The organism is Saccharopolyspora elongata, from assembly GCF_004348985.1.
GTDB lineage: Bacteria > Actinomycetota > Actinomycetes > Mycobacteriales > Pseudonocardiaceae > Saccharopolyspora > Saccharopolyspora elongata.
This window is the reverse complement of sequence record NZ_SMKW01000055.1, coordinates 1-56,835: the sequence shown is the minus strand read 5'-3', so window position 1 is coordinate 56,835 and position 56,835 is coordinate 1. Positions and strand designations below refer to the sequence as shown.

Here is a 56,835-nt window from a genome sequence, read left to right as displayed (position 1 = left end):
CTACATCATTCAGTCCGGCAAGGTGAAGCTCGGACGCAAGTCGCCGGACGGCAGGGAGAACCTGCTGGCGATCATGGGCCCGTCGGACATGTTCGGCGAGCTGTCCATCTTCGATCCGGGGCCGCGCACCTCGACGGCGACGACGGTCACCGAGGTCCGCGCGCTGAGCATGGACCGGACGGCGCTGCGGCAGTGGATCGCCACTCGCCCGGAGATCGCCGAGCAGCTGCTGCGCGTGGTCGCTCGCAGGCTGCGCCGGACCAACGGCATGCTGGCCGACCTCATCTTCACCGACGTGCCGGGCCGGGTCGCCAAGGCGCTGCTGCAGCTCGCACAGCGGTTCGGCAGCCAGGAGGCCGGCCTGCTGCGGGTCACCCACGACCTGACGCAGGAAGAGATCGCGCAGTACGTCGGCGCATCGCGGGAGACCGTGAACAAGGCGCTGGCCGACTTCGCACACCGCGGTTGGCTGCGGCTCGAGGGCAAGAGCGTGCTCATCCTCGACCCGGAGCGGTTGGCCCGCCGCGCCCGCTGACACCAGCGACGCCGCGAACTGACGCGCGTCGGCCGACGGGTCCGGGGTTCGTTCCCGGGCTCCTCAGTCGACGCGCGTTTTTTCGTGTCCGAAAGCAACCCGCCGGACACCTGCCCCGTGTAAACCTTGATCGGTTGACCGACAGGGTGGGGGCGACATGCACTGGATCGGCTACGTCGGGGCGGCGATGCTGCTGCTCCTCGGGATCGCGATCATCTGGGACCAGATCAAACGCCGGCCTTCGCGGCGCCGCGCGCGCATGCAGCGCAACCGCAACTACGCCGCGCGGCGGCGGCTCAGCTCGACGAGCAGCAGCGGCGCCGTCGATTCCGGCACCACCTGGCACCACGGCGACTCGGGTTGGGGGCACGACTCGGGTGGCGGCTGGGACTCCGGCGGCGGCAGTGACTCTGGCGGCGGCGGTGGCGACTCCGGCGGCGGCGGAGGCGACTGAGATTCCTTCACTTTTCGTGTCCGGGTCGCAACCCTGAGCTGGCGACGCGCGTCCAACCTTGGACCGAGGACCGGACCGAGCTGAGGGGATCGAACAGGTGGAACCGGCCTTAATCCAAGCATTGGTCCTGGTTGCCGTGGTTGCGGGCGCCGGGCTGGTCATGGCGGCGGTCATCGCCTCCACGTCCAAGGACGACGGGCGTCGTCGTTCTTCCGGCGTGACCGCGACCTACATCGACTCGAGCGATTACGGCAGCAGCGACAGCGGGAGCGGCTTCGGCGGCGAGTGCGGCGGCGGCTTCAGCGGCGGCGACAGCGGGGGCGGCTTCAGCGGTGGTGGCGACGGTGGCGGAGGCGGCGGTGGTGGCGGCTCCTGACGCCCGCGCCTGCTCTTGATGCATGTGAAGGGGCTGGGCGCCGCCCCCGACGCGGCGCTCCAGCCCCTTCACATGTGCGTGGTTCGTCCCCCGACGACCAACCACGCTCCCCCGATCCTCCGATGCGTCGGCCCCGAATCCTTGGCACCAGAGGAAAGCTCTCTTGTCGAAGATGCTGGACGGCCGGTGCCACCAGCAACCCCTCTCACCTTCCAGGACGCAGCCACCCTCGGCCCGGTTGCAGAGTTCACCCGGATTGCGTAGCCGCTCTTTTAAGAGTGTGCCCTGTTTCGGCGCCGAGCGAACCGGGTAGAAGGTCCTTTTCCGGCGCGCGTGAGGCGAATTACCCGAAACCGAGTTGGTACTGTCGTACCACAATTGGAATACTGGTTCGCGTGTCCCAATCCATGTCCCTCACCGACTACCGCACCGCCCTGACCGCCCCCGGCGCCCGCGGGCCCGTCATCACCTCGCTGCTCGGCCGCCTGCCGATCGCGATGGTGGGCCTCGCCCTGATGCTCTACGTGCAGCGCCAGACCGGGTCGTTCGCGGCGGCCGGACTGGTGTCGGCGGGCGCGCTGATCGGCGTCGCCTGCGGCTCGGTCGCCCAGGGCCGGGTGATGGACCGGGTGGGACCGACCATTCCGCTGTACGTGATGTCCGGCGTGTTCGCGACGCTGGTGGCCATCGAGGTGGTGGTCATCGAGCTGCACGCCCCGGTGGCGCTGATGGCCGCGCTGGCGTTCCTGGTCGGGATCAGCGAGCCGATGGTGGGCCCGGCGTCGCGGGCGCTGTGGGGGCGACTGCTGCCGCCCGGCCCGGCGCGGGACGCGGCCTTCTCGTACGAGGCGATCAGCATGGAGGTCTTCTTCATCCTCGGCCCGGGCCTGGCCGGACTCATGGTCGCGATGCCGTGGCCGGGGACCGGGGTCGTCGTCGGTGCCACGTGCATGGTCGTCGGCAGCGTCGGCTTCGCCACCACCCGCGCCGCGCGCAGCCACCGCCCGGAGCCCATGCCCAGCGGCGGCGGGAGCCTGCTCGGGGCGATCGCCAGCCCGGGGATGCGGACCGTGGCGCTGGCCGCGCTGGGCTTCGGCATGCTGATCGGCTTCATCGAGGTCGGGGTGCCCGCGGCCGCGGTGGAAGCGGGGCACCCGACGGCCGGCGGCCTGCTGCTGAGCCTGCTGTCGGTCAGCTCGGTGATCGTCGGCGTCGCCTACGGGCTGCGCCCCTGGCCGCGGCCGATGCACCTGCGGCTGCCTGCGCTGCTGTTCGGCTTCGCCGCGCTGCTCACGCTGCTGGCCGTGCCGTCGACGCTGTGGGGCCTGTGCCTGGCGCTGCTGGTGGCCGGCAGCCTGATCACGCCGCAGTCCACCGCGCATTCGGTGGCGATCGAGATCGCGGCGCCCGCGGGCACCGCCACCGAGGCCTTCGGCTGGGTGGTCACCTCGGTGACGCTGGGCGCGGCCATCGGCCAGTCGGTCAGCGGGCAGCTGGTCGAGATCAGCGGCCCGGCGGCGTCGTTCCTGACCGCGAGCGCGGTCGGCGTCGTCTTCGCCGCGGTCCTCTGGCTGCGCCGCGGCACCCTGGTCCCGGCCGCCTCCCGCGCCGACCTCTCCCTCGCCGCCAAGTAGCCGTTCTGCCTGGTCAGGGCTCGTGAGTGGTTTGGAGTGCTATGGCGCTCCAAACCACTCACGAGCTATCACCTGCGGAAACGTCGTGCGGCTCGGGCTGTCGGTGCTGATGGCTAGCTTGCGCGCATGGACCTCGACGTCACCTCGGCGACCCGGACGCTCGCGTACGCCGCCAACGATCTTGTTCGTCTGCTGCGTGGCCGGGTGCTCGACCCGGTGCTCAGCGGCGTCGTGCTCGAAGCCAACGCACACGGCTTCGTGCTCGCGGGCACCGACCGGGAACGCAGCATGCGGGTGAGCCGCAGCGCGAGGACGCACGCCGAAGGCCGTGTGCTCGTGCCCGGCCGTCCCTTCGCCGAGACGTTGCGCAACATCGACAGCCCTGAAGTGCGGCTCGTCGTCGAGGGCCGCAAGCTCGCGCTGCGCACACCGAATGCGCGCTTCGCGCTCCCCCTGCTCGACCTGCCGTCCCATCCCGGCGTCCGCGAGGCTCCGCCGCGCGTCGGCGTGCTCGACATCGACGTCCTGCCGCTGGCCGCTGTCGCGGCGTCCACCGCGTCGCGTGACGATGCGCTCCCCGTGTTCACCGGCGTGCACGTCAAGCAGCTCGGTGAGCGGTTGGTGTTCGTCGGGACCGACCGGTTCCGGATGGCGGTGGCGAGCGTGCCGTGGGAATCCGAGGTGGCCGAGCTCGACGTGCTGATCCCGGCGAACCTGCTCGCCGAGATCGCCAAGCAGGCCGACGACGCCGAGGTCGTGCTGCACGCCGACGCGGACCGGGTCGGCATGAGCTGGCCGACGACCGAAGTCAGCAGCACCGTGCTGGACGCGCCGTTCCCGAGCGAGGCGCGCCACCTCACCGACGCCTTCGACGGCACCGTCGACGTCGCGGCCGCCGACCTCGCCGGGGCCGTGCGCCGGGTGACGCCGTTCGCCGGGGCGCAGGGCACGCTGCTGCTGGAGGTCGGCGACGCCGAGGTGCGCGTGCGCGCGGCCGACCAGCAGTTCGGCGACGCCGAGGAGGCGGTCAAGGCCACCACCAGCGGCGATCGCATCACCACCGCCTACCAGCCCCGATACCTCTCTGATGCGCTGCAGGCGTTCGGCACGCAAACCGTCCGGATCGGCCTCCGCGCGGGCAACCGCCGTTCGACGGTGATCACCGGCGCGGAGCCGGACCCGTCCGGCGCCGAACTGCACTACGTGCTGATGCCCAAGCGGACCTGACGGTCAGCCCCGGAGCTCGCCCTGTTCTCGCAGGTAGGCGAGTTGGGCTTGGACCGTCCACTCCGCTGCGGGCCAGACCGAGCGGTCGACATCGGCGTAGACGACCTCCACCACCTGGCGGGGCGTGACCTCCGGCCCTTGGTCGCGGACGGCCGCGCGGACCTGGTCGAGGCGCTGTTCGCGGTGCTTCAGGTAGGCCGTCGCGATCGCCTGGGCGTCGGGCAGCTCCGGGCCGTGGCCGGGCAGCACCCGCAGGCCCGGCGGCAGCTCGGCGAGCAGGCGCAGCGACGCGAGGTAGGAGCCGAGGTGGCCGTCGGGCTGCGCCACGACCGTCGTGCCCCGGCCCAGGATGCTGTCGCCGGTGAACACGGCCGGTTCGTCGTGGTCGGCGATGAAGCACACCGAGTCGGCCGTGTGACCCGCCGTGGCGACCACCCGGAGCTCCACGCCGCCGGCCTTGATGACCTCGCCGTCCCGGAACGCCTCCGCGCCCCGGCACAGCGCCGGGTCTAGCGCGCGCACCGGTGCCCCGGTGAGCTCGACGAACTGCTCGACGCCGTCGGTGTGGTCGCCGTGGTGGTGCGTGAGCAGCACCAGCGACACCGGGCCCTGGTCGGCGACCCGGCGCAGGTGTGCGGCGTCGTCCGGGCCCGGGTCGATCACCACGCAGTCGCCCGCGCCCGGATCGCGCACCACCCACGTGTTGGTGCCTTCCAGGGTCATCGGCGACGGGTTGTGCGCGAGCAGCACCGACGCGTACGGGGTGACCTGGCGCAGCGTTCCGTAGGCCGGGTGCTCCATCACTTCGCCTCCTCGAATCCGGGTTCGCCCGGCAGCACCGCGTGCCACCGGTCGTTGCGGCGCACCAGCTTCGGCATGACCTTGGCGAGGGTGCGCTCCGCGGCCAGCGCCGCGGGCAGGCTGCCGCACTCGGCGAGCTCGCCGAGCGTGACGCGGGTCGGCGGGAGCAGGTGGCAGCGGCCCGCCTCGAAGTCCGCCAGCGCCTGCTGCGGGGTGGACCAGTACGCCTCGGACGCCTCCGAGGTGACCGCGTCGGCCCGCTGCCCGGCGGGCATCGCGGCGAGGAAGAACCGCGTGTCGTAGCGGCGCGGCTCGCGCTCGGGCGTCACCCAGTTCGCCCACGGGCGCAGCAGATCAGCGCGCAGCACCAGCCCTTCATCGGCGAGGAACTTCGCCAGCGACATCTCGCGGGAGACCAGCGCAGCGCGGGCCCCGGCGTAGTGGCTCGTGTCGCCGACCACCGTCGTCGGGTCCGGCCCGGCCAGCAGCACGCCGGATTCCTCGAACGTCTCGCGCACGGCCGCGCACACCAGGGCGCGGGCCACGTCCTGCGTGCAGCCGAACCGCTCGGCCCACCAGTCCGCGTCCGGTCCGCTCCACGCCACCGACGCGTCCGCGTCGCGCTGGTCGACGCCGCCACCGGGGAAGACCGTCATGCCGCCTGCGAAGGCCATGCCCTTCACCCTGCGCTGCAGGAACACCTCCGGGCCCGCCGAGCCCTCCCGGAGCAGCATCACGGTGGCCGCATCCTTGGGCGCGGCCGGCTGCGCGGGGAGCTCATCGGGCACGAATCCCGTTGGCAGGACGCGATCTTCGGGCAGTTGCACCATGCGGGCCACCCTATGCCGGAAAACCACTAGAAAGTGATTCCAGAATTGATTTTTCGCACGGAGAGCGCAGCGCCCCGGCCACCCGACCGTGGCATTCGGACCCCCAACTGCAGTAACCGCGATGGGTCAACGGCACCATTGCGGCATGGACGAAGCACTGCGAGTCGGCGTGGTCGGAGCGGGTCCCTGGGCGCACCGGGTGCACGGACCCGGCTTGTCCGCGCACCCGGGAACGCGGTTGGCGGCGGTGTGGGCGCGGCGACCGGACGCGGCCAAGACCTTCGCCGAGTCGTACGACGCGGCAGTCGTCGACGGCTTCGACGAGCTGCTCGAATCGGTCGACGCGGTGGCCTTCGCGGTTCCGCCCGCGGTGCAGGCCGAGCTCGCGCCGCGGGCCGCTCGCGCGGGCAAGCACCTGGTGCTGGAGAAGCCGCTGGCCGCGGATCCGGCCGGTGCCCGCGAGATCGTCGAGGCGGTGGACGAGGCCGGGGTGGCCGCGCTGCTGATGCTCACCCGCCGGTACGCGCCGGAGGTGCAGGAGTGGCTGGCCGGCGTGCGCGGGCTGGACGGTGTGCAGGGCGGCACGGGGCGGTGGCTCGCGGGCGGGCTGCTGGCCGGCGACTACGCCGCGTCGGAGTGGCGCCAGCAGCAGGACGGCGCGCTGATCGACGCGGGGCCGCACGCGATCGACCTGCTCGACGCGGCGCTCGGCGAGATCGAGCAGGTGCACTTCGCGCACCGCAGCAGCGACGGCCTCTGGCAGCTCGTGTTCGGCCACGACGGCGACCTGACCAGCACGTTGACCCTGTCGCTGCGGATGCCGGTGCAGCCGGCGATGGTCGACTTCGCGGTGTACGGCGAGCACGGCCAGGCGCCGCTGCTCGGCCGCCGGACCGCCGCGCGCGAGTGCTACGCCCGGATGCTCGACGACCTCCTCGCGATGATCCGCGAGGAGCGCACGGAGCACCCCTGCGACGTCCGCCGGGGCCTGCACCTGCAGCAGATCATCGCCGACGTCCTGGCGGCGGTGTAGCCGCCGGGCCGCGGTTCTCTCACGACGTGGGCGATGACTGGTTCGGAGCGGCGTTTCTGTAGGTGGGCGGCCGTGCGTGTTTTTTGTCGCTAAAGCAGCACAAGACGCGCACGGCTGGTGCGACCAGATAAAACGGCGCTCCTGGCGGTTGGCTAGGAGCGCTGCTGCTGGGGCGAGTAGGCCTGGTTGTTGGCCGGGGCCGCGCCGATCGGCGGGAAGCCGCCGGTGCCGCCCGGCATGGTGGACGTCCAGCCCTCCTCGCCGTTGTTCGCCCCGTTCTGCCGCCGCGACCCGCCGGAGCGGTCCTGCTCTCGCTGCGCGAGCTCCTCGTGCAGCTTGCGCAGCAGGTTGCGCTCCCGGTCGGTCAGCTTCGCGTCGACCGCCGGCGGCACCCGCATGGCGTTCGCCTCGGCTTGCGCCTCGGCGGCCTGCGCCAGCGCCGTCTCGTGCTCCGGCTGGCTCACCGGCTGCGCCGGCTGCGGGATCGAGCGCTCCGGCTCCGCCGGTCGCTCCTCCACCGCCCGGCGCTGCGGCTCCGCCGCGCGCTGCTGTTCCACAGGGCGCTCGACCGGTCGTTCCTCCCGGGCCGGGCGCTCCACCGGCGGCGCGGGTGGCGCGTCGAGGCGGACGCGGTGCGCGGCCGCGAGGGCTTCCCGGTGGTATTCGGGCAGTTCAGCGCCGCTGTCGAAGACGTCGACGGAGCAGTTGATGCCGGCCCGGCGCAGGGCTTCGATCAGCTGGTAGGCCACCGCCGTGGTGGAGCCCTCCGGGCTGACCTCGGCGAGCAGGATGCGCCGGGGCACCGCGCCGTAGCTGGCGCCGGCCGGCGTCGTCCGCGAGGCGCACCACAGCCCGCGCACGCCCTGGAGCCGTGCCGCGACCGGCGCGAGCGCCGCCACCAGGTCTCCGTCGTCCTCGGCCGGTTCGCCGAACCGGTGCTCGTCGATCGGCACCGAGTCGACCACGTTCACCCGGTCCGCGAGGACGTGCGTCGAGCGGGTCTCGTCGAGGACCCGGCGCAGGTGGTACTGCTCGCTGGAGGTCACCGGGATGCGGCCGGCCAGCAGGCAGCCGGTGAGGTATTCGGCCGCGGCGCCTGGCTGGCCGATGCCGAGCAGTTCGCGGGCCGAGTTGATCCCGTCGTCGTCCACCCGGCCTGTCATGGCCAGCAAGAGGTTGTGCAGCCGGTCCACCGGCCCGGCCCCCTCAGCCACGTCCACCACGCACGCCTCCTTCAGGATGTCGGCCGCTCAACCGCGGCGGCCGGCGAGTTCTTCGGCCCCCGTGCACACCAGCGCCGACTCGGCGAGCGCGGCGTGGTGGTACGCGGCGGGTTCCAGGTCGGGCGGGAGCACCTCGACGCAGGGTTCGGGTTCGCCGAGCGCCCGCAGAACGCGCTGGATCTCCCCGGTCAGGCCGACGACGTCGGCGGACGCGGTCACCAGCACGACCAGCTTCGCCGCGCCGCCGTCGGTGCGCCGCCAGCTGCTGCGCACCTCGCGGACGCCGGGGCGGCCGCGCAGCGTGGCGCCGAGCACCAGCACCGCGGAGTCGCTTGCGCTGTCCGCCGGCCGTTCGCCGCTGAAGGTGTACTGCGGGGCTTCGGCCGGGTCGACCGGGAGGACCGCGTTGACCATCGCGGGGTCGGCGCCCAGCGGGGCCAGCGCGTTGGCCAGCAGCTGGTGTTCGGCGTCGTCGAGCGCGATGCGCTCCCGGACGAGCGTGCCCGGCAGCATCCGCGCGACCACGTCGGCGGCGTCCCCGGCCAGCCAGTCGCGGAAGCGCCACAGGTGCCGGTCGGGCAGTCGGCCGGCGAGCCGGAGAAGTAGTTCGTGGCACAGCAGATCGGTTTCGCGCACCGCCACGTCGGCCCCTCCCAAGGCTCGTACTCCATCGACGCGGGTGTCGCTCGCCGCCCCCCGACCAGCTACACCCGTCCAGGTGAACTTTGGCCGCGACAACCGGATCAATCAAGCCCTTGAACGGTCTTTTCGCGACACACTGGAATCGATCTACCCCTATTCGGGTTACGCCAGATCTGACGAACCCGACCAGGAGATGATCGCAGCGTACTGGTCGAAGGCGGCACCGCGCGTCCGAGCCGCCGAAATCGGGGCCGGCGATATTCGCCGACGACCCGCCGTGACGTGTACGAAACGCGGCGTCACCCGAAATCGGGCAACGCCGCGCAAATGACGTAGCGGACGGCCATTCGGCCGCACTCCGCCTATTCGACCTCGACGATCAGCTCCACCTCGACCGGGACGCCGAGCGGCAGTTCGGCGACGCCCACCGCCGAGCGGGCGTGCTGCCCGGCCTCGCCGAAGATCTCGCCCAGCAGCTCCGACGCGCCGTTGACCACACCGGGCTGCCCGGTGAAGCCCTCGGCCGAGGCCACGAACCCGACGACCTTGACGATCCGCACCACCGAGTCCAGGCCGACGAGCGCGTCCACCGCGGCGAGCGCGTTGAGCGCGCAGATCGCGGCGTGCTGCTTGGCCTCTTCGGCACTGATCTCCGCGCCGACCTTGCCGATCCCGGCGGGCTTGCCGGCGACCATCGGCACCTGGCCGGACGTGTAGACCAGCGAGCCGGTGCGCACCGCGGGCACGTAGGCCGCGACCGGCGGCACCACCTCCGGCAGCGGGACACCCAGCTCCGCGAGACGATCCGTCCATCGACCCATGTCAGGCCCCCTTCGGCCGCTTCAGGTAGGCCACCATCTGCTCGCCGGTCGGGCCGGGCAGGACGGAGACCAGCTCCCAGCCGTCCTCGCCCCACTGGTCGAGGATCTGCTTGGTCGCGTGGATCAACAGCGGAACCGTCGCGTACTCCCACTTCTGCATGCGTGCAGCTTAGGAGACCGGCCGCCCGCGCTCCGCGCCGCCGCGCTCACGCTCCGGTCTTGACGGGCAAGCCCGCCTCGACCCAGTCCTGAATGCCTTCGCGGTACTTGCGGACGCCGGTGTAGCCGAGCCGCTCCAACCTCGTGGCGACGGCCTGGCTGTTGCCGCAGGCGGCGTTCGAGCAGTAGACGACGATGGCGGCGCCCTTGTCCGGCAGCAGCTCGCTCGCCTTCTCCTCGACGTGGCCCTCGGTCAGCGCGATGGCCCCGGGCAGGTGCTGCTGCTCACCGGACCGCCGCCGCTCGGTCCCGGGGCTGCCGACGCGGCACGCGTGCTGGCCTTCCTCGACGCCTACGTCGACTACCTGGCCGAGCACCTGGAACTGGTCCGGCTCTCGGAAACCGCCGCGCCGGGCGCCCGGTACCGCATCGGTTCCTACCGGTTCTGGCACCGGCACCTGACCCTCCGCTGCGGCGCCGCAGCGGATCCGGAGTACCTCGCGCACGCGCTGCTGGCAGCGGTCGACGCGGACCTCAACTTCGCCCTGCGGGAGGCGGACTACAGCTGGGCGCGGCTGCGCGCGGGCGTCCGCGACCTGGCAAAGCACGCCCTTCGCTGATCGGCGCCGATCCCGCGGCGTGGCGGGAGTTCGCGGTCGGCAGACATCCGGGGAACGCGGCACTTACGCTGATCGTGTGACCGACTGGGACGGGGAACTGAATCACGCCCGACTGCACGTCGTCAGCGGTAAAGGCGGCACCGGCAAGACCACCGTCGCCGCCGCGTTGGCCCTCGCCCTGGCCACCGGCGGCCACAAGGTGCTGCTGATCGAGGTGGAAGGCAGGCAGGGCATCGCCCAGCTCTTCGACACCGCGCCGCTGCCCTACGCCGAGGAGTGGATCGCCGCGGCGCCCGGCGGCGGCGAGCTCCGCGCGCTGGCCATCGACGCCGAGGCGGCGCTGCTGGAGTACCTGTCGATGTTCTACAACCTCGGTTTCGCCGGTCGCACGCTGCGCAAGATGGGCGCGATCGAGTTCGCCACCACGCTCGCGCCGGGCCTGCGCGACGTGCTGTTCACCGGGAAGATCAAGGAATGCGTCGGCCGGACCGACGAGCGCGGCCGCTACGTCTACGACGCGGTCGTGGTCGACGCGCCGCCGACCGGCCGGGTGGTCAAGTTCCTCGACGTCACCCGCGCGATGGCGGACCTCGCCAAGGTCGGGCCGATCCGCGACCACAGCGACGGCGTGGTGCGCCTGCTGCACTCCAGCGACACCGTCGTGCACCTGGTGACGCTGCTGGAGGAGCTGCCGGTGCGGGAAACCCTGGAGGCGGTGGCCGAACTCGACACCGCCGACCTGCGACCGGGCGGCGTGGTGTGCAACCGGGTCCGGCCCGACCGGCTGCCGGCCCGCTCGGTCGCCGCGGCCGCGAGCGGCCGGGTGGACGCGGAGCGGGTGCGCGCCGGGCTGGCCGCCGCCGGGCTCAAGGTCGACGACGAGACGCTGGACGGGCTGGTGCACCAGACTGTCGAGCACGCCATCCGGACGCAGACCGAAGACGCCGCACGCGCGCAGCTCGCCGACGCCGACCTGCCGACCGTCTCGCTGCCCGATCTCACCGGGATCGACGTCGCCGAGCTCTACGAACTCGCCGAGATACTCAACGAACACGGCATCCGGAGCCCACGATGAGCGAACCGCTGCGACCCGCGCAGGTCGACGTCGACGCGTTGCTGGACGACCCGAACACGAACATCGTCGTCTGCTGCGGGTCCGGCGGCGTGGGCAAGACGACCACGGCGGCGGCCCTCGCGGTGCGCGCCGCCGAGCGCGGCCGCAAGACCGTGGTGCTCACCATCGACCCCGCCAAGCGGCTGGCCCAGGCGCTCGGCCTGCGGGAACTCAGCAACCAGCCCAAGCAGGTGGTGCTGGAGGACTTCGAACCGGCCGGCGACCTCAACGCGATGATGCTGGACATGCGCCGCACCTTCGACGACATGGTGCTCGCGCACGCCGGCCGGGAACGCGCCGAGCAGATCCTGAACAACCCCTTCTACCAAACGATCTCCACGTCGTTCTCCGGCACGCAGGAGTACATGGCGATGGAGAAGCTCGGCCAGCTCTCCGCCACCGGCACCTGGGACCTCATCGTGGTGGACACCCCGCCGAGCCGGTCGGCGCTGGACTTCCTGGACGCGCCGCAGCGGCTGTCCACCGTGCTCGACGGGCGCCTGATCAAGATGCTGTCCAGCCCGGCGCGGGTCGGCGGCAAGGGCCTGCGCAAGATCGTCGGCGCGGGGTTCGGGCTGTTCGCGAAGGCCGTGTCGACCGTGATCGGCGGGCAACTGCTGGCCGACGCCGCCGCATTCGTGCAGGCCTTCGACTCGACCTTCGGCGGGTTCCGGGAGCGCGCCGACCAGACCTACCGGCTGCTGCGCTCCCCCGGCACCGCGTTCCTGGTGGTCGCCGCGCCGGAACCGGACGCGCTGCGGGAGGCCGCCTACTTCGTGGAGCGGCTGGCCGGGGAGGGGATGCCGCTGGTCGGCCTGGTCGCCAACCGCACCCACCCGGTGCTCGCCGGGCTCGCCGGCCCCCGGGCGACCACCGCCGCCGAAGAGGTGGAGCAGGCCGACTCGGCACCGCTGGCCGCGGCGGTGCTGCGGGTGCACGCCGACCGCGTCGCGGTGGCCGAGCGGGAGAAGCGGATGCTCGCCCGGTTCACCCGGGCCCATCCGGAGGTGTCGCTGATCGGCGTTCCGGCGCTGCCGTCGGACGTGCACGACCTGGCCGGACTCCGGGAGATCGGCCGGCGACTTGCCGGTGAATAGCAGAAGTCGGTTCGGCCAATCCGCCGTGGCGAATTGGCCGAACCGACCTCGAACGGACTAGCTCACTTGGTACTCGGTGAAATCGGCGTAATCCTGCCGGGCGGCTTCCAGCAATTCCCGCCAGTTCCGGACGTCGGGCCGGCGCCGCAACAACGCACGCCGCTCCCGCTCCGTCATTCCGCCCCACACACCGAATTCGATCTTGTTGTCTAGCGCCTCGCTGAGGCACTCGGTACGGACCGGGCAGCCGAAGCAGACCATTCGCGCCTTGCGCTGCTCGGCGCCCCGGACGAACAATTGGTCCGGATTCTGGTCACGGCATGCGGCGTTAACCCGCCAGTCCCCCTGCTCGAACATAGAGTTCCCCCAGCTCCTCACTGGATCGTCGGCGACCGTTTTCGTCCGGAGCCCCCCGGCACCGGATGTTGTGCTCAGAACTGCTTCAACCACAACAGTGCTGTCGCTGGACGTAGACGGACTGTAGAGCCCACTGGTTCCACAACCAACCAACGGTTGTCGCTCCGTTATCTTTCTTACTCATCACATCGGGCGGATCTACGCCGTGACACTCCGTCACGAAGCAACCCCGATTTACCCTGGCGAAGTGCGTGTCCGAGACGGCTTGTTGAAGTTGTTCGGTCTGTGTGTGCTGGCCGGGGTCCTGGTGGCCGGCCTGCTGTTCCCGGCGGCGGGATCACTCGGAGTGGTCTCCAACCGCGCCAGCGACGCGGTCAACAGCATCTCCGCCGACCTGATGACCAAGGAACCGCCCCTTGTGACGACCGTCACAGACCGGGATGGGTTGCCCATCGCGTACCTCTTCGACCAGAACCGGTCCCCGGCCCAGCCGGACCAGATCGCCGACACCATGAAGGCGGCGATCGTGGCGATCGAGGACCGGCGGTTCTTCGACCACCACGGCGTCGACTGGGCTGGCACCCTCCGCGCCGCGGTGACCAACCAGATGTCCGGCGCGATCGCCCAGGGCGGCTCGACGCTGACCCAGCAGTACGTGAAGAACTACATGGTCCACGTGGTCGCCGGCGGCGACCCGGTCAAGCAGGCCAAGGCCATCGAGCAGACCCCGGCCCGGAAGCTCCGCGAGATCCGGATCGCGCTGCAGCTGGAGAAGCAGCTCAGCAAGGAGGACGTGCTCACCCGGTACCTCAACGTGGTGCCGTACGGGAACCAGGCGTACGGGATCGCCTCCGCCTCGCGCACCTACTTCGACACCACGCCCGACAAGCTGACCATCGCGCAGGCCGCGCTGCTGGCCGGCATGGTCAACAGCCCGAGCGCGCTGAACCCGCAGAACAACCCCGGCGAAGCGCTCAACCGCCGCAACCTGGTGATCAAGGCGATGGAGGACCAGCGCCGGATCACGCCGCAGGCCGCGGAGGAGGCCCGCAACTCGCCGCTCGGCCTCGTGCAACCGCTGCGCAGCCCGCCCAACGGGTGCGTCGGCGCCGGGCCGTCGGACGGCTTCTTCTGCAAGTACGTGATCGACTACCTGGAGCGCGCCGGGTTCACCGAGGAGCAGCTCAAGCGCGGCGGCTACACCATCCGCACCACCCTCGACTCGCGCGCCACCGACGCGGCGAAGGCCGCCGCCGAGCGCGGCGTGCCGAAGACGACCAAGGGCGTCGCCAACGTGATGAGCGTGGTGGAGCCCGGCAAGGACAAGCACCGGGTCCGCGCGCTGGTCGCCAACCGCGACTTCGGGCTCGACGCCGCCAAGGGCCAGACCGCGTACGCGCTGCCCAGCGGCGTGATCAAGTTCGGCGCGGGCTCGATCTACAAGGTGTTCACCTCGGCGGCGGCGCTGGAGAAGGGGATGGGCATCTACAACACCATCCAGGCGCCGGGTTCCTACACGTCGTCGGTGTACAAGAACGGCACCGCGCCCTACACCGTCGGCAACGCCGAAGGCGTGCGGCCCGGCCCGCGCACCCTGCAGATGGCACTGGCGACCTCGCCGAACACCGGTTTCGTGGCGCTGCAGGAACGCGTCGGGCTCCCGCAGACGGTGGACATAGCGGCGCGGCTCGGCATGCGCGAGACGCTGCTCAGCCACACCGCGGGCGGTGATCCGCTGGCGCCCGGCGGGGCGAACGGGCTGTCCCAGGCCGACCAGGTCAAGCAGCGCAACATCGGCGCCTTCACGCTCGGCTACGCGCCGACCAGTCCGCTGGAGCTCAGCAACGTCGCCGCCACGATCATGAGCGGCGGCGTGTGGTGCCCGCCGACGCCGATCGAGCAGATCCTGGACCGCAACGGCAACCCGATGTCGATCACCGAGGACCCGTGCGAGCAGGCGGTGGACGAGGGCCTGGCGAACGCGATGGCCGTCGGGATGAGCCGCGACGACCAGCCGGGCGGCACCGCCTACGCGGCGGCCAACGGGGCCGGGTGGACCCGCCCGCTGGCCGCCAAGACCGGCACCACCGAGGCCCACCAGTCTGCCGGATTCCTGGGTGCCACCCCGCAGTTCGCGGGCGCGGTGCTGACCTTCAGCGACGGAACCTCGCCGCAGGGCATCTGCGACTCCGATCCGCCGCGGTTGTGCGGGGTCAACGGCGGGAACATCTACGGCGGCAAGGTGCCGGCGCGGACGTTCTTCGACGCGATGAAGGTCATCCACGAGGGCCTGCCCGTGCTGCCGCTGCCGCCGACGACCGGCCGGTACGAGAACGGCGGCGACGAGTTCCAGGTGCCCAACGTCGTCGGCATGGACCGCAAGCGGGCTTCGGAAACGCTGCAGAAGGCGGGCTACCAGGTCCAGGAGCGCTCGGTGAGCAGCACGCGCAAGCAGGGCACGGTGACCAGCCAGACGCCCCGCGGCTTCGCGCTGCCGGGCGAGATCGTGACGATCTCGGTGAGCACCGGGTACGTGCCGCCGCCGTCGCCGGAGAGGCCGCCGCCCGGCTCCCCGCAGCAACCACCGCCGCAGCCGCCGGGCGACCGGCCGCCGCAGCAGCCGGAACAACCCGTGCTGCCGCCGGGCATCTTCCCGCCGTGACCGACCGGTGCGGGCGTCTTCGAACCGAAGGCGCCCGCACTGCTTTTCGGCCCAGGTCTCGTGAGCGTTTTGGATCGTCATGGCGATCCAAAACGCTCACGAGCCGCAGGCCGCACCCGCCATGCGGGTCGAGCCCGAGAGCGGGCTCTTTAGACTCGGAGGCGTGACGAACACGCAGGCGAGCACCAGGCGCGCGCGATCCCGGTACCGGCTGCTGGACGTGCGGTCGACCGAGCGCATCACGCCTCGGATGGTGCGCGTCACGCTCGGCGGCTCGGAGCTCTCGGACTTCGTCAGCAACGGCAGCGACCAGCGCATCAAGCTGTGCCTGCCGCAGCCCGGCCAGCCGATGCCGCTGGGCCGGACCCGCGCCGAGGTGTTCGCGCTGCCCCGCGAGCAGCAGCCCCGGCAGCGCACCTACACCGTCCGCTGGTTCGACCCGCAGCGGCAGGAGCTGGCAATCGACTTCGTCGTGCACGACCACGACGGGCCGGGCAGCACGTGGGCGACGCAGGCCGCGCCCGGCGAGCGGATCGTCACCGTCGGCCCCAGCCCCGCGTACCGGCCGCAGCCGGACGCCGATCCGCTGGTGCTGGTCGGCGACGAGACGGCGCTGCCGGCGATCGCGGCGATCCTGGAGGAGCTGCCCGCCGAGGCCCGCGTGCAGGTGTTCGCCGAGGTCGCCGATGCCGCGGAGGAGCAGTCGCTCGGTTCCGCCGCCGACGTCACCTGGCACTGGCTGCACCGCGACGGCGTCCCAGCGGCCGACAGCACGCTGCTCGTGGATGCGCTGCGGTCCGCCGAGCTGGACCCGGACCCGCACGTGTGGATCGGCGCGGAGGCCGACGTGGTGCACCAGCTCCGCGAGCACTGCCAGCGGGAACTCGGCCTGGACCGGCGCCGCCTCTACGCCCTCGCCTACTGGCGCCGCAACGCCGCAGGCGACTGACGCTCGCCCGTGCTTCTGGGGTTCGCAGTTTCAATTGGGGTTTCCAACCTCGATTTGCGTGGCGGTGCGGGTAGCGGAACCTCAGAGGCTCCCTGGACTGTGGATGCCCCTCCTGATTTATGTCCAAGCTCAATTGAAACTGCGGAGCCCGGTGCGGCGGGTGGCTGGCTAGCCTGGTTCGGTGATCGCGGAGTTGGCCCTGTTGTCCCGGGTTTCCTTCCGGGGCCGGGAGATCACCGGTCCTCGGCTGCGCGGGCTGCTCGCCCTCCTGGCGAGCGATCTCCGCACCGGCTGCAGCACCGCTCGCCTGCTCGACGGGCTCTGGCCCGAGGAACAGCCGGAGAATCCGGCCAAGGCGCTGCAGGTCCTGGTGTCCCGTGCCCGCGCTCAGCTGGGCTCCGAGGTGATCGCGCGGACCCCGACCGGGTACCGCCTGGCGATCGGCGAGGACCAGGTCGACGCCTCCGCCGTCCGGCTCTGCGCCGCCGCCAGCGCCCGGCACTCCCGATCCGGCGATCACGCCGCAGCCCTCGCGCACGCCGAGGCCGGACTCGCGTTCTGGGACGAATCGCCGAGCGGCGAAATGCTCGACGACCCTGTTTCGGCGCTCCGGGCCGAGCGGGCGTCGGTGCACCGGTCGCTGGTGCGCGCCCGCGCTCTTGCGCTGTCGCGGCTGGGCCGCCACGCCGAGGCGGTCGAGCCGCTGGCCGAGCTGTTCCGCGCGAGGCCGAGGGATGAAGAGATCTTGCTGGAGCTGCTGCGCTGCGAGGCTGCGACGGCCGGGTCGCCCGCAGCGCTGTCCAGGTACGAGTCGTACCGCCGGTCGCTGCGCGACGAGCTCGGTTCTGATCCCTGCCCCGCGCTCCAGGAACTGCACAGGCAGCTGCTGCGCGGGCAGGCTCCCGTCGTCCGGCGCGGCGTGCGGCACGAGCCCAATCCGCTGCTGGGTCGCGCCGATGACATCGCCGCGGTGGAGAGCCTGCTGCGCTCGTCCCGGGTCGCCTCGATCGTGGGCCCCGGCGGTCTCGGCAAGACGCGCTTGGCGCACGCGGTGAGCCGCCAGGCACAGCAGCGCGTCGTGCATTTCGTAGCGCTCACCGGCCTCACCGCCGACGACGACGTCGTCGGCGAGGTCGCGGCGGCGCTCGGTGTCGGGGAACGGGATGGGCTCCTCGGGATCGCCGACGTCCTGGACCGCGGTTCGGCACTGCTGGTGCTTGACAACTGCGAGCACGTGATCGACGGCCGTCTCGACGGGCTTCCGCTCGCCGTGGAGCTGGCCGCGGCGCGGGTCCGGGCCATGTCGGTCGCCGAGATCGCCCGCCGCCTCGACGACCGCTTCGGCCTGCTGCGCGGCGGGGCGCGGGATGCTCCGCGCCGGCACCGAACGCTGCAAGCCGTGGTCGACTGGAGCTGGAGCCTCCTCGAACCTGCTGGGCAGGCCGCCATGCGCGCGTTGTCGGTGTTCCCCGGCGGATTCACCGCCGATGCCGCGCGGGCGCTGCTCGGCGAGCCCGACGTCCTGGAGGAACTGGTCGACCAGTCGCTGCTCAAGGTCACCGACACCGCTTCGGGTACGCGCTTCCGGATGTTGGAGACGGTGCGCGAGTTCAGCGCGGCCCGGCGCGATGCGGCCGGCGAAACCGACCTCGTACTACCCTCGCCTCCTCCGCCGCCGCCGCGCCGGCCCCGCCCACGGCCGGGTCGGATCGCTTGCCATGCAGGTCGAGCGGGGCGAGCAGGCGCGGCACCACCTGCGGGCCGCGCTGGGCGCGCTGGAGGAGATCGGGGCGTGGTCCGACGTGACCCAGCTGCGCTGGGCGATGGTGCTGGCCAACCTGCAGCTCGGCGACGTCGACGAGGCCGAGCAGTGGCTGGCGCTGACCGAGCAGAACCGGGCGGACGACACCGTCGCCGAGCTGGTGCCGGACCTGGCCGGACGGGCGGAGATCTCGCTGGCCCGCGGCGACGTCGACGCCGGCCTGCGCCTGTGGCGGCGGGCCGCCGACCGGCTCCGGACAGCGGAGAGCCAGGTCTTCCGCGACGACCCGCGCGGCCTGCGGCCGTGGACCGTGGAGACCCGGGCCGTCGCGGTGATCGCCCACGCCCAGCACGGGCGGCTCGACCTCGTCGCGGACATCGCCGGGGAGCTGCCGCGCACCCTGACCGCGATGCTCGCCGAGCCCCTCGCCAGGACGTCGCCGCACCTGGAGGACTTCCCGATCTGCGGCACGCTCCTGCTGGCCTTGGCCTGGGTGGACGTCACCGGCGATGCGCGGGCGGCCGAGTACGGGGCTCGGCTGATCGCCCTGGCGGAGCGGTTCCGCTTCCTGCGGGACTACCAGCCCACCATGTCGCCCGCCGGAGTCCGCCGGGCGATCGAGCTCGCCGGCGAGCCGGCATACGCCGAGGCGGTGTCCGCGTATGCCGGCCTGAGCCGCGACGACCTGCGCGCCGCAGCGCTGGCCGCGCTGCGGGCACGCGATCAGCTCAGCGCAACCGGCTGAGCAGATCCCGGGCCGCTTCGACCACGGCGTCCGGGCGGTCGGTGTGGAGCGTGCTGTGACCGGCGCCTTCGAGCACGCGGTGCTCGCCGCGCGTGACCGAGTCGGCGAACGTCTGGAAGAGCTTCTGCTTGCTCTCGTTCAGCTCGCGCAGCTCCTCGTCGGACATGAACAGCGCCTGGCCGGGGTCGATCCCCACGCCGGTGAGCGCGATCAGCGGCACGTCCGGCCCGCCTCCCCCGGCCCGGATCTCAGCGGCGAGCTCGGGCACGTTGCTCCGCTGGTGGTTGTTGGAGTGCAGCCACTCGGTGGAGAGGTGACGTTCGACGAGCAGTTCGCGGAGCTCGTCCGGCCACGTGGCGAACATCTGCGAGAAGTAGGCGCGGAACTGCTGGAGCTGCTGCTCGTCGAGGTCGGGCAGCGGCTGGGTCGAATTCGCCAGGCGCATCGACTCCGGCATGTGGACGTCCCAGTCCTCGTGCAGGCCCTCCAGCCAGAGCAGGCCCGCCACCTCGTCGGGGAACAGCTGCGAGAAGCGGCGGGCGTAGGTCCCGCCGAGCGAATGCGCGGCGAGCACGTAAGGCCCGGGGATCTCGGCGGCGCGCAGCAGATCCCGCAGCTCGGTGGCGGTTTCGGCGGCGGTGCGCGGGAGCGGGAGCGGGTCGCTCCAGCCGGTTCCGCCGCGGTCGTAGATCACGCTGGTGGTGAGCTCGGCGACCCGCTGGTGGACGTTCAGGTAGTCCAGGCCGACGGCGCCGGCACCGGGCAGGAACACCACCGCCGGGCCGCCGGTGCCCGAGCGGTGCAGGAACAGCCGCCGCCCGTCCACCTCGTACCGGCGCCCCAGTGGTGGCGCGGTGCCCTCGTTCGGTTCGTGCTGCATCGTGACTCCTCTTCGCGTGGAACGGACCGAAGTCCATGACCACGCCGAGGATGCGGACGCGGGTTTCACCGCGGTATCACGACGGTTTCAGCAGGCACGGGGCCATGAGTGCTTTGGGGCGCTATGCCACCCCGAAACACTCACGGCCCCGTGACCAGCGAAAACACGACCTCGGGAGTCAGCCGGCCAGCTGGGCCTTGACCAGGGCCGCGACCTTGCCGCCCTCGGCGCGGCCCGCCACCTTGGCGTTCGCCGCCTTCATGACCTGGCCCATCTGCTTCATGCCCGGACGCTCGCCGAGCTCCCCCTCGACCTCCGCGACCGCGTCCCGCACGAGCTGCGCCAGCTCGTCGTCGCCGAGCGGCTGCGGCAGGTAGCGCCGCAGGATCTCGGCCTCGCCGACCTCGGCGTCGGCCTGCTCCGCACGACCGGCGCCGCGGAACGCCTCGGCGGCCTCGTCGCGCTTCTTTGCCTCCTTGTTCAGCACGCGCTGCACCTCTTCGTCGGTGAGCTCGCGCGCCTGCTTGCCCGCGACCTCCTCCTTGCCGACGGCGGCCAGCGCCATCCGCAGGACCCCGGTGACGACGGTGTCGCGTTGCTTCATCGCGGCGGAGAGGTCCGCCCGCAGCTTGTCCTTGAGCTCGGCCATGTGGTGATTATCCCGCTGACGGCCCGGCCGCCCGGCGTCAGGCCGAACGCCACCCGGGCCGGTGTCGTCGTAGGGTTGGTGGGGTGAACAAGTTCGGGCGGATTCTGCTCAGCACGGGCGCCCTCGGCGCCGCCGCGGTCACCTACTCGGCCGCGATCGAACGGCGCCACTGGACGCTCCGGCAGGCGACGCTGCCGGTGCTCGCCGAGGACGCGGCACCGCTTCGCGTGCTGCACATCTCCGACCTGCACATGACCCCGAACCAGCGGTCCAAGCAGCGGTGGGTGTCCGAGCTCGCCGAGCTGGACCCGGATCTGGTGGTCAACACCGGCGACAACCTGGCGCACCCGCAGGCGGTGCCTGCGGCGCTGCGCGCGATGGGCCCGCTGCTGGACAAGCCCGGCGTGTTCGTCTTCGGCAGCAACGACTACTACGGGCCGACCAAGAAGAACCCGGCCCGCTACCTGGTGCCGTCGTGGAAGGCGAAGCGGCTCCACGGGGAGCCGCTGCCGTGGCGCGACCTGCGGGCGGCGATGACCGAGCGCGGCTGGCTGGACGCGACGCACCGCCGGCACGAGATCGAGGTCGCCGGGATGCGGATCCACCTGGCCGGGCTCGACGACCCGCACCTGCACCTGGACCGCTACGACCTGATCGCCGGACCGGTGCCGTCCGACGCCCACCTGCGGCTGGGCGTGACGCACTCCCCCGAGCCGCGGGTGCTGGACTCGTTCGCCGAGGACGGCTACGACCTGGTGATGGCCGGCCACACCCACGGCGGGCAGCTGCGGCTGCCGGGCTACGGGGCGCTGGTGACCAACTGCGAGCTGGACCGGTCGCGGGCGCGCGGCGCGTCCACCTGGGGCGAGCACATGCACCTGCACGTGTCGGCCGGACTGGGCACCTCGCCGTACGCGCCGGTGCGTTTCGCGTGCCCGCCGGAGGCGACCTTGCTGACGCTGCTGCCCAGGACCCAAAAACCGGCTCCTACCAGGAATAACGCAGATAAGAGGACCCCGTTCGGAGCGGGTGAAAGCGTCCGCTAGACTATGATCCAGCGGTTGAACGAGCACCCGAGATGTTCACCGCTGGAAGATCGGGGTGTGGCGCAGCTTGGGAGCGCGCTTCGTTCGGGTCGAAGAGGTCGTGGGTTCAAATCCCGCCACCCCGACAGGCGAAAGGGCCTGGTCAGAGCTTCGAGAGAAGTTCTGACCAGGCCCTTTCTTCGTCGTCGAAAGCCCCTTGCGGGAGAAAGTTGGGAGAAGGTCTTGGGATCATCTCCCTTCGCCGCCTCCAGGCCGCGCCCGCAAGAGCGCATCCAGCGCGGCCACTGGTGACCCTGGCGACATGGCCAGCCGAGTGTCTAGCGCCGCTGGGCGGGACGCGCAGCAGTCGGGCGGGATGGCGGCCGACGCCGACGTCCCGCAACTGGTCTTCGAGCTCGCCGCGTTCCTGGAGATGGCCAACGCCGAGTCCGTCCTGCACGACGAGATCGCCTGCTACGCCAAGGCGGCGAACGCCATCCTGAACCGCCTGCGCGGCGTGGCCACCGACCCGTCCGCACTGCCGACCTCGCTGTGACGACTCCGGCTTCGCCGGGGCCGGAAATCTGTTGCGGGGTCGGCCCGGTCACCGGCAGTCTCCGCTTCGTGCTCGCCGATCTGCACCTGCACTTCCACGGTTGCGTCCGCCCGCGGGAACTCCTCGACCACCTGGCGCGCAGCGACCGGCTGCTTTGGGACTGGTACGAGTCCGAGATGCACGCCGCCTACGGCGTCGTTCCGCCGACGCGGCAGGTCGTCGAGCGCTACCGGCGCGGCGATGCCGCTGCGGCCGCGGAGTTCGCCGAGATCTTCGTGTTCGGCGAGCAGGACGCGGGCAATTTCGCGCGCTTCCAGGCCAAGGCGAATCTGCTGTGGGTGGCCGCGCACCAGGACGACCCGAGCCACCACATCGCCGAGTTCGCCACCGCGATTCGCGCCGACCACCGGCGCCAAGGCCTGGCGTACGCGGAGTTGCGCGTCAGCGCCGACATGCTGGCGATCGTGTGCGACGGCGGTAGCGCCGGCGAGCGCTTCGCGATCTCGCTGCCTCGTGCGGATCCCTGGAGCGAGTGGGATCGGGTTCGGGAACTCGCGCTGGGGCCGCTCGGGCATTCGTTGGTCGGCGTCGACTTCGGCGGCGTCGAGGAGGGCCATCCGCCGAAGGACCAGGCGGCCTTCTTCGCCGCGGTCCGCGACTTCAACGCCGCGCACCCGCATCGCGCGCTGGCGATCCTGTACCACGTCGGGGAGAGCTTCGGCGACAAGAGCCTGGAAAGCGCGGTGCGCTGGGTGCACGAGGCGGCCGGGCTCGGCGTGCACCGGTTGGGCCACGGCATCGCGCTCGGCGTGGAGCCCGCCATGTTCGGCCTCCACACCCGCACCGAATCCGTCGCGGAACGCCGCGACCAGATCGCCTACGACCTGCGCCATCGCGACGGGCTGCGCGCCGCCGGAGTCCCGGTCGATCCGGTCGCGCTGCAAGACGAACAGGATCGGCTCGTCGCGTTGCCCGGCACCGCCACCGTCAACGTCGAGTACGACGGCGCGCGGCTCGCGGAGGTCCGGCGCCGCCAGGACTACGCGATGAGCCGCGTCCGCTCGACCGCGGCGGTGCTCGAAGTGTGCCCGACGTCGAACCGGCGGGTCGCCGGGATCTCGGACCCGGCGCACCACCCGGTGCACCGGTTCCTCGCCGCCGGGTTGCCCGTGGTGATCTCCTCCGACGACCCCGGCATCTTCGACACCACGCTCGACGAGGAGCTCGACTGGGTCTGCGAGCACACCGGAGGCGGCGAGGAACTCCGGCGGACGCTGCTCCGGACCGCGTGGCGCAGCCGCGCCGAGGTGCTCACCGGGCGGCTTCCTGAGTGAGGCGGCCGTTTCCCGCCAGATTCCGCCGCTGGGGGCGACGACGATCGAGGTATGACCTTCCGCGTGTTGCCCATCGAACCTGACGTGCTCGACGAACTCCGCAAGCTCGATGACGCCGGGCGCGAAGTTTCCGTACGCATCGAAGACGCGAAGGACGGCGCTCCGCTGCGCTGCTGCCTGCGGCGCGCCCAGCCCGGCGAGCGGATCGCGCTCGTCTCCTATGCCCCGCTTCGGCGCTGGGCTCAGGAGACCGGGGCCGATCCGGGCGCCTACGACGAGGTCGGGCCCGTCTTCATCCACGCCGAGTCCTGTGACGGCCCGGCTTCTCCGGAGTGGCCCGAGGAACTGCGCGGCAGCCGACGCGTGCTGCGCGCCTACTCCAAGGACGGCCACATCCTGGGCGGCTGCCTGCTCGACAGGAACACCAGGCTCTCCGAGCGCACCGCCGAGGACCTCCTGATGGACCCGGAGGTCGCGCTGGTGCACGTGCGGGCGGTGGAGTTCGGCTGCTTCTTCTTCGAGGTCCGGCGCTGAGCGCCTGCCTGCTCCGCAGTCGGCCGCTCCATCGGGCAGTATCGGGGCGTGAGCACCTACCCCGAGGCGAAGATCCCAGAGAAGCTGTTCGACGACCCGGAGCGGGAGGCCCGCTGGCGGGCCCGGTTCAGCGCGCCCCGCGTGTCGCTACCCGACTGGGCGCGGGACGCCCCGCAACGCAGCCTGTACGTGTCGAACTTCAGCGGCACCTGGGAGATCTACACCTGGGACCGCGACGCGGACAAGCACCGCCAGGTCACTGACCGTCCACAGGGGACTTTCCACGGGACGTTGTCCGCCGACGGCGAGCAGATCTGGTGGTTCGACGACACCGACGGCGACGAGTTCGGCAGCTGGGTGGTCGAGCCCTTCGCCACCGGCGAGACCCGGCCCGCCCTGCCTGGCACGCACCCCGGGTACCCGGCGGGACTGGAGCTCGGTTCGTCGGTGATCGGCATCGGGATGTCCACCGACGACGGCGTGACGGTGTGGGTGGCGCGCGACGGCGGGCGGCCGGAGGTGCTCTACGAGCACGAGCAGGACGGCGGGCTGTCCGCGATGTCCTGGGACGAGTCGATGGTGGTGATCTCGCACTCCGAGCACGGTGACAGCCGCCACCCCGCGCTGCGGGTGCTGCGCGTCGACGGTTCCGAGGTCGCCGAGAAGTGGGACGGCCCGGGCAAGGGCCTGGACGCGCTGGCGTTCGCCCCGGTCACCGGCGACCCGCGGCTGCTGGTGCTGCACGAGCGGCGCGGCAAGGAAGAGCTGCTGGTCTGGGACGTCGCCGAGGACACCGAGAGCGAGATCAAGCTCGACCTGCCCGGCGAGGTCTCCGCCGACTGGTACCCGGACGGCAAGGCGCTGCTGATCGCGCACACCCACCACGCGCGGACCACGATGCACCGCTACGACCTGGCCGCGGACACCCTCACCGAGCTGCCGACCCAGCCGGGCACGGTTGCCGGCGCGTCGGTGCGCCCGGACCACTCGGTGGAGTACGTGTGGTCGTCGGCGGCGACGCCGTCGCTGGTGCGCACGGTCTCGCGGGACGGCGACGACCGGGTGCTGCTGACGCCGCCCGGTGAGCGCCCGCCGGGCTCGGAGGCCGTCACCGACGTCTTCGTGGAGGTCCCGTACGGGCCGAACGAGACGGTGCACGCGCTGGTGGCGCGCCCGGCCGACGCCGGCGACGGGCCGCTGCCGACGGTGTTCAACCTGCACGGCGGCCCGCACGCGGCCGACGAGGACCGGTTCTCCGCCTACCGGGCGGCCTGGCTGGACGCCGGGTTCGCCGTCGTGGAGATCAACTACCGGGGCTCGACCGGGTACGGCTCGGCATGGCGGGACGCCATCGAGGGCCGCCCGGGCCTGACCGAGCTGGCCGACGTCGCGCGGGTGCACGACTGGGCGATCGACGCGGGCCTGACCACGCCGGCGCTGAGCGTCGTCGCTGGCGCGTCGTGGGGCGGCTACCTGACGCTGCTGGCGCTGGGCACGCAGCCGGAGCGGTGGGCGGGCGGCGTCGCCGGGGTGCCGGTGGCCGACTACGTGTCGGCGTACGCCGACGAGATGGAGCCGCTGCGGGCCTACGACCGGGCGCTGTTCGGCGGCTCGCCGGAGGACGTCCCGGAGATCTACGAGAAGGCTTCGCCGATCACCTACGTGGACGAGGTGCGGGCGCCGGTGCTGGTGCTGGCCGGGGACAACGATCCGCGCTGCCCGATCCAGCAGATCCTGAACTACCTGGACCGGCTGGGTCGGCGGGAGATCCCGTTCGAGTTCTACCGCTACGACGCCGGGCACGGTTCGCTGGTGGTGTCGGAGACGCTGCGCCAGGTGGCGGCGGAGATCCACTTCGCCCGCCGCGCCGTCGGCCAGGGCTGACCCCTCCCCCGGCCATCCCACCCCACTGCTCCCCGGGTCTCGGAGGTCCGCAATTTCAATGGAAATCAGAGGTCCGATTTCCATTGAAATTGCGGAAGTTGTCCACAGCCACCGGGAGTTCTCCACAGGTATCGGCGTGTCGTGGTCTCGACACGCCGATCCCCGGTTTGCATTGGGGCTGGGGATCCGGTTCCAGACGGAGACCTGAGGTGCAGTTTCAATTGAAACCGCACCGGAACGGGACTCGGGTTCCGCGGGGTGGGGTGGCCGGTGACGTGGTGCTCGGGTCAGAGTCGTTCGGCCCGGACCACGTCGAGGTTGTGGAAGGTGGGCGCTTCGTCGCAGAGGTCCCTCATCTTGCGGGACAGCGCATCCGTTTCCGGTAGCCGGGAGTTGCGCATCGCCTCTTCGTAGGACGGGAATTCGACGAGTTCGTAGTAGCTGCCCGGGTGCTCGTGGTCCTGGGTGAGCACCGCGCGCTTCGCCGTGCGCTTGCCGCCGGTGGCTTCCTGCCATTCGTCCAGCAGCTCGTCGAGCTGGTCCCGCTTGCCGGTCTTGAACTCGATGAGCTGCACGAAGTTCATGCCGTCCGGCTCGCCGGCCGGGGTCTCGTCCTCCAGCAGTTCCCGGATCTGCTCGCGCAGCTCCGGGGTGTCCTCGTGCCGGTGCACCGTCACCGCGTGTTCGGTGGCGGCGCGCAGCACCTCTTCCTCCTCGCCGCTGATGGTGAGCGAGCAGTTGCTCTCGCTCGGGTACTTGCGGCAGTCCGCTATCTTCCTGACCACGGCGGATCTCCTGGTTTGCGAATCGGATTGCGCAGCCACGCGAGTTCGCGCTCGTACTGCGGGTCCGGGCGGGTGGCGATGCCCTGCACCAGCGGCGCGCGCACGTGCGCGGACGGCCAGTACCAGTCGGCGCGGCGCACCACCAAGCCCGCCCGGTAGAGCTGTGGCATCACCTCGACGTTGAGGCGGCAGCGCCGGCAGCCGCGCAGCATCTCCTGCGCCCGGTCCTGCGCCTGCCCCACGACGCCGGGCGCCCGGGTGTGTTCGAGGAACAGCAGTTGGCCGACCGGCCGCAGCACCCGGCCGATCTCGCTCAGCGCCGACTGCGGTTTCTCCGTGCTGCACAAGGCGAACCGGCAGACCACCACGTCGAAGGCGTCGTCCGGGAACGGCAGGTCCGCCGGATCGCCGTCGACGAACTCGGGGGCCAGGTCCGGGCGTTCGCTGCGCAGGTCCGGTTTGGCGCCGAGCATCGCGAGGTAGCAGATGTGGCGGTAGGCCAGCAGGTCTTCGAGGAGGAACGCGCCGATGTCCAGCACCCGCCCGGCGGCCCGCTTCCCGGTCAGCACCCGGAACCGCTCGATCATCTCGATCGGCGGTGCCACCCCGGCCCGCTTGTAGTGGCACACGGTGGCGGAACGGACGGCGTCGCCCGACGTCATGTCCGCAGCATGAGCACTCGCGGGGACAGATCGCCAGAGGCTTCCGGCCCGTGGTCGCTGGTCCGATCCGGTTGCACCCCTGGCCTACCGGTGCTCGAAGTCGCAAGAATCTAGGTCGTTTCGCGCAACATCGAAAAGGAGGCCGTGATGGGAAGCGTCAACCGGCGGGGATTCCTCGGCTCGCTCGCGCTCGGCGGCCTCGCCCTCGGCATGGTGGGCACCAACCAGGTCGTCGCGCAGGCCCAGCAGCGGTCCGGGCTGACCGTGCGCGGCGACGAGTTCCTGCTCGACGGCGAGCCGTTCCGGATCTTGGCCGGCGAGATGCACTACTTCCGCACCCATCCCGACCACTGGCGCAACCGGCTGGACCGGATGCGCGCGCTCGGGCTCAACAGCGTCGACACGTACGTGGCCTGGAACTTCCACGAGCCGCGGCGCGGCGCGATCGACTTCACCGGCTGGCGCGACATCGTCCGGTTCGTCGAGACCGCCGCCGAGGCCGGGCTGAAGGTCGTCGTCCGGCCCGGTCCCTACATCTGCGCGGAGTGGGACTTCGGCGGGCTGCCCGCCTGGCTGCTGGCCGACCCCGATCTGCCGCTGCGCTGCGACGAGCCGGCCTACCGCGACCTGGTCGACGAGTGGTTCGGCGAGCTGCTGCCCCGGCTGGCGCCGCTGCAGGCGACGCGCGGCGGCCCGGTGATCGCGTTCCAGGTGGAGAACGAGTACGGCAGCTACGGCAACGACCAGGCGCACCTGGACCACCTGCGGAACACCATGCGCGGCAACGGGATCGACAGCCTGCTGTTCTGCTCGAACGGGCCGTCGGAGTGGATGCTGCGCGGCGGGAACCTGCCGGACGAGCTGGCGACGGTGAACTTCAGCGGCGATCCGGCGGAACCCTTCGCCGCGCTGCGCCGGTACCAGCCGGAAGGGCCGTTGTGGTGCACGGAGTTCTGGGACGGCTGGTTCGACCACTGGGGCGAGCCGCACAACACCACCGATCCGGTCGAGACGGCCGCGGACGTCGAGAAGATGCTGGCAGCCGGGGCATCCGTGTCGCTGTACATGGCGGTGGGCGGCACGAACTTCGGCTGGTGGGCGGGCGCGAACTACGACGATGCGAAGGCCACCTACCAGCCGACGATCACCAGCTACGACTACGACGCGCCGATCGGCGAGGCCGGCGAGCTCACCGCGAAGTTCCACCGGATCCGCGAGGTCATCGCGCGGCACGAACCGGTCCCGGACGGCCCCCTGCCGCCGCTGCCGCCGCGACTTCCGGCGCAGCGCGTAAAGCCGGACGCGACCGCAGGGCTGCTGGAGTCGCTCGACGCGCTCGGCGAACCGGTCCACCGGTCGGCCCCGGTGCACATGGAGGCGCTGGGCCAGCCGTACGGGCTGATCCACTACCGGACGCGCGTGCAGGGCCCGCGCGAGACCGCCGGGCTCCGGGTGCGCGGGCTGGCCGACCGGGCGCTGGTCTTCGCCGACGGCGAGCCGCTCGGCACGCTCGACCGCAACGACCCGCAGGGTTCGGTGGAGGTGCCGGTGCCGCGCGAGTCGGTGCTGCTGGACCTGCTCGTCGACACCGGTGGCCGGATCAACTTCGGCCAGCGCCTCAACGATCCCAAGGGCATCACCGACCGCGTCCTGCACGGCTCGCAGGCCCTGTTCGGCTGGGAGATCCGGCCGCTGCCGCTGGACGACCTGTCCGGCCTGCGGTTCCGGCCCGGCGCCGCCCCGGCGGGGCCCGCCTTCCACCGCGCGACGCTGCGGATCGGCGAGCCCGCCGACGGCTTCCTGGCGCTGCCCGGCTGGGAGAAGGGCATGGTGTGGCTGAACGGTTTCCTGCTCGGCCGCTACTGGTCGATCGGCCCGCAGCGCACGCTCTACGCCCCGAGTCCACTGTGGAGGAAAGGGGAGAACGAGCTAGTCGTGCTGGAGCTGCACCGGCCCGGCGGCTCGGTCGAGCTCCGCCCGGAACCCGACCTGGGCTGACCAGCTTTGGGTCGCTGCAGAGGCCGTTTGTCCCACTCGCCGGCGCGAGTCGTGGCCCTGCAGCAGTGACGGCGATTTCGCGCGAAATCGTCGTTCCCCAGGCGTGCGGGGCGGCGATTTCGCGCGAAATCGTCACCCTGACCCGAACGAGACCGCCTCACCGCATCCGCACCGCGCGGGCCGTTCCTGCGTCAGTCGGGGCGTTGCCCGGGGAGCACTTCGCCGCGCAGGATCCAGGCGTCGCCGCGGCGGATCCAGTGCAGCGACTCCGGTTGCGGCGGCCAGGCCAGCAGGTAGCGGTCGTACAGGTCGTTCATCGTCCGCACGTGCTCGGCCACCGCGCGCAGCCAGGTTCTGGTCCGCATGGCCGTCACCCCAATTCGAGGTCGTACCTCAGCTCCTCCAGCCGGTGGCCCCACTGCCGGACGGGATTTCGTTCGGTGCAGCGGAATCCCGCATCCAGGTACAGCCGGGCGGCCGATTCCAGCGAGCCGACCGTCCACAGCTTCACGCGCTCGAAGCCCTGGTCGCGCGCGTGATCGAGCAGGGCGTGCAGCAACTTCCGGCCGACCCCGGCGCCTCGCGCGGCCGGTGCGACCAAGAACCAGCGGAGCTGCGCGACGCCGTCGCCTTCGTCGGTCAGCGCGACCGTGCCGACGACCTCGCCGCCGCGCTCGGCGACCCACAGCCGGCCGGGTTCGGCGCCCGGCTCGTCCCGGGCTTCGCCCAGGGCGGCGGCGAAGGCGGCGAGCCAGTGCGCGACGTGCGCCTCGAAGCGTTCGTCGAAGCCGTGCTCGCGCGCGTAGAGCTCGCCGTGCATGGCGAGCACGGCGCCCAGATCGCCGGGGCGCGGGCCGATCCGGATGGTGATGTCGGGCATGCGGAGCTCCAGCCGCGTGAAACAATCGTTTCAGTCGTAGGCTAGCAGCCTGACCAGGAACGGAACAGAGGGCGAAGATGACCCAGCAGGACGACGGCCGCCGCGGCGAACTGCTCGCGAAGCTCCTGGACTACTCCGCGACGCACGGGCTCTCCGAGGTGTCGCTGCGGCCGCTGGCGGCGGCGGTCGGCTCCAGTCCGCGGATGCTGCTGTACTTCTTCGGCTCCAAGGAAGAACTGGTGCGGGAAGTCCACCGGCACGCCCGCGACGTCCAGCTCCGGCTCCTCGCCGACACCATCGGCGACTGCGCGGACCGGGCCGAGGTGCTGCGCGCCCTGTGGCGGTGGCTCAGCGATCCGGCGCACCACAACATCATCCGGTTCTTCTTCGAGAGCTACGCCCGCTCGCTGCATGCCCGCGGCGGCGCGTGGGACGGCTTCGGAGAGGCGAGCGTCCGTGAGTGGCTACCGCGGCTCCGGCAGGCGCTCGGCGGCTCCGGCACCGAGGCGACGCTGGCGCTCGCGGCGCTGCGCGGCCTGCTGCTCGACCTGCTCGCCACCGGCGACACCGACCGCGTCGAGGCCGCTTTCGAGGATCTGTTGCGCGCGCTCTGAGCGCCCGGATTGTGAGATGGCCGGAGCCGCGGAATACCTCGTTCCGCCAGGGCGTCAGAGCTGGCCGTGAGCCATCTCTTCGAACCGATCAAGCTTCGCGACGTCGTCGTCCGCAACCGCGTGTGGGTCGCGCCGATGTGCCAGTACTCGGCCGTCGACGGCCTGCCCGACGACTGGCACCTGGTGCACCTCGGCCAGTTCGCCACCGGCGGGGCCGGGTTGATCATCACCGAGGCGACCGCGGTGGTCCCGGAAGGCCGGATCAGCCCGCGGGACACCGGGCTGTGGAACGACGACCAGGTCGCGGCGTGGCGGCGGATCAACGACTTCCTGCACGCGCAGGGCGCGGCGACCGGGGTGCAGCTCGCGCACGCCGGGCGCAAGGCGTCCACGACCCCGCCGTGGGAGGGCAGCAACTGGGTGCCGGCGTCGGAGGGCGGCTGGGAGACGGTCAGCTCGACCGGCAACGCCTTCGGCAACCTGCCCGCGCCGCGCGCGCTGACCGAGGCCGAGATCGCCGAGCTGCCCGAGCAGTTCGCCGCGGCCGCGCGCCGGGCCGAAGCGGCGGGCTTCGACGTGATCGAGCTGCACTTCGCGCACGGCTACCTGGCGCACCAGTTCTACTCGCCGCTGGTCAACGACCGGACCGACCGCTACGGCGGCGACTTCGAGAACCGGGTGCGGGTGCTGCTGGAGATCACCGAAGCGGTGCGCGCGGCCTGGCCCGCGGACCGGCCGCTGCTCGCCCGCCTTTCGGCGACCGACTGGGTCGAGGGCGGCTGGACCGGCGAGGACTCGGTCCGCCTGGCCGGGCTGCTGGCGGAACGCGGAGTGGACCTCGTCGACACGTCGACCGGCGGCGCGGTGCCGAAGGCGGACATCCCGATCGGAGCGGGCTACCAGGTGCGATTCGCCCGGCAGATCCGCGCGGAGGCGAACGTCCCGACGGCGGCGGTCGGCCTGATCACCTCACCGGAGCAGGCGGAGGAGATCGTCTCGTCGGGGTCGGCGGACGCGGTCCTGCTCGGCCGCGAGCTCCTGCGCGACCCGCACTGGCCGCTGCGCGCGGCCGACGCGCTGCACGCGAACAACATCTGGCCGAAGCCGTACGAACGAGCCCGCCGGGTCTAAGCCGTCGCGGAAGAACCGGTGACCGGGCGCGCGGTCGCGCCTGGTCACCGCGGTGGGCCGGTCGGGGTTGGGGAGATCACCGCACCGGCCCTGCTCGGGAGGCTTGGGTCCGTGCGTGTTTGTGTCGCTGTAGCAGCACAAGACGCACACGGGCCGTTACGTGCCCAGCCTCGTCACGGGTCGTGAGTGTTTTGGAGTGTCCTAGCGCTCCAAAACACTCACGAGGCCCAGCAGAACCTTGCGGTCACTCCGTGGCTATCGCCTTCAGGACGTCGGTCCTGGCCGCTCGGCGGGCGGGCCACATCGCCGCCAGCACCGCGCAGATCGCGATGGTCACCAGGGACGCCGCGATGACTTCGGTCGGCATCGTGAAGTCCCCCAGGCGCTGGCCGAACATCGCGTGCTGCATCACCGCCCCCACCGGGACGCCCACCAGAACCCCGAGCAGCGCGCCGAAGATCGACACCACCGTGCTCTCCACCCGAATCGTCCGGCGCACCAGCAGCCGCGTCGCGCCCACCGCGCGGAACACGCCGATCTCGCGGGTGCGTTCCGCGACCGAGAGCATCAGCGTGTTCACGACGCCGAACAGCGCGATGACGATCGCGACGCCGAACATGGCGTACATCAGGGCGAAAGCGAACGCCTGCCGGTCGACACCGTCCTGGACCATCGACTCGCGGTCGCCGATGGTCACGTCCGGCCGGTCGCGGAAGGCGTCCTCGATGCTCTGCCGCGCGGCGGCGGGATCGGGCCCGGAGGCGTACACCGTCGTGACCTGCTTGCGCAGGGATTCGGGTGCCAGGCCGACGTCCAGGAAGAGGCTGGCGCCCAGTTCCGTCGCGTCGTAGACGCCCACCACGCGCTGCGTGACCGAGGTCTTGGCGTCCAGTTCCAGGGTGACCTCGTCGTTCATCCGCAGGCCCAGCATGTCGGCCTGGTTCTGCGAAACGACCACTCCGCGCGAAAGATCCGCGGTGCCCGCGGTCAGCTTCGGCGTGAGCACGGTGCCCAGGGCGGCGGGTTCGATCGCGGAGATCCGCCGCACCGTCTCGCCGCCCGGGTACGCGAGCTCGACGAGCACGTCGCGGCTCCCCGCCACCTCGGTGACGCCCGGCAGGCCGATGGCTTTGCGCAGCTCGGCCGGGGTGAGCGCGGATTCGCCGCCGGCGGCGGACTGCAGGACCGTCGTCCGGTCCGGCAGGTTCGCGCGGGTCGTCGAGGCGATCAGCGCGGCGAACGTCGAGCTGATCGTCGCGAACGAGCACACCAGGGCCAATCCGATGGTGATCGCCGTCGCCGTGCCCGCGGTGCGCCGCGGATCGCCCGCCGCGTTGCGCAGCCCGAGCCGCACGGCCGGCCCCGATCTCGCGAAGATCCGCGCGAGCGGGCGCAGCACCAGCTCGGCGAGCTGCGGCGCGAGCACGATCACCCCGATCACGCCGACGACCGCGCCCACCAGCGCGACGATCCGCGCGGCGTTCGACGAGCTGGGATCCGCCGTGGCGGTGATCAGCCCGGCGGCGATGAGGAGACAGCCGAGACCGAGGAAGTTCCTGCTGCGCTTGACCCCTCGCGGCACGACCGCGTCCAGGCGCAGCGCCGCGACAGGCGGCACGGCGGCCGCACGCCGCGCGGAGCCGTTGGCGGCCAGCACCGTCACCAGCACTGCGACGGCGTAGCCGAGCAGGACGGCGAACGGGGTGACGGTGAACGCGACCTCGTCGTCCGGGCGCAGCGCGGAGAGCAGCAACGGGGCGATCGCCACCCCGGCCAGCGTGCCGATCGTGCCGCCCGCCACGCCGAGCGCCACGGCTTCGGCGGCGATTCCCACCCTGACCTGCCGCTTCCGCGCGCCGACGGCGCGCAGCAGCGCGAACTGGCGGGTCCGCTGGGTCACCAGCACCGCGAAGGTGTTGGCGATGACGAACATGCCGACCAGCAGCACGACCGCCGCGAACGGCAGCATCGTCATCCGGAGGTCCTGCACGTCGGAGGCCGACTGCTCGGCGAGCGCATCGGCCAGGGCGCGGCCGGTCGTCACGTGGTGGTCGTCGGGGACCAGCGCGCGCACGGCGTCCGCGATCGCGCCGGGATCCGCGCCGGTCAGCTCGATCCGGTGGAAGCGGTCGCCGAGCAGGCTCGCCGCGGTCGCCGACTCGTAGGCCACGACCGGCACCGCATCCGAAGGATCGCTGGAGTCCACTATGGACTCGGGTCCGAGCTGGCGGTAGCCGAACAGCGCGGTCACCGTGGCCTCGTCGACCTTCCCCTCGGACAGCAGGATTCGCGCGGTATCGCCCACGGCGAGCCCGGCGGTCCGCGCATCCGACGCGTTCAGCGCGACCTGCCCCGGCCCGGCCGGCGGGCGGCCCGCCACCAGGTCGAAGCGCTCGTCGCCGCTCCAGTTCGTGGCCGCCCGGCCCAGGACCGTGCCGGTCTGGACGAGCTTGCCGTCGCGGCCGACGATCCCCGCCCGGCCGACGATCACGCCCTCGGCCCGCGCCACCCCGGGCACCGCGGCCAGTCGGTCCCGGTCCGCGGGCGCGAGCACCGGCTCCTTGCCGGGGCTTTGCACGGAAACGCCGACGTCGTGGCGTATTTCGCGGGCGGCGAGGGTGGCCGCGATGGAATCGGTGACCACCCAGCTCCCGACCGTCGCGGCCACACCGAGCGCGATGGCGAACAGCGTCATCGCCAACCGCGCCCGGTGCGCGAGCAGGTCGCGCAGCATGGTCCTCAGCATCGGGATGCGGTCCTCTCCATCGACTTCATGCGCTCCAGCACGCTGCCGGACGTCGGCGCGGAGATCTCGTCCACGAGCCGGCCGTCCTTGAGGAACAGCACGCGGTCGGCGTGCGCCGCGACGCTCGGCTCGTGGGTCACCAGCACGACGGCCTGCCCGAGCTCGTCGACGCTGCGGCGCAGGAAGCCGAGCAGCTCCGCGGCGGTCGCGGAATCCAGGGCGCCGGTCGGCTCGTCGGCGAAGACCACCTCGGGCCTCGTGACCAGGGCCCGCGCACAGGCCACCCGCTGCTGCTGGCCGCCGGAAAGCTGGCTGGGCCGGTGGTGCAGCCGGTCCTGCAGGTCGACTGCCTCGACGACCTTCCGCAGCACGTCCGGGTCGGGCTTGCGACCGGCGAGGTCGAACGGCAGCGTGATGTTCTCCAGCGCGGTGAGCGCGGGCAGCAGGTTGTAGGCCTGGAACACGAATCCCACGCGGTCCCGGCGGAGCCTGGTCAGCGCGTCGTCGCGCAGGCCGGTGAGTTCGGTGTCGCCGATCCACACCTGGCCCTCGTCGGGCTCGTCCAGGCCCGCGACGCAGTGCAGCAGGGTCGATTTTCCGGAGCCGGACGGCCCCATGATCGCGGTGAGCTCGCCGTGCCGGAACGCCACGTCGACGCCCGCGAGCGCGGTCACCCGGGAACCTCCCGCGCCGTAGTGCTTCGCCAGGCCCGTTGCCCGGACGGCCGATTTCGATGTCATGGCACGGAATCGTGCGCGCCCGGGCCGCTCCGGCACGTCACCGGAAAGGCCACGGCCGGCGCTAACTTTGGTTACGCCGAGCCTGAACTTCGGTGGGACGCCGGAGCGGGCCGGCCCGGCTACGGTCGTGGTGTGGCGAAGCGCATGCAGGTGGTGCTGCTGGCGGCGGTGGCCGCGGCGGGGACGTTCGTGCCGGTCAGCGGCGGACCGATCCCGTACCAGCTGGCGGTTTCCGGCGCGCCGCCGATCTTCGGCGTCCTGCTGGCCGCCGTGCTGGCGGCCGCATCGGTGACCTGCGTTCTGCTGCTGCCGCGCACGCCCTGGCCGACGATCGTGGCCGGACTGGTGTCCTGGCTGCTGATATCGGCCTGGGTGCCGCTGTGCGTCAGCTCGTACCTCGCCGCCCGCACGATCCGCGAACAGCGACGGCTGATCGGTTGCTTCGCGGTAGCGAGCGCGGCGGTGCTCCTGCCGACCGCCATCGGCCTGGCCTTCGGGCGAGCGGGTCTGGCGCTGGTGGACATGTTGGCCGCGCTCGGCGGCGTCGGCTTGTTCGTCGCCCTGCCGTTCGTGCTCGGCCTGTGGAACCGCTCCCGCCATGACGTGCTGGACGGCCTCCGCGAGCGCAGCACGCAGCTGGAGCGCGAGCAGGCCGCCCGCGCGGAGCAGGCGCGGATGCAGGAGCGGGCGCGGATCGCCCGGGACATGCACGACGTCGTCGCCCACCGGGTGTCGCTGATGGTGCTGCACGCGGGCGCGCTGGAGGTCAACGCCGCGGACCCGGGCACCGCCGCGACCGCGGAGCTCATCCGCACCACCGGCCGGGAAGCCTTGGCGCAGCTCAGGGATTCCATCGGCGTCCTCAAGAGCGCGACCTCGGACACCCACCTCGGGCCGCAGCCGACGCTGGTGGACCTCGACGGCCTGCTCGACCGGTCCCGGGAGGCCGGAATCCCGGTGCACCGGCACGACGAAGGGACGCCGCAGCCGCTGCCCACCCTGGTGGAGCAGGCGGCGTACCGCGTCGTGCAGGAGGCGCTCACCAACGTCCACAAGCACGCCGGAACGGCTCGCACCGATGTCGAATTGCGTTACGTGGACTCGGTTCTGGAGGTCGACGTGATCAACGAAGCGCCGCGGGCACCGGTCGAGCCGCTGCCCGGCAGCGGCATGGGGCTCGTCGGCCTGCGGGAACGCGTCGAGCTGCTCGACGGCTCCTTCGCGGCCGAACCGCGCGCCGACGGCGGGTTCGCGGTGTCCGCCCGGTTCCCGCTGGAGGAGCGCGCGTGATCCGGGTCCTGGTGGTCGACGACGAGGCGCTGGTCCGGGCCGGGCTGCGGATGATCCTGGAACCGGCGGCGGACATCGAGGTGGTCGGCGAGGCGGGCGACGGCGGCGAAGCGATCACCGCCGTCGCGAAGCACCGGCCGGACGTTGTCCTGATGGACGTCCGCATGCCGGGCGTGGACGGGCTGACCGCGCTGCGGGAGCTGCGGCGCTCCCCTGCCCCACCCCGGGTGATCATGCTGACGACGTTCGACCTGGACGACTACGTGCACACCGCGCTGCGCAACGGCGCGGCGGGATTCCTGCTCAAGGACACGTCGCCGCGCGACCTGGCCAACGCCGTCCGGATCATCGCCGAAGGCAGCGCCATGCTCACCCCGAGCATCACCAAGCGGCTGCTCGACACCTTCGCGGAGCTGGAGTCGCCGGCGGCCGCGGAGGCGCGGCAGCGGCTGGCGGCGCTGACCGAGCGGGAGGGCGCCGTGGTGCGCGCGGTGGCCAGGGGCCTGTCCAACGCCGAGGTCGGGGCCGAGCTGGCGATGAGCGAGGGGACGGTGAAGGTGCACGTCAGCCGCGCCCTGGCGAAGCTGAACCTGTCGAACCGGGTCCAGCTCGCGCTCCTGGTCCGCGACGCGGGCCGTTGAACGCTCCGGCCGCAAAAACCCGTGCGTACTTTGCGCTGCAATAGCGACACAACGTACGCACGGGCTCTGACCTGCGGAGATGTGGCTATTCGGCGAGCTGGGCCTGCCACATCCAGTGCGACTTCTCCAGCTCCGCGGCGATGCCGATCAGCAGGTCCTGGGTGACGAGGTCGGTCTTGTCGGTCTCGTCGATGCGGGCCCGCAGCCGGCGGATCAGCTCCGCCAGCGCGGCCACGATCGCCGCGACCACCTCGCGGTCGCTGCGCCAGTCCGAGTCGAACTTCGGCACGCCGGAGCCGTCGGCGACGGTCGCGGCACGCCCGTCGGGCGAGACGCCGATGGCGGCGGCGCGCTCGGCGACGTCGTCGGCGAAGCCGCGCGCGGTGGTGACCAGTTCATCCAGGTGGAGGTGCACGTCGTGGAACAGCCTGCCGACGACGTTCCAGTGCGCCTGCTTCGCCACCAGGTGCAGGTCGATGAGGTCCAGCAGGGTGCCTTGCAGCACCTTGCCGGTGATCTCCCGGTCCTGGTCGGCCAGCGGGCTGGAGATCGGGGCCTTCTTGACGGTCTTCTGGGCCATGAGCTGGGCTACCTCCTCGAACGCGAGCAGACCCCTCGAGGGTCCTGCCTCCGCGGTGCCCTCGCACGTCGAAGCCCCGTGCCCAGCGGGATCGCGGCCCCCCACGCCGCGCGCGGCCGCAATTTCAATGGAAATCGAAGGTCCGATTTCCATTGAAATTGCGGACCTCCACTTCTGGCGGAGCGTAGTGCGGGTGGCCGGGAGCGGGGGTCAGGTGCGGTTGGCGAAGTCGACGACCTGGTGGCCGATGGTGCGCAGTACGTTCGCCACCTTCTCGTCGGTGCACTCGCCGCCGGCCTCGAACTGCGTTTCGGCCGAGTTCACTGCGCCGCCCAGCGGCGTCGGCCAGCCGCGCAGGGCGTGCACCACGGAGCGGAGCGCCTGCAGCGTCGTCACCGTCGCCTGCCAGCCGTAGGCGATGCCGATGCAGCCTACCGCCCGGCCGTCCAGGTAGGGGCGCTCGTCGCCGCGCAGGTCCTCGGCGTAGTCCAGAGCGTTCTTGATCAGCCCGGAGATCGTGCCGTGGTATCCGGGCGAGGCGAGGATGACGCCGTCCGCCGAGCGCAGGGCGTCGACCAGCTCCAGCGCGTTGTCGGTGCGCTCGGTCAGGTGCGGGTCGTAGAACGGCATCGCCAGGCTGCTGCCGGTGATCGCGTGGACCTTGGCACCGGCCTCGCGAGCCCCGGCGAGCGCCGCGTGCAGCACCCGCTCGGATTGCGAGTCCGGTCGCACCGATCCGCCGATTCCCACCACGGTCACCGTCATGCGTTCGATCCTTTCACCCGCTGCCCGCGTCTGTCCCCCCTCCTGCGGGGCTGTCCGCCACGCTAGAACTTCGAGCGCGCTGGAGGTCAAAGCCGCCCGGCCGTGTCCCGGGCCACATCTACCTGCGGGTAACCTCAGCACCACTTGTCGCCTTCCGGGGAGGTCAACGCCGATGTCGAAGGTCCTCGAACTGGTGCAGCCGACGCTGGAGGCCGCGGTGGTCCGCGGCGTTTTCGCGCTCCCCAAGCCCGCACGGCGGCTCCTCGCGGGGCGCGCGATTCGACTGGACGACCAGGAACTCGCGCTCGATGCTCAACTGCTGCTCAAGTTGATGCGGCTGGCCGGCCACGAGCAGCTGTCGGCGGCCACCCCCGAGATCGCCCGCGCCGGGATGCGGCGGTCGACCAAGATCACCGCCGGCCAGGTGCCCGGCGTGGTGGTGGCGGACCGCCGGATCCCGACCGCATCGGGTGACCTGGCCGCGCGGCTGTACCGGCCGCGCGAGCTCTCCGAGCCGGGTCCGCTGCTGGTCTTCTTCCACGGCGGCGGCTGGGTCATCGGCGACCTGGACAGCCACGACGACCTGTGCCGGTTCCTCGCCAAGCACGCCGGCATCCGGGTGCTGTCGGTGGACTACCGGCTCGCGCCGGAGTTCCCGTACCCGGCCGCCCTGGACGACGCCCTCAACGCCTACCGGTTCGCCGTCGAGAACGCCGCCGAGCTGGGCACCAGCCCCGACGCGATCGCGGTCGGCGGGGACAGCGCGGGCGGCAACCTGGCCGCCTCGGTCGCGCTGCACGCCACCCGGTCCGGGCCGGCGAAGCCGGTGTTCCAGCTGCTGATCTACCCCGCCGTCGACGCCACCACCCGGCGCCGGTCGCGCGAGCTGTTCGCCAACGGATTCCTGCTCACCGACGGCGACATGGACTGGTTCATGAACCACTACGCGCCGGAGGCGGACGTCCGCGGCGACCCGCGGCTGTCGGTGCTGCTCGCCGAGGACCTCAGCGGGCTGCCGACCGCGCACGTCGTCACGGCGGGCTTCGACCCGCTGCGCGACGAGGGCGAGGAGTACGCGCGGCGGCTGGCGGAGGCCGGGGTGCCGGTGATCGCGCGGCGGTTCCCGGACCTGATCCACGGCTTCGCCAACCTCCGCCCGATCGGCGACCGCTTCCAGGAGGCGCTGTTCGAGATCGTCGGCACCCTCCGGGCCGGCCTGGAACTCCAGAAGGCCTGACCGCAAGGCCCGTGACCACCCGTGGACGCCGATGAATGCGGTTAGCGGAGCCGCCTGTCAAGCCAATCGGGTGAAGGCGCCGTTTTCGCGCGAAACCGTCATCCCGCAGGCGTGGGGACGCCGTTTTCGCGCGAAACCGTCACCCCGCAGGCGGGCAGAACGCCGATTTCGCGCGAAATCGTCGCCGGGCCGGGACCCGCTCGTCACTGGCCGAGGAGTTCGCGGAGGCGGTTGAGGAGGTCTTCTCGGTTGGCGCAGCCCAGGCGTTGCTTTATGCGGCTTATGTGGTGCTCCACCGTCTTCGCCGAGATGAACAGGCGCTTGCCGACCTGCTTGTAGGTCAGTCCGGCCAGCACCAGCTCGGCGACTTCCTTCTCCCGCTCGCTGAGCACATCGGTGTCGCCGCCGCGCACCGCCCGCGGCCGCGGCGGCTTGCCCTGCAGGGCCCGCGCGCATTCCAGCAGCGCGAGCATCGCGCGCCGGTCCTTCGTGTGGATCGCCGCCTGCCCCGCCAGCCGCGCCCCGTCCCAGGCCAGCCCGGCTGAGTGCAGCCCTCGCGAAGCCTGTTCCACCTCGTCCTGGTCCACCTGGCCGGTGAGGATCCGCAGCCACACGCGGGCGGCTTCGGCCATCGCAGCAGCCAGCGGGTTGTGGTGCGCCATGCCGTCCAGGTCCGCCGCGAGATGCCGCGCGTCGTCCAGATCTTCCAGCACGATCGCGGCCTGCAGGCGCTTCCAGGTGAGCATTGACGTCCACAGTGGAGGATTGCCGAGCCGCTCCAGCAGGCTGCGCGCCTCCGCCAGGTACGGCGCGATCCAGTCCTGGTCGCGCAGTCGCGCCGCCGCGACCACGAGTTCGCCCAGCGGCAGCAGGGCGAACAGGTCCACCGAGTGCTCGGCGACGGCCTGCCTCGCCTGTCCCCGGGCGGCGGCGAGGGCTCCCATGTCGTTGTCCCGGCTCGCGATGCCCGCCTCGATCGCGGTGGCCAGCAGCCGGTCGCGCGCCGCCGGACCGGCCGCGGCCTGGAGCTTCACGCGCGCCGTCACCGTGTCACCGCGCACGAGGGGCAGCCACGCCGCCAGCAGCCGGTGCCGGTGGTGCAGCAGCGGGCCGCCCGCGCTCGCACCGATCGCCCTGTCCAGCGTGGACTGCGCGACGTCCAGCTCACCGCAGTGCAGCGCGACCAGGGCGGCGATCGCAGCCGGGCTGTCCGGCACCAGGATGCCGCGGCCCACCGGCTCCGAAAGCGAGGCCGATCGAACCAATGTGGACAGTGCCGTCGCGGCCGAGCCGACGACCGATTCCCGCACTCCGGCGGCGAGTTGCGCGGCGGCGCCGGTGATCGATGTCGGCGGTCCGGCGTCGTCGGAGGAGCTGAGCAGCTCGTCGGCCTCGCCCAGTCGGCCGGAGCCGATCAGACCCAGCGCGGCGAACGCGCGGTCGCCGGGCCAACGCAGCTTCCCCACCGACCACCGGCACAGCTCGGCCGAACGCTCCAGCAGCCCTCGGTGCGCCAGAATGCTCGCCGCGACCTGCACGCCGAGTTCCTTGTCCGGCACCGCGTCGTCGACGATCACCTGATCCGCCAGGCGCAACGCCTCGTCGAGATCGCCGGCCACGGCGGCGGCGCGCGCCTGCCGCGCGGCCACCGACACCACCGGAGCCCCCGCCGACACCGCCGCGGCGAACAGCGGCCGCGCCAGGTGCGGGGCATCGCGCAGGGCCTCGTCGCCAGCCTTCTCGAACGCCGCGGCCAGGGTCGCTTCCGGCAGCAACGCGATGTCGGCCCCGAGCAGCGGACTGACCAGCGGCAACACCGAACCGCCGCGGGCCAGTTGGGTTTCGACGAGGCGTCGGGTCACCCGGAGCCGTCGTTCCCACGGCGCCAGCCGCAGCGCCGCCGCCCGGACGATCGGCAGCAGCACGTCGTCGGCGCCGACCAGGCCGGCGGCTCGCACCGAGAGCAGCGCGGAGCCGACCTCCGCCGGGTCGAGGTCAAGCAGCGCGGCGAGCAGATCGGGGTGCGGGGTCGCACCGATCGCCATCGCCATCACGCATTCCCGGCCGGCCTCGCCGAGCTGGTCCAGGTCGTGCTGGAACTGGTCGAGCGCGCGCGCCGGCAGCTCCGCCGCACCCGGCTCGGCCGCCGCGAGCACCCGGCTCACGTAGCGCGGCACGCCGCCGGTCTGCGCCTGCAGCCAGCCGACCCACTCCGGCGCAACCGCCCCGGCCTGCGCCGCGATCTCGTCGCGCCCGAGCGCGGCGAGCAGCACCGGCGCGCCGAGCTCGCCGATCAGCTCCGCCAGCGCCGCGGGCCGCGGCCCCGGCCGGTAGGCGACGACCAGCCGCGCGCCGGGCCGCCGGGCGACCTCGAGGAGCTCGCCGAGCACCGCCTCGTCGAGCCGGTGGGCATCGTCGACCAGCACCGCGCCGTCGCCGGCCCGGTCGAGCGCGTTCGCGCCGAACACCGGGATCCCGGCGTCGTGATAGGTGCGGGCGAGCTGCTCCAGCAGCGCCGTCTTCCCGTATCCGCCCGCACCTTGTACTCCGGCGACGAGCGATGCGGCCGGATCGGCGGCGATCACCGACCGCAGCCCGGCCGCGTGCCCGTCCGGTAGCAGGGCGGGACGGGATGTCGTCGAGTGGTTCACGCCTGGAGTCCTTGTCATCCGGGTCACTGGCGCATGTGCTGGATCGCGCTGAGGACGCCGCCGAGCGGCGCGTTGTTGGGCAGGAAGTAGGTGAGCAGCAGCCCGCCGATGATCAGCACGGCGGCGATCGACAGTTTAATGATCTTGATCCGCCGCGCCCGGTCCTCGTCCGGCGGTTCCAGCGGCAACGGCTCCACGTCGACCGGCGGGCGCGGCGCCTCCACCGGTTCCGCGTCGTCGTCGAACGACTCCTCGGGGCCCTCGATGCGCATCAGCACGCTGGTCTCGGCCACCGAACCCTGGTCGGTGTCGGTGGAAAGCACCTGCACCGCCGCCAGCGCGGCCCCGCCGGCCGCGGCCAGTTCGGGCGCGACGTCGACCTGCGGCGGCAGCTGCACCCGCTCGGCCACCAGCTGCTTCAGCAGCGGCGTGCGCGCGGTTCCGCCCGCCAGCACGACGGAATCGAGGTCGTCCGGCGACAGCGTCGCCGACTGCACCGCCTGCAGGATCAGCTCGGGAACCCGCTCCAGGTGCGGCCGGGCGAGCTGCTCGTACCGCGAACGGGACAACGCGAATTCCGTGCGCAGACCGGGCAATTCCACCCGCAGCTGCACGCCGGACTGGTGCGACAGCGCTTCCTTCGCCCGGACGCACTCCGCGCGCAGGTGGGCGAGGGCGGCCCGCTGGTTGAGATCGGCGAGGTCCAGCGCGTCCAGCCGGTCGCCGAACTCGGCGCGCACGGCGGCGAAGATCTCGTCGTCCAGGTCCTGACCGCTGGGGTGGTCGGCGTTCAGCGGCGACCCGACCACCTCGAACCCGCGCTCGCGCCGCCGCAGCACCGTCGCGTCGAAGCCGCTGCCGCCGACGTTGGCGATGACGATCGGCTCGTGCTCGGCGACCCGCTGCTTGGCGGCGTAGTCCAGGGCGACGGCCATCGGCTCGGCCACCAGCGTCACGTCGGTCAGCCCGAGCTGGACCAGCGCCTGGTGGACGAGCCGGGTGCGGTGCGGGCCCCAGGTGGCGCTGTGCGCGATGGCGATGTGCTCGGCGGGATGCCCCTGCCGGTGGGCGACCGCGTCGGCCACCCACTCGACCATCGTCGCGACCAGCCGCTGCGCCGGGATGAACTCGCTGCCCACCAGCAGCGGCAGGTCGTCCCCGAGCCGCCCGGTGAAGCCGCGGGCGACCCATTCGTGGTGGGTGATCTCCTGCCGTTGGGCGGCTTCACCAGCCACGAACGAGCCGTCCTGCACCTTGCACAGCACCGTCGGCACCACCGGCCCGGCCGCCAGCGGGACCGGCACGGCCGCCGCCCATCGGCTGCCGTCCCGGCGGGCGATGGCGGCCGTGGTCGCCGTCGCGCCTAGATGAATGCCCAGGACGTAAGGCATGCAATCCCTTCGTGTTACCGAATCGGCCACCATCGGGCGATGCCCTCGTGGCGCAGGGTGGACACAATTTAGCGCGTACTCGGTTACTCACAGGTGTCAGATGCCCCAACCTACCCCCCAATGGGCCACCTACCGGATCCCCTAATAGAGGTTCGAATAACTAGGAGTCGTACCCGATGGCTAGGGGGCCCCGTCGCCCTAACGTGATCGACAGAGGAGTGAGGGACCACGCAACCTCACTCGGACACCCAGCCGAGTAACCGCTGAGCATCGGGAGGCCCAACGATGGTGAACCCTCAGCACGCGGCCGAGTCCTCCACTCCCGACCCGGGGACGCACTCCACCACCGGCCCGTCGGACGAGCCGACGCTGCACGAGTTCCTCACGCGCCTCGTCAGCGATCCGGCAGCCCGATCGGCCTTCGACTCTGATCCGCAAGCCACGCTGGATCAGGCCGGCCTCGGGGGCATGACCGCGACGGACGTACTGCAAGCCACGTCACTGGTCCTCGACTACGCGCCGGTCGAGGTCGTGACCGAGTACGACCGCTCACTCCAGAGCAGCGTCGAGAAGTTCGCTGCGAGCACCCAACACGTCGCGATCAACCAACTGCATCCCGCACATCCGAACGAGCAGGAAGATCTGAGCATGCTGAAGAACCCCGCCCCCGCCGAAGACTTCGGTAAGAACGGCGACGTCGAGCCCACCATCCCGGCCGTCCCGGCGACCCCGGCTCCGTCGAACAACGTCGACATCGACGTGCGTCACAACGACACGGACTCGCACAACTTCATCAGCATCCACGACATCGCCAGCGGCAACGACATCGCCAACGGCAACATCGTCGGCAGCGTCGTGGGCAACACCGTCGGCCAGGTCGGCGACAGCCTCGCCCTGGGCGACGTCACCAACGTGGTGGGCAACACCGTCAGCGAGGTCAACCAGACCGCGACGCACGTCTTCGACACCAGCGTCGACCTGACCGCGGGTGCCGCCACCGTCGTGCACGGCGACGTCACCAACGTGGTCGACAACTCGACCAACATCGACGTCCTCAACGTCGTGAACGAGGCCCCGGTCGTCGGCGACATCGCCAACAACGTCACCAACGTGCTGGGCGACGTGACCACCAACGTGAGCAACGGCGACCTGACCTCGGTCGTCACCAACGCTCCGGTCGTGGGCAACGTGGTCGGCGACGTCACCTCGGTCGCCACCAACATCCCGGTCGCCGGTGACCTGGTCTCCAACGTCGCCGGTGGCGACGTCACCAACGTGACCGACAACGTGACCGGTGTCCTGGGCGACGTCCCGGTCGTCGGCGGCGTGGTCGACACCGTGGGTGGCATCGCCGGTGGCGCCACCAGCGGCGACGTCTCCGCCCTGCCGGTCGACGACGTGACCTCGGCCCTGCCGGTCGACGACGTGACCGCCGCCCTGCCGCTGCCGGCCCCGCAGGACCTGCCGGTCGTCGGCGACGTCGCCGGTGGCGCTCTCGACACCGTGACGAGCGCCCTGCCGCTGGACGGCGTGCTCTGAACGCAGTGAGCAACTGAATGCCGGGATCCGCGATTCGCGGATCCCGGCATTCTTCGCCTTTCGCTCGGAAAACTTGCACTTTTGGTACTCCCAGTGCACGCCTGGGATGTGAGTTCAGCCGTTTGGGTTTCTCTATTCGCCGCGGCACGCCACAATCGACGCCGTGATCGAGACGGCGTTGGTGGAACTGATCGATCGCGCGACTGCGGAATGTGCCGAGCAGCAACGCGCTGATCTGCACGGAAGGCTGCGGCAAATCCGCACCCGCGTGCTCGACCCGACGCAGCTCGTGCTGGTCGTCGGTGAGTCGAAGCAGGGCAAGAGCGCCCTGGTCAACGCCATCGTGAACGCGTCCGTGTGCGCCTCCGGCGACGACGTCACCACCGTCGTTCCCACCCTCGTCCGGTACTCCGACGAGCCGTCCGCCCTGCTCATCGAGCACGAGGCGACGCGCGGCCCGGCCGCCCTGGATCGCGTGCCGGTGCCGATAGAGCAGGTCGGCGAGCAGCTGGAACGCGCCCTCTCGCTCGGGCGCCCGGTCACCCGCGGCGAGATCGGCATCCCCCGCGCCGTGCTGCAGAACGGCCTCGCCCTGATGGACACGCCAGGCGTCGGCAGCGTGTCCTCGTCGCTGACGGCCACCACGCTCTCCGTCGTCGCCGAGGCCGACGCGCTGCTGATGGTCTCCGACGCCACCCAGGAACTGACCACCAACGAGCTGACGTTCCTCAAGCAGGCCACCGCGCTGTGCCCGAACGTCGCGCTGGTGCTGCCGAAGATCGACCGCACGCCGCACTGGCGGAAAGTCCACGAAGTCAACCGGAAGCACCTGGAGAACGCCGGGATAGCGGCCAAGATCTTCCCGGTTTCGGCCAACATCCGGATGCACGCGATGCAGGCCAGGGACGCCAACCTCAACGCCGAATCCGGATTCCCGCCGCTGCTGGAATTCCTCAAGGAGATGGCGGGCAAGCACGACAACATGACCCGGCGCCTGGTGGCGCACAACGTTTCCGAGGCGCTGACCCAGGTCAACGACGCGCTGCGCGCCGAGCTGGCGGCGCAGAACCCGCGCACCGCGGCCGAAACCCTGATCGAGCTGGAGACCGCGCAGCACCGCGCCGAAGACCTCCGGCGCGTCTCCGCCCGTTGGCAGAAGGCGCTCAACGATGGGGTTTCCGAGCTGTACACCGACATCGAGTTCGACTTCCGGGAACGCAGCTGGGCGGTGTTGCACCAGGTCAACGAGGCCTTCGAAACCGCGGACCCGCTGGAGGTCTGGGACGAGTTCCTCGACTGGCTCGAGGCGCGGCTCACCGACGCGATCGTCGAAACCTTCGAGTGGCTGGACCTCCGGCAGGCCCGGCTCGCCGAGCAGGTCGCCAACGAGATGCTCGCCGAACACGGGCGCAACCTGCCCGACCTGACGGAGCTCCAGCAGCCGGAACCGCTGGGCGAGGTTCCCGAGCCGAAGCTGCCGCCCGGCTCGGAGTACAAGCGCTTCGACCAGTTCCTCACCGGTCTTCGCGGCTCCTACGGCGGCGTGCTGATGTTCGGCCTGATCACCTCGGCGTTCCTGCCGCTGATCAACGTGGTGTCGATCTCGGCGGGCGTGCTGCTAGGCCTCAAGAGCCTCGGCGAGGACAAGGACCTGCGGCTGCGCCGCCGCCAGGCCGAGGCCAAGGCCGCCGTGCAGCGCTACGTGGAGCAGGTCATCTTCCACGTGAACAAGGAGGCCAGGGACGCCATTCGCGGCGTCCACCGGGGCCTGCACGCGCACTACATGCAGATCACCGAAGATGCCCAGATGGAGATCAGCCGGGCCATCCAGGAGATCAAGCGATCGGCGGAGCGCAGCGCGGTCGACCGCGACCAGCGTGCCAGGGAGATCCGGCAGAAGCTGGAAGAACTCGCGGTGCTGCAGCGGCGCGCGACGATGCTGACGCAGAACCGGATCACCGCGGCATGAGCGGCGATCCCCTGCTGGAACGCGCCCGGGCGCTGCTGATCCGCACCATGACCTTCTACCGGGACGATCCGCGCACCTCGACGTGGCTGCGCGGCCGGCTGGAGAGGCTGGACCAACCGCTGCGCATCGCCGTCGGCGGGCGGGTGAAGGCGGGCAAGTCGACGCTGATCAACGCGCTGGTCGGCGCGGAGCTCGCGCCCACCGACGCCGAGGAGCGCACCCAGGTCAGCACCTTCTACCAGTACGGGCCGGAACCGAAGATCCTGGTGCACACCCCGCACGGCGCGGTGCAGAACGTCCCGGTGACCACTTTGGACACCGGCACCATCCGCGACCTGCAGCACTGGCGGCCGGACGAGGTGTCCCGGCTGGTCGTCGAGTCGCCGACGCCGGGACTGCAGGCGATCACGCTGATCGAAACGCCCGGCGTCGCGTCCGCGGCGGTGCAGGAGACGGGCCGCTCCGCGCTCGCGCAGATCCTGTCCGAGGCGGACGCGGTGCTGTACCTGACGCGGTACCCGCGGCAGACGGACCTGCAGTTCCTCCAGTCCGTCAACGAATTGCAGACCGCCCGGTGCGTGCCGATCAACACGATCGTCGCGTTCTCGCGCGCCGACGAGACGGGCAGCGGCGGCGCGGAGGCGCTCGAAGCCGCCGAGCGGATCGCCGAGCGCTACCGCAACGACCCCACGCTGCGTTCGTTCGCGCAGCACCTGATCCCGGTGATCGGGCTGCTCGGGCAGGCCGTGGCGACGATGACCGACGACGACTTCCGGGCTCTGCACAACGTTGCGCGACTCCCCCAGAACGACCAGGACGCGCTGCTGCTTTCGGCGGATCGATTCATCAACAGCACCATGGAATCGACGCCGGGACCGGCCCGGCAGCGCCTCCTCGAACGGTTCGGCCACTACGGGGTCGTGCGGGCGTTGACGCTGATCCGCAGCGGCGTGACAGAGCGGAAGAAGCTGCAGTCGGCGCTGCTCGACGAGAGCGGCCTGAACCTGCTGCAGGAGACGGTGCACCAGCAGTTCGTTGAGCGGCAGGACGCGTTGCGCGCGCGGTCGGCGTTGCTGGCCGTCGACATGGTGCTGCGCGCGAATCCCCGTCCCGGCGTGCAGCAGTTGCGCGGCGAGTTCGAGCGGCTGCTGGCGAATGCGCACGAGTGGAACGAGCTGCGGCTGCTGTCGGCGCTGGATTCCGGGCAGGTGCGGTTCGCCCGCCCGCTGCAAGCGGAAGCGAAGCGGCTGCTGGGAGCGTTCGGCAGCGCGCCGCACGCGCGGCTCGGCCAGGACGAGACGGCGCTGGCCGTGGATCTGGCCGACGAAGCGGCCGCGGCGCTGTCGCGCTGGCGGGAGCAGGCGGTGAACCCGCTGCACGACCGGCCGCACCGCGACGCGGTCCGCACGGTCCTGCGCAGCTGCGAACGGCTGATCCTCCACCTGGCCCACGGCCCGCAGCAGCCGCAAACCCCGCAGCAGCCGCAGAGCTCGCAGCAGCCACAGAGCTCGCAGCACCAGCAGAATCCTCAACGCCAGCAATCCGCCCACGGTCAGCATGGCTCTTCGGTTCAGCACGGCCCCTCGGGCCAGCAGGGTTCCCCTGGCGCGCACGGCACTTCGGCACAGCGCGGAGCTCACTCGCAACCGGGCCCCCAGCGCCCGCAGCAAGGGCACCCGCAGCGGCACCACCACCCGCAACCCGGCCAGCCCCAGAACGCCCCTGGAACCCACGCTCGCGACTGACCACGATCCATTGTGGATATTGCGCACGCACCGGCTTTCGCGATGCTCAGCATCACCATCCATTGTGGATTGATCACGGCCTCGGTCTCGACGGCCGATTTCACCTGAAGCGACAGGGTGGTCCGACGCGATCACCGGCCCGGACGGGCGAAGACCCGGGAGACGGGGGCTCCCGGGTCTTCGCTCGTGGTGGTTGCCGCAGTCAGCAGCGGCGGGCCGACGTCGTCGGCCCTAGACCTCGGCGGCGATCTCGTCGCCGGTGCGGCCCAGCGTGCTCGCCGCGGGTCATGAGGGGTTCCAGTATGCCATCGGAAAACTGGAACCAGTCAAGAAAATGGGCACGCCGTGTTCGGACTCACTTGATCGACTGCGCCCGCATGTCCCGCTCAGGCCCTGCGGGCGCCCAGAACCCCAGGTCACGTCGCCGAGGAGCGGCAGTCCGGGCAGTAGCCCCAGAACACAACTTCCGCCTCGTCCACCTCGTAGCCCGACGTGGACGACGGCGTCAGGCAGGGCGCAGCACCGTGGACGCAGTCCACGTCCTCGGTTCGGCCACAGTTGCGGCACACCAAGTGGTCGTGGTTGTCGGCGGTACGGGCCTCGAAGCGCGCCGGATGACCGGCGGGCTCGATCCTCCGCAGCAGCCCGGCGTTGCTGCAGGCGTTGAGCACGTCGTAGACGGCCTGCGTGGACACCGAACCCAGCTGCCGGCGCACGGCGGTCGCCACCTGGTCGGCCGTCGCGTGCGGGTGGCCGACCAGCCACCGCAGCACGGCGAGTCGTGGTTTGGTGACCCGGAGTCCGACGGCGCGCAACCGCTCGCGCGGGTCATCCGCGCTGGTGGCGTGGTTGCTCTCGGCCGCGCTGAGGGTCATAGCGAGGCCCAGTATGCCACCGAAAAATTGGTCTGAACCAGAACTGAACCCGGTTGGTGCTCCGGATTGCTGCACCCGGTCCACCAGTTGCGACCAGTCGGCTCAACCGATCGGCGGGTCCGACCGGCGTCGGTCAGAGCTCGAAGTCGCGCAGCGTCGCGTGCAGCTGCTCCACCAGCGGTCGGCGGCGAGCCATCTCCCGGGCCGCCGCCGGGTCCGGCGAGACCTTGCTCTCCGGCGTCACCAGCTCCGCGGCGTGCTCCAGCGAGTCGAACTCGCCGAGCGCCCGCCAGCCCAGCAGCACCGCGCCGAGCCCGGAACCGCCGCTGCCCTCGGCCAGCTCCAGGTCGATGTCGAGCGCTGCGGCGATGGCATCGGCCCACAACGCGCTGCGGAAGCCGCCGCCGGTGGCCCGCACCGCACGCACCTCGGCCCCGGAATCGACCACCGCGTCCCGCACCAGCGCGAGCTGCTGCGCGACGCCCTCGACCACGGCACGCGTCATCTCGGCGCGACCGTGCGAGTGCCGCAGCCCGACGAACGAGCCGGTCAGGCCCGGCTCCCACCACGGGGCCCGCTCGCCGAGCAGGTACGGCAGGGCCATCAGCCCGTTCGCCCCCGCCGGCACCGCGGCGGCCTCGTCGAGCAGGTCCGCGACGTCGACCCCGAAGGTCTCCGAGGCCCACTGGGCGACCACCGCGCCGTTGCTCACGGCACCGCCGATCACCCAGAGCCCGTCGCCCATCGCGTAGCTGAACGTCCGGCACCGGTCGTCGACGCCCGGCCGGTCGCGCGTCACCCGCAGCGCCCCGCTGGTGCCGAGCGACAGCGCGGCGACACCGGGGCTGACCGCCCCGACGCCGAGGTTCGCCAGCGGACCGTCGCCGCCGCCGAGCACCACCGGAAGCCCCTCCGGCAGGCCGACGGCCTTGGCCACCTGCGGTTTCAGCGGCAGCGTGTCGGTCGGCGCGTGGATCTCCGGCAGCTGGTCGGCGCGGACGCCCGCGACCTCCAGCGCCGGCTCATGCCACCGCAGCGTCGTCATGTCCTGCAGGCCGCTGCCCGAGCTCAGCGAGTACTCGGTGACGAACTCGCCCACGAAACCGGCGACGACGAAGTCCTTCAGCGCGCACCACCGCACCACGTCACGCGTCAGGTCGGGACGACTTCCGGTCAACCAAGCCAGCTTCACCATGACCGACTGGGTGTGCACCGGCGTCCCGGTGGCCCGGTGCAGGGCCGACGAGGTGCCCCAGTCGGACCGCAGCCGCGCCGCCACCTCGGCCGCCTGGGTGTCGGCCCAGTTGAACGACGGCGTGGCCGGTTCGCCGGCCGAGTCGAGCCCGACGACCGTGTGCATCGAGGTGCTGAACGACAGCGCCGCGACCGGGTGGCCGTGCTCCTTCGCCCAGGCCACGCACTCGGCCAGCGCCTCGATCGCCGCGTCCCGGACCTGGACGGCGTCCTGCGTCGCCTCCCCGGGCTCCTCGGTGCGCAGCGGATACCCGCGCTCGGTCTGGTGCAGCACGTGAGCGTCGCTGCCCGCCGCGACGACCTTCGTCGCGGTGGTACCGAGATCGATTCCGAGGACGACCGGAGCATGACTCATGCCCCCAACCTAACCGCCGGATGCCGCAACCAAGCCGCTCAGGTCGCGGCCCCGCGCGCACATGAGCCGAGCGAATCGAGCCCGATACGCACAGCCACCGATTCGCGCTCCTTCCAGCAGGTTCGTAATGGCGCGACCTGTCCTCCGGCAGCGCCGTGAATTCGTCCAGGGTCAGCAGGTGATCGGGCGGGGAGATGATGTTCATGGGTCCACTGTGGCGGGCGCCCGTTCCGGCCTTCAAGGAGAATTGGACACAAACACACGTTCGAATGAACCCATATCACAAAAGGGCGCCCTCCCCCGTCTACCAGGGGGAAGGCGCCCTTTCGAACCCGTGGGGCTTACTTCGCGAGGGTTTCGGCGATCTCGTAGGTGTTGAGCGCCGCGCCCTTGCGGAGGTTGTCGCCGCAGACGAAGAAGTCCAGCGTGTTCGGGAAGTCCAGCGCCTGCCGGACCCGGCCCACGTACGTCGGGTCGCCGCCGACCACGCCGGCCGGGGTCGGGAACACGCCGTTGTCGTGGTCGTCCTGCAGGACGATCGTCGGCTGCGCCTCGAACACGCGGTGCGCCTGCTCGACGGTCACCTCGCGCTCGAAGGTGGCGTGCACCGCCAGCGAGTGCGTGGTCACCACCGGCACCCGGACGCAGGTCGCGGAGACCTTCAGGTCCGAGATGCCGAGGATCTTGCGGGACTCGTTGCGGACCTTCAGCTCCTCGGAGGTCCAGCCGTCGTCCTTGCGCGAACCGGCCCACGGCACCACGTTGAGCGCCAGCGGCGCCTTGAACGGCGTCTCCTCCGGCAGCCCGGCCGCGGCCAGCGCCTCGGCGACGTCGCCGGCCCGCTGGCCGACGCCCTTGCCCGCCACCGCCGCGATCTCCGCGTACAACCGGTCGATGCCTTCCTGACCGGCACCGGAGGCGGCCTGGTAGGAGGAGACGACCAGTTCGCGGAGGCCGAACTCGCGGTGCAGCGCGCCCAGCGCGGCCATCATCGACAGCGTCGTGCAGTTGGGGTTCGCGATGATCCCCTTCGGGCGCTCGTGCACCTTCTCGGCGTTGACCTCGGGCACCACCAGCGGCACGTCGGGGTCCATCCGGAACGCGCCGGAGTTGTCCACCGCGACGGCGCCGCGCTCGGCGGCCACCGGCGCCCACTGCGCGGATACCTCGTCCGGCACGTCGAACAGCGCGATGTCCACGCCGTCGAACGCCTCCGGCGCGAGCTCCACGACGGTGAGCTCCTGGCCGCGCACGGTGATCTTCTTGCCCGCGGACCGGGCCGAGGCGATCAGCCGGATCTCGCCCCACGGCACCGACTCGCGGTTGTTGATGATGTCGATCATGACGGTGCCGACCGCGCCGGTGGCACCCACGATTGCCAGCGTCGGCGTCTTCTTCTCCTGGGCCATCAGCGACCACTCCCCGCGTACACGACGGCTTCCTCGTCGCTGCCGAGTTCGAACGCGCCGTGCAGGGCGCGCACCGCGTCGTCGAGCTGGGTGTCGCGGATCAGCACCGAGATCCGGATCTCCGAGGTGTTGATGATGTCGATGTTCACCCCGGCGTTGGACAGCGCCTCGCAGAAGGTCGCGGTGACGCCCGGGTGCGACCGCATCCCGGCGCCGACCAGCGAGACCTTGCCGACCTTGTCGTCGTAGACGACCTGCTCGAAGCCGACCTCGTCCTTGATCTTCTCCAACTCGGTGACGGCCACCTCACCGTTGCTGCGCGCCACCGTGAAGGTGATGTCGGTCAGGCCGGAAGAGGTGCTGGAGACGTTCTGCAGCACCATGTCGATGTCGATCTCGGCGTCCGCGACCACGCGGAAGATCCGGCCCGCGACACCCGGGTTGTCGGGCACACCGCGCACGGTGACCTTGGCCTCCGACCGGTCGTGCGAGACGCCGGTGATCATCGCCTGTTCCACGGAAAGGTCCTCCACTGAGCCGGACACGATCGTTCCGGGCTTGGGTGAGTAGGAAGAGCGGACGTGCAACGGCACGCCGTAGCGGCGGGCGTACTCGACGGCGCGCAGATGCAGCACCTTCGCGCCGGTCGCCGCCATCTCCAGCATCTCCTCGTAGGTGATCCGCTCGAGGTGCTGGGCGTCGGGCACGATGCGCGGGTCGGCCGTGTACACGCCGTCGACGTCGGTGTAGATCTCGCAGACGTCGGCGTTCATCGCGGCGGCCACCGCGACCGCCGTGGTGTCCGAGCCGCCGCGGCCGAGCGTCGTGATGTCCTTGGTGTCCTGGGAGACGCCCTGGAACCCGGCGATCAGGACGACCTGGCCCTGCTCCAGCGCCTCCTGCACCCGGCCCGGGGTGACGTCGATGATCCGCGCGTTCTGGTGCGCCGAGGTCGTGATCACGCCGGCCTGGGAGCCGGAGAACGAGCGTGCCTCCGCGCCGAGCGACTCGATCGCCATCGCGACGAGCGCGTTGGAGATCCGCTCCCCGGCGGTCAGCAGCATGTCGAGTTCCCGCTCCGGCGGAGCCGGGTTGACCTGCTTGGCGAGGTCGAGCAGCTCATCGGTGGTGTCGCCCATCGCAGAGCACACGACGACCACGTCGTGGCCCGCCTTGCGGGTCTCCACGATGCGTTCGGCTACCCGTTTGATGCGATCAGCACTTTCGAGTGAGGAACCGCCGTACTTCTGGACGACGAGCGCCACGTGAAACAAACCTCCTCGACCGTGCGGTCGTCCCGGGCGCGGGTTGTCCCCGCACTGACACCGAGTGGACGAAGGAGCACCCCGGCACACCGCGTGGCGGGCCGGAGGGCCCCGCGACCGGGCAGGTGACAGCGTCGGCCCACCGGGCCGAAACGGCCTCCTACCAGGTCGCTCCGCTGCCGGACTAGCCTACCGAACCGGTACCGCCCGACCCCAATCCCAAATGCCGCCACTACCCTGTGGGACGCGATTGTCGACAAGAGCGGAGGACCGGGTTGTCCACCCCTCCAGGAGCGATCGATCCACCTCTGAGTGATGTTGGAAACACCGCGGCTACGCTGCGGAAACAACCGGACTCAGGGTTGCCCGAGTGGCCGCGCCGGGGATCGCCGCGGCAGCGCCGGATGATCGTCGCTTTCGCCCCTGCTGTGGTTTACCTCGCAATCCGGCTGGTCGGACTGCTGGTGCTGGCGTGGCTGTCGGCCGCGAACGACGAGGCGTTGGTCGACAACCTGCAGGCCTGGGACGGCCACTGGTACCTGGAGATCGCGGCGAACGGGTACGCCGACGTCGACCCGAGCATGGTCGACGGTTTCGGGAACCGCTATCCCGAGACGCCGATGGCGTTCTTCCCCGGCTATCCGTGGCTGATCATGGCGTTGTCGCTGGTCCCGGGCGTCAGCGTCACCGGCGCGGCGATCACCGCGAGCCTGGCCTGCGGCGTGGTGGCCGCGTACGGGCTGGCCCGGCTGGGGCGCCTGGTCGGCGGCTCGCGCCTCGCCGGGTTGCTGCTGGTCGTGCTGTTCGCGGCGGCCCCGATGTCCGTGGTGCTGTCGATGGCGTACTCCGAGGCGCTGTTCTGCGCGTTGGCGATCTGGGCGATGGTCGGGGTCGTCGAGCGGAACTGGCTGCTGGCCGGGCTGTGCTGCGCCGGTGCCGGGCTGGTGCGGCCGACGGCCGCGGCGCTGATCGGGGTCGTCGGGCTGGCCGCGCTGGTGGCGATCGTGCGCCGCCGGGACACCTGGCGCCCGTGGCTGGCGATCGTGCTGGCGCCGGCCGGGATGCTGGCCTACATCGGCTGGGTGGGGCTGCAGACGGACAGCCTCACCGGTTACTTCGCTCTCCAGCAGCGGGGCTGGTCGTCGGCGTTCGACGGCGGGCAGGCCACGTTCAAGTTCATGATCGAGGCGCTGGCCACGGACAAGTCGGTGCTCGAGACGTTCACGGTGTGGATCGTGCTGGCCGCGCTGGTGCTGCTGGTGCTGTGCGTGCGGCAGCGGATGCCGTGGCCGCTGGTGGCGTTCGCGGCCGCCGTGGTGGTGCTGGACCTGGGTTCGGACGGCTTGATGTACTCCAAGGTCCGCCTGATGCTGCCGGCGTTCCCGCTGCTCATCCCGGTTGCGATCGGGTTGGCCCGGCGCCGGACGACGACGGCGGTGACCACTGCGGTGCTGCTGGTGTTCTTCGGGTCGTGGTTCGGCGCCTACTCGCTGACGGCGTGGCAGTACGCGATCTGATGGACATCGGCGCGGGCGGCGGACAGACTCGCCACTAGCGATCCAGGAGGTGCCCGTGACTGCCGAGGAGTACACCGCCGAGGTTCCGGCGAGCAAGCCCGCCGAGACGTCGGTGCCGCTGCACCCGCTGCTGGCCGAGAGGTGGAGCCCGCGCGCGCTGGACCCGGCCACGGCGATCAGCGACCGGCAGTTCACGGCGTTGTTCGAGGCGGCCAGGTGGGCGCCGTCGTGGGGCAACACGCAGCCCGCGCGGTTCATCGCGGCGCGCCGGGGCGAGGCGACCTTCGACCGGATCCACGGCACGTTGTCGCGCGGCAACAAGGGGTGGACCTCGAACGCGGCGGCGCTCGCGATCGGCGTCGCGCGGGTGGTCGACGAGGACGGCGAGCCGATGCCCTACGGCGAGTACGGGCTGGCGCTGGCGGCCCAGAACCTCGTGCTGCAGGCCGTCGCGGAGGGCCTTTACGCGCACCAGATGGCCGGCATGGACCGGGACGCCGCGCGCGCCGAGTTCGGCGTGCCCGCCGAGTTCGAGCCGATGGTCGCGATCGCGGTCGGCGGCCTGGGCACCTTGGACGGCATGCCGGAGCGGCTGCAGGAGAAGGAGCTGCGCCCGCGCATCCGCAAGCCGCTGGCCGAGCTGGTCTTCACCGACACCTGGGGCGAGCCGCTGTTCTGAGCCGTCCCTCGCGCACCATCTGCCGCGAACTCGACCGCCGGCCTGATGTCCTACCGGGCATTGCCGCCGTGGGGCGCCGTTTTCGCGCTTGGTCTCAAGGGGTGGGTGCAACATCTCCTGGAATGATCTTGGTGGAGGTGTTGTGGTGTCGGTGGTCGAGCGGCATGGCGATGAGGTGTGGCGGCTGTGGTTGGAGGGGTTCGGGCAGCGGGAG

General features: G+C 71.5%; 53 protein-coding genes, 1 tRNA gene and 1 pseudogene (1 of these 55 only partly in view). 31 read left to right on the top strand and 24 right to left on the bottom strand.

Annotation, left to right across the window (positions count from 1 at the left end):
* The 5 genes from E1288_RS31795 to dnaN all read left to right on the top strand — a co-directional run.
* Positions 1-535, top strand: the 3' portion of a protein-coding gene (locus E1288_RS31795; RefSeq protein WP_093267402.1) for a Crp/Fnr family transcriptional regulator. The gene continues 140 nt to the left of window position 1, outside the view; only the last 535 of its 675 coding nucleotides appear in the window; the start codon falls outside the window, past its left edge; the stop codon is at positions 533-535.
* A gap of 157 nt (positions 536-692) precedes the next feature.
* Entirely contained in the window at positions 693-989 is a 297-nt protein-coding gene (locus E1288_RS47310) for a hypothetical protein (protein ID WP_165968358.1), read from the top strand.
* A gap of 97 nt (positions 990-1,086) precedes the next feature.
* On the top strand, positions 1,087-1,365 hold the full coding sequence (locus tag E1288_RS31785; protein ID WP_132491824.1) for a pilus assembly protein: 279 nt from the start codon (positions 1,087-1,089) through the stop codon (positions 1,363-1,365).
* A gap of 395 nt (positions 1,366-1,760) precedes the next feature.
* Complete coding sequence (locus E1288_RS31780) at positions 1,761-2,999, top strand: MFS transporter (protein ID WP_408014145.1); 1,239 nt, start codon at positions 1,761-1,763, stop codon at positions 2,997-2,999.
* A gap of 126 nt (positions 3,000-3,125) precedes the next feature.
* On the top strand, positions 3,126-4,226 hold the full coding sequence (gene dnaN, locus E1288_RS31775) for a DNA polymerase III subunit beta (protein WP_132491822.1): 1,101 nt from the start codon (positions 3,126-3,128) through the stop codon (positions 4,224-4,226).
* A gap of 3 nt (positions 4,227-4,229) precedes the next feature.
* Here the strand turns inward: dnaN and E1288_RS31770 are convergent, their stop codons facing one another.
* Positions 4,230-5,027: an MBL fold metallo-hydrolase gene (locus E1288_RS31770; protein WP_132491846.1), complete on the bottom strand. Its 798-nt coding sequence runs from the start codon at positions 5,025-5,027 to the stop codon at positions 4,230-4,232.
* A complete protein-coding gene (locus E1288_RS31765) occupies positions 5,027-5,857 on the bottom strand; it encodes an NUDIX hydrolase (protein WP_165968363.1) in 831 nt (276 codons plus the stop codon). The genes E1288_RS31770 and E1288_RS31765 overlap by 1 nt, the downstream gene beginning before the upstream one ends.
* 145 nt (positions 5,858-6,002) lie before the next feature.
* On the opposite strand from E1288_RS31765, the gene E1288_RS31760 reads away from it, so the two are divergent.
* The gene (locus tag E1288_RS31760; protein WP_132491818.1) at positions 6,003-6,890 is read left to right on the top strand and encodes a Gfo/Idh/MocA family protein; all 888 of its coding nucleotides are present in this window, start codon (positions 6,003-6,005) and stop codon (positions 6,888-6,890) included.
* Positions 6,891-7,042: 152 nt separating this feature from the next.
* Here the strand turns inward: E1288_RS31760 and E1288_RS31755 are convergent, their stop codons facing one another.
* Both E1288_RS31755 and E1288_RS31750 read right to left on the bottom strand, forming a co-directional pair.
* Positions 7,043-8,113 carry a hypothetical protein gene (locus E1288_RS31755; RefSeq protein ID WP_235883936.1) on the bottom strand — a complete coding sequence of 357 codons (1,071 nt, stop codon included), beginning with the start codon at positions 8,111-8,113 and terminating at the stop codon, positions 7,043-7,045.
* A gap of 27 nt (positions 8,114-8,140) precedes the next feature.
* The gene (locus E1288_RS31750) at positions 8,141-8,755 is read right to left on the bottom strand and encodes a hypothetical protein (protein WP_235883935.1); all 615 of its coding nucleotides are present in this window, start codon (positions 8,753-8,755) and stop codon (positions 8,141-8,143) included.
* A gap of 76 nt (positions 8,756-8,831) precedes the next feature.
* Here E1288_RS31750 and E1288_RS31745 point away from each other — a divergent pair, with 76 nt between their 5' ends.
* Positions 8,832-9,086, top strand: a complete 255-nt coding sequence (locus E1288_RS31745; RefSeq protein WP_132491814.1) for a hypothetical protein — start codon at positions 8,832-8,834, stop codon at positions 9,084-9,086.
* Positions 9,087-9,117: 31 nt separating this feature from the next.
* On the opposite strand, the gene E1288_RS31740 is transcribed toward E1288_RS31745, so the two are convergent.
* The 3 genes from E1288_RS31740 to E1288_RS31730 are packed head-to-tail and all read right to left on the bottom strand — an operon-like array spanning position 9,118 to position 10,112.
* Complete coding sequence (locus E1288_RS31740; protein ID WP_132491812.1) at positions 9,118-9,576, bottom strand: RidA family protein; 459 nt, start codon at positions 9,574-9,576, stop codon at positions 9,118-9,120.
* Between the two features lies 1 nt (position 9,577).
* Positions 9,578-9,736 (bottom strand): DUF4177 domain-containing protein, encoded by a 159-nt coding sequence (locus E1288_RS31735; protein WP_093267385.1) that lies wholly within the window; start codon positions 9,734-9,736, stop codon positions 9,578-9,580.
* A gap of 46 nt (positions 9,737-9,782) precedes the next feature.
* Complete coding sequence (locus tag E1288_RS31730) at positions 9,783-10,112, bottom strand: rhodanese-like domain-containing protein (protein ID WP_132491810.1); 330 nt, start codon at positions 10,110-10,112, stop codon at positions 9,783-9,785.
* Between E1288_RS31730 and E1288_RS31725 the strand changes: the two genes are divergently transcribed.
* The 3 genes from E1288_RS31725 (at position 10,068) to E1288_RS31715 (ending at position 12,566) form a co-directional block, all read left to right on the top strand.
* A complete protein-coding gene (locus E1288_RS31725; RefSeq protein WP_132491808.1) occupies positions 10,068-10,355 on the top strand; it encodes a hypothetical protein in 288 nt (95 codons plus the stop codon). The two genes, E1288_RS31730 and E1288_RS31725, sit on opposite strands and share 45 nt — an antisense overlap.
* 76 nt (positions 10,356-10,431) lie before the next feature.
* Positions 10,432-11,430 carry an ArsA-related P-loop ATPase gene (locus E1288_RS31720; RefSeq protein WP_132491806.1) on the top strand — a complete coding sequence of 333 codons (999 nt, stop codon included), beginning with the start codon at positions 10,432-10,434 and terminating at the stop codon, positions 11,428-11,430.
* On the top strand, positions 11,427-12,566 hold the full coding sequence (locus tag E1288_RS31715; protein ID WP_132491804.1) for an ArsA family ATPase: 1,140 nt from the start codon (positions 11,427-11,429) through the stop codon (positions 12,564-12,566). Before E1288_RS31720 ends, E1288_RS31715 begins: the two co-directional genes overlap by 4 nt.
* Positions 12,567-12,623: 57 nt before the next feature.
* Here the strand turns inward: E1288_RS31715 and E1288_RS31710 are convergent, their stop codons facing one another.
* Complete coding sequence (locus tag E1288_RS31710; protein ID WP_010307833.1) at positions 12,624-12,923, bottom strand: WhiB family transcriptional regulator; 300 nt, start codon at positions 12,921-12,923, stop codon at positions 12,624-12,626.
* Positions 12,924-13,170: 247 nt separating this feature from the next.
* On the opposite strand from E1288_RS31710, the gene E1288_RS31705 reads away from it, so the two are divergent.
* From E1288_RS31705 to E1288_RS49130, 4 genes and pseudogenes are all read left to right on the top strand, one after another.
* On the top strand, positions 13,171-15,585 hold the full coding sequence (locus E1288_RS31705; protein ID WP_165968362.1) for a penicillin-binding protein: 2,415 nt from the start codon (positions 13,171-13,173) through the stop codon (positions 15,583-15,585).
* 163 nt (positions 15,586-15,748) lie between these two features.
* Entirely contained in the window at positions 15,749-16,534 is a 786-nt protein-coding gene (locus E1288_RS31700) for a siderophore-interacting protein (protein ID WP_235883934.1), read from the top strand.
* Positions 16,535-16,715: 181 nt separating this feature from the next.
* A pseudogene (locus E1288_RS49135) lies at positions 16,716-17,363 on the top strand (AfsR/SARP family transcriptional regulator); the annotation flags it as partial.
* Positions 17,364-18,252: 889 nt separating this feature from the next.
* Positions 18,253-19,041, top strand: a complete 789-nt coding sequence (locus E1288_RS49130; RefSeq protein WP_235883938.1) for a hypothetical protein — start codon at positions 18,253-18,255, stop codon at positions 19,039-19,041.
* Here the strand turns inward: E1288_RS49130 and E1288_RS31690 are convergent.
* Both E1288_RS31690 and E1288_RS31685 read right to left on the bottom strand, forming a co-directional pair.
* The gene (locus E1288_RS31690) at positions 19,025-19,921 is read right to left on the bottom strand and encodes an alpha/beta fold hydrolase (RefSeq protein WP_132491802.1); all 897 of its coding nucleotides are present in this window, start codon (positions 19,919-19,921) and stop codon (positions 19,025-19,027) included. The genes E1288_RS49130 and E1288_RS31690 overlap by 17 nt on opposite strands.
* A 178-nt stretch (positions 19,922-20,099) precedes the next feature.
* Positions 20,100-20,570: a GatB/YqeY domain-containing protein gene (locus E1288_RS31685; RefSeq protein ID WP_132491800.1), complete on the bottom strand. Its 471-nt coding sequence runs from the start codon at positions 20,568-20,570 to the stop codon at positions 20,100-20,102.
* An 83-nt stretch (positions 20,571-20,653) separates the two neighbouring features.
* On the opposite strand from E1288_RS31685, the gene E1288_RS31680 reads away from it, so the two are divergent.
* From E1288_RS31680 to E1288_RS31655, 6 genes are all read left to right on the top strand, one after another.
* Positions 20,654-21,616, top strand: coding sequence for a metallophosphoesterase (locus tag E1288_RS31680; protein ID WP_132491798.1), 963 nt, complete (start codon positions 20,654-20,656; stop codon positions 21,614-21,616).
* A gap of 51 nt (positions 21,617-21,667) precedes the next feature.
* Positions 21,668-21,741 (top strand) — tRNA-Pro (locus E1288_RS31675).
* A gap of 176 nt (positions 21,742-21,917) precedes the next feature.
* Complete coding sequence (locus tag E1288_RS47305; RefSeq protein ID WP_165968361.1) at positions 21,918-22,151, top strand: TetR family transcriptional regulator C-terminal domain-containing protein; 234 nt, start codon at positions 21,918-21,920, stop codon at positions 22,149-22,151.
* Between the two features lie 68 nt (positions 22,152-22,219).
* Positions 22,220-23,485, top strand: coding sequence for an amidohydrolase family protein (locus tag E1288_RS31665; protein ID WP_132491794.1), 1,266 nt, complete (start codon positions 22,220-22,222; stop codon positions 23,483-23,485).
* Positions 23,486-23,536: 51 nt separating this feature from the next.
* Entirely contained in the window at positions 23,537-24,019 is a 483-nt protein-coding gene (locus E1288_RS31660; protein WP_132491792.1) for a DUF1203 domain-containing protein, read from the top strand.
* 48 nt (positions 24,020-24,067) lie between these two features.
* A complete protein-coding gene (locus tag E1288_RS31655) occupies positions 24,068-25,903 on the top strand; it encodes a S9 family peptidase (protein ID WP_132491790.1) in 1,836 nt (611 codons plus the stop codon).
* Positions 25,904-26,190: 287 nt separating this feature from the next.
* Here the strand turns inward: E1288_RS31655 and E1288_RS31650 are convergent, their stop codons facing one another.
* Positions 26,191-26,688: a DUF1059 domain-containing protein gene (locus E1288_RS31650; protein ID WP_132491788.1), complete on the bottom strand. Its 498-nt coding sequence runs from the start codon at positions 26,686-26,688 to the stop codon at positions 26,191-26,193.
* Positions 26,673-27,350 (bottom strand): class I SAM-dependent methyltransferase, encoded by a 678-nt coding sequence (locus E1288_RS31645; RefSeq protein WP_132491786.1) that lies wholly within the window; start codon positions 27,348-27,350, stop codon positions 26,673-26,675. The genes E1288_RS31650 and E1288_RS31645 overlap by 16 nt, the downstream gene beginning before the upstream one ends.
* Before the next feature lie 147 nt (positions 27,351-27,497).
* Between E1288_RS31645 and E1288_RS31640 the strand changes: the two genes are divergently transcribed.
* Positions 27,498-29,348, top strand: coding sequence for a glycoside hydrolase family 35 protein (locus E1288_RS31640; RefSeq protein ID WP_235883933.1), 1,851 nt, complete (start codon positions 27,498-27,500; stop codon positions 29,346-29,348).
* A 191-nt stretch (positions 29,349-29,539) separates the two neighbouring features.
* Here the strand turns inward: E1288_RS31640 and E1288_RS47300 are convergent, their stop codons facing one another.
* A complete protein-coding gene (locus E1288_RS47300) occupies positions 29,540-29,713 on the bottom strand; it encodes a hypothetical protein (protein ID WP_165968360.1) in 174 nt (57 codons plus the stop codon).
* A 5-nt stretch (positions 29,714-29,718) separates the two neighbouring features.
* Positions 29,719-30,228, bottom strand: a complete 510-nt coding sequence (locus E1288_RS31635; RefSeq protein WP_132491784.1) for a GNAT family N-acetyltransferase — start codon at positions 30,226-30,228, stop codon at positions 29,719-29,721.
* A 77-nt stretch (positions 30,229-30,305) separates the two neighbouring features.
* On the opposite strand from E1288_RS31635, the gene E1288_RS31630 reads away from it, so the two are divergent.
* Positions 30,306-30,842, top strand: coding sequence for a TetR/AcrR family transcriptional regulator (locus E1288_RS31630; protein ID WP_132491782.1), 537 nt, complete (start codon positions 30,306-30,308; stop codon positions 30,840-30,842).
* Positions 30,843-30,908: 66 nt separating this feature from the next.
* The gene (locus tag E1288_RS31625) at positions 30,909-31,973 is read left to right on the top strand and encodes an NADH:flavin oxidoreductase/NADH oxidase (protein ID WP_132491780.1); all 1,065 of its coding nucleotides are present in this window, start codon (positions 30,909-30,911) and stop codon (positions 31,971-31,973) included.
* 244 nt (positions 31,974-32,217) lie between these two features.
* Here E1288_RS31625 and E1288_RS31620 read toward each other — a convergent pair whose 3' ends face one another.
* Together E1288_RS31620 and E1288_RS31615 are read right to left on the bottom strand one after the other, a co-directional pair.
* Positions 32,218-34,719 (bottom strand): ABC transporter permease, encoded by a 2,502-nt coding sequence (locus E1288_RS31620; protein ID WP_132491778.1) that lies wholly within the window; start codon positions 34,717-34,719, stop codon positions 32,218-32,220.
* Positions 34,713-35,459 (bottom strand): ABC transporter ATP-binding protein, encoded by a 747-nt coding sequence (locus E1288_RS31615; protein WP_132491776.1) that lies wholly within the window; start codon positions 35,457-35,459, stop codon positions 34,713-34,715. The genes E1288_RS31620 and E1288_RS31615 overlap by 7 nt, the downstream gene beginning before the upstream one ends.
* 132 nt (positions 35,460-35,591) lie before the next feature.
* Between E1288_RS31615 and E1288_RS31610 the strand changes: the two genes are divergently transcribed.
* Together E1288_RS31610 and E1288_RS31605 are read left to right on the top strand one after the other, a co-directional pair.
* Positions 35,592-36,749: a sensor histidine kinase gene (locus E1288_RS31610; RefSeq protein WP_235883932.1), complete on the top strand. Its 1,158-nt coding sequence runs from the start codon at positions 35,592-35,594 to the stop codon at positions 36,747-36,749.
* On the top strand, positions 36,746-37,390 hold the full coding sequence (locus E1288_RS31605; RefSeq protein ID WP_132491774.1) for a response regulator: 645 nt from the start codon (positions 36,746-36,748) through the stop codon (positions 37,388-37,390). Before E1288_RS31610 ends, E1288_RS31605 begins: the two co-directional genes overlap by 4 nt.
* An 85-nt stretch (positions 37,391-37,475) precedes the next feature.
* On the opposite strand, the gene E1288_RS31600 is transcribed toward E1288_RS31605, so the two are convergent.
* Positions 37,476-37,970: a Dps family protein gene (locus E1288_RS31600; protein ID WP_132491772.1), complete on the bottom strand. Its 495-nt coding sequence runs from the start codon at positions 37,968-37,970 to the stop codon at positions 37,476-37,478.
* 210 nt (positions 37,971-38,180) lie between these two features.
* Positions 38,181-38,735, bottom strand: coding sequence for an NADPH-dependent FMN reductase (locus tag E1288_RS31595; RefSeq protein WP_132491770.1), 555 nt, complete (start codon positions 38,733-38,735; stop codon positions 38,181-38,183).
* A 172-nt stretch (positions 38,736-38,907) separates the two neighbouring features.
* On the opposite strand from E1288_RS31595, the gene E1288_RS31590 reads away from it, so the two are divergent.
* On the top strand, positions 38,908-39,972 hold the full coding sequence (locus E1288_RS31590) for an alpha/beta hydrolase (protein WP_132491768.1): 1,065 nt from the start codon (positions 38,908-38,910) through the stop codon (positions 39,970-39,972).
* Positions 39,973-40,175: 203 nt separating this feature from the next.
* Here E1288_RS31590 and E1288_RS31585 read toward each other — a convergent pair whose 3' ends face one another.
* Both E1288_RS31585 and E1288_RS31580 read right to left on the bottom strand, forming a co-directional pair.
* Complete coding sequence (locus E1288_RS31585; RefSeq protein ID WP_235883931.1) at positions 40,176-42,623, bottom strand: LuxR C-terminal-related transcriptional regulator; 2,448 nt, start codon at positions 42,621-42,623, stop codon at positions 40,176-40,178.
* Positions 42,624-42,646: 23 nt separating this feature from the next.
* Positions 42,647-44,014: an Hsp70 family protein gene (locus E1288_RS31580; RefSeq protein WP_165968359.1), complete on the bottom strand. Its 1,368-nt coding sequence runs from the start codon at positions 44,012-44,014 to the stop codon at positions 42,647-42,649.
* Positions 44,015-44,299: 285 nt separating this feature from the next.
* On the opposite strand from E1288_RS31580, the gene E1288_RS31575 reads away from it, so the two are divergent.
* The 3 genes from E1288_RS31575 to E1288_RS31565 all read left to right on the top strand — a co-directional run bounded on the left by E1288_RS31575 (position 44,300) and on the right by E1288_RS31565 (position 49,267).
* The gene (locus tag E1288_RS31575; protein WP_132491754.1) at positions 44,300-45,553 is read left to right on the top strand and encodes an IniB N-terminal domain-containing protein; all 1,254 of its coding nucleotides are present in this window, start codon (positions 44,300-44,302) and stop codon (positions 45,551-45,553) included.
* Between the two features lie 163 nt (positions 45,554-45,716).
* Positions 45,717-47,522, top strand: a complete 1,806-nt coding sequence (locus E1288_RS31570; protein ID WP_132491752.1) for a dynamin family protein — start codon at positions 45,717-45,719, stop codon at positions 47,520-47,522.
* Positions 47,519-49,267, top strand: a complete 1,749-nt coding sequence (locus tag E1288_RS31565) for a dynamin family protein (protein WP_235883930.1) — start codon at positions 47,519-47,521, stop codon at positions 49,265-49,267. The genes E1288_RS31570 and E1288_RS31565 overlap by 4 nt, the downstream gene beginning before the upstream one ends.
* Positions 49,268-49,683: 416 nt before the next feature.
* On the opposite strand, the gene E1288_RS31560 is transcribed toward E1288_RS31565, so the two are convergent.
* The 4 genes from E1288_RS31560 to E1288_RS31545 form a co-directional block, all read right to left on the bottom strand.
* Complete coding sequence (locus tag E1288_RS31560; protein ID WP_132491750.1) at positions 49,684-50,142, bottom strand: Fur family transcriptional regulator; 459 nt, start codon at positions 50,140-50,142, stop codon at positions 49,684-49,686.
* 133 nt (positions 50,143-50,275) lie between these two features.
* Entirely contained in the window at positions 50,276-51,751 is a 1,476-nt protein-coding gene (locus tag E1288_RS31555; RefSeq protein WP_132491748.1) for a gluconokinase, read from the bottom strand.
* A 341-nt stretch (positions 51,752-52,092) separates the two neighbouring features.
* Positions 52,093-53,160 carry an aspartate-semialdehyde dehydrogenase gene (locus E1288_RS31550; protein WP_132491746.1) on the bottom strand — a complete coding sequence of 356 codons (1,068 nt, stop codon included), beginning with the start codon at positions 53,158-53,160 and terminating at the stop codon, positions 52,093-52,095.
* Positions 53,160-54,425: an aspartate kinase gene (locus E1288_RS31545; protein WP_132491744.1), complete on the bottom strand. Its 1,266-nt coding sequence runs from the start codon at positions 54,423-54,425 to the stop codon at positions 53,160-53,162. The genes E1288_RS31550 and E1288_RS31545 overlap by 1 nt, the downstream gene beginning before the upstream one ends.
* Positions 54,426-54,829: 404 nt before the next feature.
* Between E1288_RS31545 and E1288_RS31540 the strand changes: the two genes are divergently transcribed.
* Positions 54,830-55,942 carry a mannosyltransferase family protein gene (locus tag E1288_RS31540; protein WP_132491742.1) on the top strand — a complete coding sequence of 371 codons (1,113 nt, stop codon included), beginning with the start codon at positions 54,830-54,832 and terminating at the stop codon, positions 55,940-55,942.
* A gap of 55 nt (positions 55,943-55,997) precedes the next feature.
* Positions 55,998-56,621, top strand: a complete 624-nt coding sequence (locus tag E1288_RS31535; protein WP_132491740.1) for a nitroreductase family protein — start codon at positions 55,998-56,000, stop codon at positions 56,619-56,621.
* Positions 56,622-56,835: the final 214 nt, after the last annotated feature.

Coding starts and splice junctions, on each gene's coding strand:
- E1288_RS31740 (WP_132491812.1), bottom strand. CDS start 9,576: ATGGGTCGATGGACGGATCGTCTCGCGGAGCTGGGTGTCCCGCTGCCG.
- E1288_RS31715 (WP_132491804.1), top strand. CDS start 11,427: ATGAGCGAACCGCTGCGACCCGCGCAGGTCGACGTCGACGCGTTGCTG.
- E1288_RS31565 (WP_235883930.1), top strand. CDS start 47,519: ATGAGCGGCGATCCCCTGCTGGAACGCGCCCGGGCGCTGCTGATCCGC.
- E1288_RS31590 (WP_132491768.1), top strand. CDS start 38,908: ATGTCGAAGGTCCTCGAACTGGTGCAGCCGACGCTGGAGGCCGCGGTG.
- E1288_RS31710 (WP_010307833.1), bottom strand. CDS start 12,923: ATGTTCGAGCAGGGGGACTGGCGGGTTAACGCCGCATGCCGTGACCAG.
- E1288_RS47300 (WP_165968360.1), bottom strand. CDS start 29,713: ATGCGGACCAGAACCTGGCTGCGCGCGGTGGCCGAGCACGTGCGGACG.
- E1288_RS31735 (WP_093267385.1), bottom strand. CDS start 9,736: ATGCAGAAGTGGGAGTACGCGACGGTTCCGCTGTTGATCCACGCGACC.
- E1288_RS31630 (WP_132491782.1), top strand. CDS start 30,306: ATGACCCAGCAGGACGACGGCCGCCGCGGCGAACTGCTCGCGAAGCTC.
- E1288_RS31635 (WP_132491784.1), bottom strand. CDS start 30,228: ATGCCCGACATCACCATCCGGATCGGCCCGCGCCCCGGCGATCTGGGC.
- E1288_RS47310 (WP_165968358.1), top strand. CDS start 693: ATGCACTGGATCGGCTACGTCGGGGCGGCGATGCTGCTGCTCCTCGGG.
- E1288_RS49130 (WP_235883938.1), top strand. CDS start 18,253: ATGCAGGTCGAGCGGGGCGAGCAGGCGCGGCACCACCTGCGGGCCGCG.
- E1288_RS31575 (WP_132491754.1), top strand. CDS start 44,300: ATGGTGAACCCTCAGCACGCGGCCGAGTCCTCCACTCCCGACCCGGGG.
- E1288_RS31540 (WP_132491742.1), top strand. CDS start 54,830: ATGATCGTCGCTTTCGCCCCTGCTGTGGTTTACCTCGCAATCCGGCTG.
- E1288_RS31770 (WP_132491846.1), bottom strand. CDS start 5,027: ATGGAGCACCCGGCCTACGGAACGCTGCGCCAGGTCACCCCGTACGCG.
- E1288_RS31765 (WP_165968363.1), bottom strand. CDS start 5,857: ATGGTGCAACTGCCCGAAGATCGCGTCCTGCCAACGGGATTCGTGCCC.
- E1288_RS31660 (WP_132491792.1), top strand. CDS start 23,537: ATGACCTTCCGCGTGTTGCCCATCGAACCTGACGTGCTCGACGAACTC.
- dnaN (WP_132491822.1), top strand. CDS start 3,126: ATGGACCTCGACGTCACCTCGGCGACCCGGACGCTCGCGTACGCCGCC.
- E1288_RS31620 (WP_132491778.1), bottom strand. CDS start 34,719: ATGCTGAGGACCATGCTGCGCGACCTGCTCGCGCACCGGGCGCGGTTG.
- E1288_RS31580 (WP_165968359.1), bottom strand. CDS start 44,014: ATGCCTTACGTCCTGGGCATTCATCTAGGCGCGACGGCGACCACGGCC.
- E1288_RS31600 (WP_132491772.1), bottom strand. CDS start 37,970: ATGGCCCAGAAGACCGTCAAGAAGGCCCCGATCTCCAGCCCGCTGGCC.
- E1288_RS31685 (WP_132491800.1), bottom strand. CDS start 20,570: ATGGCCGAGCTCAAGGACAAGCTGCGGGCGGACCTCTCCGCCGCGATG.
- E1288_RS31645 (WP_132491786.1), bottom strand. CDS start 27,350: ATGACGTCGGGCGACGCCGTCCGTTCCGCCACCGTGTGCCACTACAAG.
- E1288_RS31555 (WP_132491748.1), bottom strand. CDS start 51,751: ATGAGTCATGCTCCGGTCGTCCTCGGAATCGATCTCGGTACCACCGCG.
- E1288_RS31690 (WP_132491802.1), bottom strand. CDS start 19,921: ATGCAGCACGAACCGAACGAGGGCACCGCGCCACCACTGGGGCGCCGG.
- E1288_RS31760 (WP_132491818.1), top strand. CDS start 6,003: ATGGACGAAGCACTGCGAGTCGGCGTGGTCGGAGCGGGTCCCTGGGCG.
- E1288_RS47305 (WP_165968361.1), top strand. CDS start 21,918: ATGGCCAGCCGAGTGTCTAGCGCCGCTGGGCGGGACGCGCAGCAGTCG.
- E1288_RS31640 (WP_235883933.1), top strand. CDS start 27,498: ATGGGAAGCGTCAACCGGCGGGGATTCCTCGGCTCGCTCGCGCTCGGC.
- E1288_RS31595 (WP_132491770.1), bottom strand. CDS start 38,735: ATGACGGTGACCGTGGTGGGAATCGGCGGATCGGTGCGACCGGACTCG.
- E1288_RS31550 (WP_132491746.1), bottom strand. CDS start 53,160: ATGGCCCAGGAGAAGAAGACGCCGACGCTGGCAATCGTGGGTGCCACC.
- E1288_RS31560 (WP_132491750.1), bottom strand. CDS start 50,142: ATGACCCTCAGCGCGGCCGAGAGCAACCACGCCACCAGCGCGGATGAC.
- E1288_RS31615 (WP_132491776.1), bottom strand. CDS start 35,459: ATGACATCGAAATCGGCCGTCCGGGCAACGGGCCTGGCGAAGCACTAC.